A 57,025-nucleotide genomic window follows, 5' to 3' on the forward strand; every position below is an offset into this window, starting at 1 on the left:
GTGCAACCAGCGGGTTAACCGTCTGTTGCGAGGTGGCGTATATTACGCTTTCCTCCTTCAGAGTCAACCTCTTTTTCAGAAGTTTTTCTCCGGCGGCTCAGTTGCCTGACCCTCTCAACACCGCATTCCGTAAGCCGTTGTGCCGTGTCGATGGAGGCGCATTATAGGGAGTTCGCGCGGCCTGACAAGGGTTAATTGCAAAAATATTACTGTTCGTCTCAAATTTCGCCAGATCGCGTTATTTCAGTACGATTTGCCTGGTAACTGTGCAAAATCTCTGGCGAAACCGCGCACCTGCTCCCAGTCCGTATACTCAACTTCCTTCGTCGTATCCGTTTCGCCGCCGGTCATGCGCATAATCAACTTAATCATGACCCGATCAAACCAACGATAGCGGGGATAATACAGTGCACCAGCAAAAACCGCACAGCAATCGGGCTTCCAGGGGGACTGCGCTAAAAACTTAACGGTATAGGCATTGGTTTCCGGCGTCCGCTTCTCTGGCTTACGCGCCGTAAGATTCACGGAGAAGAAGCCGCTGACGCGCTGCTGCAATGCGGCCAGGTTCTGCTTAACAAATTCGTTTACGGCGGGCTGAAAGTGACCATAACGGATTGAAGCCCCAATCAGCACCCGATCATATTGCTGCCAGTCAATCGCGTCTGCATCCTGAATATTCATCACATCGCACGCTTGCTCGCCCTTAATCGCCTCCGCCATAGCGGAAGCGATTTTTTGCGTCTGACCGTCACGGGTCGAAAAGAGAATTAATGCTTTCATCATCTGCATCCTTATTAGTTATTCTCGCCAGAAGGTTGGCGTGAATAACACCAGCAACGTGAATACCTCAAGGCGACCAAACAGCATAGTCGAAATTAAAATCCACTTTGCCACATCATTCATTGAGGTGAAGTTATCCGCTACAACACCCAGACCGGGCCCCAGGTTGTTTAACGTTGCGGCGACCGCGGCAAACGCAGAAAAATCATCCACGCCGGTGGCAATAATGGCCAGCATACTGATCAGGAAGACCAGCGCATACGCAGAGAAGAATCCCCAGACCGCTTCCAGGATGCGTTCTGGCAACGCGCGATTACCCAGCTTAATGGTGTAAACCGCATTGGGATGGACAAGGCGTTTGAGTTCGCGATTCCCCTGTTTACACAGCAGCAGGATGCGGATCACTTTCAGGCCACCGCCCGTCGAACCGGCACAGCCGCCAATGAACGCAGAGCAGAGCAGCAAAACCGGCAGGAACAGCGGCCAGCGCGCAATACTGTCTGTGGTGAATCCCGCTGTCGTCGCCATCGAGACAACCTGGAAAAACGCCTGATTCAGCGTTTGCCAGCCACTGTCATAAACATTATGGAACCACAGTACCACTGTACAGATCAGTACCAGCGTCAGTTGCACACCGATAAACATACGAAATTCGGGATCGCGTAAGTACACCCGAAGATTGCGGTTACTCAGTAAAGAGAAGTGCAGGCCGTAGTTACAGCCGGAGATCAGCAGGAACACGGCCACAATCGTATTAATGGTGCCGCTCTGGAAATAGCCGATACTGGCATCGTGGGTTGAAAATCCCCCAATAGCAATCGTCGAAAAGCTGTGCCCAATGGCATCGAAGGCGGGCATTCCGGCAAACCATAATGCCAGTGCGCAGGCCACCGTCAGTAATACATAGATAAGCCATAGCGTCTTGGCCGTTTCGGCAATACGCGGACGCATCTTATTGTCTTTCAACGGACCGGGCATTTCGGCACGGTAAAGCTGCATCCCACCGACGCCCAGAATGGGCAGAATCGCCACCGCGAGCACAATGATTCCCATACCGCCAAGCCACTGCAGCATCTGGCGATAGAACAGAATCGCTTTAGGCAAAGAGTCCAGCCCCACCAGCGTCGTCGCACCGGTGGTGGTTAACCCGGAAAAGGATTCAAAAAAGGCATCGGTAACCGACAGATGCGGCTGTTCGGCAAAGATAAACGGCATGGCCCCGACGCTGCCCAGCACGGTCCAGAACAGCACCACGATCAGAAACCCTTCGCGCGGCTTAAGCTCCGTTTTCTTCTTACGGTTTGGCCACCACAATAATGAACCAATCACCAGAGCCATCATAAACGTCTGGCTGAAGGCGCGGCCGGCACCATCCCGATAAATCAGCGCAACGAGGCCGGGTACAATCATCGTCACCGAGAAGAGGATCACCAGCAGACCGACAATGCGGGTAATGGCGCGAAAATGCATTAAGCCGTTCCTTTAGTTAAAGAGAAGAACATCATGGTATAAGCGGAAGAAGCGTTAACGCACCCCGGCTGAAGTCTGACAGATTTTGCTTAAATCCCTCAATTTGTCCATAAGGCAAAGCCAGCGTCATCGCGATACGGTCGCAATAATGACTTTCAGTAATGCTGCCGTCGTAGCGCTGCACCAGACGCTCAATGTCGCTCAACTGGGCGTAGTCACACTGCAACGTGAATAACCTTACCGGGACTTTTCGCTGGCGCTCAAGCTGTTTCAGCCCTTGCTGGACACCGCCGCCATAAGCCTTTACCAGACCGCCCGTTCCCAGCATGATGCCGCCGTAGTAACGTACGACGACGGCGGTGATTTCCCCTATGCCTGCCCCCATCAACTGCGCCAGCATAGGTTTCCCCGCCGTTCCCGAAGGTTCGCCGTCATCGGAAAACCCCAACTGCTGCGAATCATCGGGCGCGCCCGCCACCCAGGCCCAGCAATGATGCCGGGCCGTCGGATAATCCTGTTTTACCTGCTGGACAAAAGCCCGCGCGGCTTCGACACCGTCCGTGTGCGCCAGTAACGTAATAAACCGGCTCTTTTTGATGGTCTCCTCACTCACGCTCAGCGCTTGCGCAGGAATATCGTAAGCCTCCATCAGGCGAGGTGCAGGTCGCGCGTCATGTTTTCAACGCGATTAGCATGAATAACCACGTTATCTTCAATGCGAATGCCGCCGTAAGGCTTAAGCGCATCCAGTGTCTGCCAGTTAAAATGCGCACTGAATTTGCCAGCGCGCAGCGGTGCCAGCAGTGAATCAATAATGTAGAAGCCTGGCTCGATGGTTAACACCATCCCCGGCTGGATGACACGGGTGCAACGCAGGTAAGGATATTGCGCTGGCGCAGCCAGGTGCGTCCCGCTTTCATCCTGCATAAATCCGGCGACATCATGAACCTGCAGGCCCAGCGGATGACCTAAACCGTGTGGCATAAACGGACCGGTCAGGTCTTCGGCCACCAACGCCTCTTCACTGATGCCGTGGACCAAATCAAACTTCACCAGTAATTTTGCAATGCGCTGATGCATTTGCAGATGGTAATCGGTGTAGCGCACGCCCGCTTTCAACGTCGCAATCAAGGCCAGCTCTTCCGCATTCATCGCCTCCACCATTTTGGCATACAGCGATCCGCTTTGTGCGGCATAGCTGCGGGTCAGGTCAGCGGCATATCCCTGATATTCCGCCCCGGCATCAATCAGGAAACTGTAGCGCTTAGCCGGTGGCTGATGATCCAGTTTGGTGTAATGCAACACGGCAGCATGTTCGTTCAATGCAATAATGTTGCCGTAAGGGACATCCGTATCGCGATGACCAGTCGCGGTCAGGTACGCCTGATTAATATCGAATTCACTCAGACCTGCCGCAAACGCTTCTTTGGCAGCGCGATGTCCTGCCACGGCAATTTTCTGCGCCTGACGCATACAGCTCAGTTCGTAGTCAGTTTTAATACTGCGGTGATAATGCAGGAAATCGATCACCGCTTTAGGATTGATGTTGCCTGCCGTAATGCCTAACTGCGCAGCGCGTTCGACGACCGGGCCAATATAGGCAACATTTTCGCGCTGAGCAGGCAGGAGATCGCCAATGGCATTCGCGTTTGCCAGCCCGATAATCTCAATGTCGTCGGTCCAGAAACTGTGCGGAAGCGGTTCAACGTTGTGCCAGTAATCCACCGGCGAATAGAACCACAATTTCGGTTTGTTCACGCCATCGATCCACAGCCAACAGTTAGGTACCTGTGTTACCGGCACCCAGGACTTGAACTGCGGGTTGACCTTAAACGGATACGTGTGGTCGTCCAGAAATACGGTGAGTAGCTCGCCGGAATGGATCAGCATGGCGTCCAGTTTATGACGTGCCAATACCTGCTGAGCACGTTGTTGCAAGGTCGTAATATGCGCGTGATACAAGCTCTTAAGTGAATCCATTGCCGCCTCTCCAGTGTCCGGAAAAGCCGCAGTTTATCACAGGCAAAATCCGGATGCCGGGTTCCCCGTGGCTGTGATCTTGTTAGCAAATAAACAAAGACCTGTTTGCAAAAAATTAACATCCCTCCCAAACTCACGATCATCTGGTATGACCAGATCACCTTTCGCGGTTTCAGGAGACGTACATGCTCTACCAAGGCGCTAACCTCACTCTTCACCAGCTGGACGATTGTATTGTCGAGCTGGTATTTGATGCCCCCGGCTCCGTTAACAAGCTGGATACGCAAACCGTGGCCAGTCTTGGCGATGCGGTAACGGTGCTGGAAAAACATGCCGGCCTGCGCGGTGTGCTTCTGCGATCAGCAAAACCCGCCTTTATCGTGGGTGCGGACATTACTGAATTCCTGGCGCTCTTTGATGCGCCGACAGAGAAACTGAGCCAGTGGCTGACCTTCGCCAACAGTATCTTCAATCGTCTGGAAGATTTGCCGGTGCCCACGATCTCGGCGATTGAGGGCTATGCGCTGGGCGGTGGCTGTGAATGTGTACTGGCCACGGATTTGCGCGTTGCCACACCGACGGCCCGCCTGGGGTTACCGGAAACGAAGCTGGGCATCATGCCGGGTTTTGGCGGCAGCGTGCGTCTTCCTCGTCTGTTAGGTGCCGACAGTGCAATGGAAATCATTGCCGCAGGCAAAGATGTTGACGGTGTTGAAGCGCTGAAACTGGGTCTGGTGGATGCGGTTGTCAGCAACGATAAGCTGCGTGATGCTGCGTTAACCATGCTAAAAGCGGCCGCCCACGACGGCAGCTGGCGTGCCCGTCGCGCCCCTAAACTGGCTCCATTGAAACTCAGCCCCGTTGAAGCCGCGATGAGCTTTACGATAGCCAAAGGCATGGTGATGCAAACGGCGGGGAAACACTACCCTGCGCCAGTCACTGCCGTTAAAACCATTGAAGCGGCAGCAGCGCTGGGCCGCGATGATGCGCTAAAGCTGGAAACCGCAGCGTTTGTTCCGCTGGCACAGTCAGATGTGGCCCGCGCGCTCGTCGGTATTTTTCTCAACGATCAGTACATCAAAAGTCTGGCCAAAAAACGCAGCAGTGAAAGCGGCCCTCCCAGACAGGCCGCCGTGCTGGGCGCCGGTATTATGGGCGGTGGAATCAGCTATCAATCGGCATGGAAAGGCGTGCCGGTTAAAATGAAGGATATCAATCCGCAGGCGCTGACGCTGGGCATGAATGAAGCCAGTAAGCTTCTGAATAAGCAACTGGAACGCGGTAAAATAGACGGAAACAAGCTGGCCAGCGTCATTGCCACTATTCAGCCTACTCTCGATTATGCCGGTTTCGACCAGGCCGACATCGTGGTAGAAGCCGTCGTCGAAAATCCGAAAATCAAGGCCAGCGTTCTGGCTGAAACCGAAACCCATATGCGCGCTGATGCCATTCTGGCGTCAAACACCTCAACCATCCCCATCAGCCATCTGGCGCAGGCGTTGCAGCGTCCAGAAAATTTTTGTGGCATGCACTTCTTTAACCCGGTTCCACGTATGCCGCTGGTAGAGGTGATCCGTGGAGAGAAAACCAGTGAGGCCACGCTGGGTAAAGTTGTCGCCTGGGCCAGTAAAATGGGTAAAACCCCGGTGGTGGTGAATGACTGTCCGGGTTTCTTTGTTAACCGCGTTTTGTTCCCCTACTTCGCTGCCTTCGGCATGCTGTTGCGTGATGGTGCGGACTTCCGCCAGATCGACAAGGTAATGGAAAAACAGTTTGGCTGGCCGATGGGGCCTTCATGGCTGCTGGATGTCGTGGGCATTGATACCGCGCATCATGCGCAAAGCGTCATGGCGGACGGTTTTCCTGAACGGATGAAAAAAGACTATCGCGATGCGATCGATATTCTGTTTGAGGCGAAGCGTTTTGGTCAGAAAAATGGTCTGGGTTTCTGGCGCTGGGAAGAAGACAAAAAAGGGAAACCGAAAAAAGTGTCCGATGCAGAGGTCGATGCCTTACTCGAACCCGCCTGCCAGCCTAAACGGATATTCAGTGATGAAGAGATTCTGAATCGCATGATGCTGCCGATGTTGAATGAAGTGGTTCGCTGCCTGGAAGAGAAGATTATCGCCTCACCTGCTGAAGCAGACATGGCGCTGGTCTATGGTCTGGGATTCCCGCCTTTCCGTGGCGGTGCTTTCCGTTATCTCGACACTTTGGGTAACGGCAACGTAGTGGATCAGGCGAAACGTTATTCGTCATTGGGTGGGCTGTATGCGCTCCCTGCCCTGCTGCTTGATAAAGCGCGCCAACACGAAAGCTGGTATCCCGCCGTCAAACCGATCGATGAAGCCGCGTTCAGAAGCGCCTGAGGTAATCAAAATGGAAAATGTGGTAATTATTGACGCGGTGCGTACGCCGATGGGCCGTTCAAAAGGTGGGGCATTTCGCCATGTACGCGCTGAGGACCTGTCCGCGCATGTCATGCGTGCTCTGTTGAACCGCAATCCGGGGGTGAATGCCGCCACGCTGGACGACATTATCTGGGGTTGCGTGCAGCAAACGCTGGAGCAAGGCTTCAACATTGCCCGCAACGCCGCGCTGCTGGCTGAAATCCCGCACCGCGTTCCGGCGACAACGGTTAACCGTCTTTGCGGTTCTTCAATGCAGGCCTTACATGACGCCGCACGCGCAATCATGGTCGGCGATGCTCAGACCTGTTTAATTGGCGGTGTCGAACATATGGGGCATGTCCCCATGAACCATGGCGTCGATTTTCATCCGGGTTTAGGCCGTACCGTTGCGAAAGCCGCAGGGATGATGGGGCTAACGGCAGAGATGCTGGCGCGCATGCACCATATCAGCCGCGAGCAGCAGGACGCTTTTGCTTTGCGCTCTCATCAGCGTGCCTGGCAGGCCACGCAGCGTGGCGATTTTGCCAATGAAATTGTTGCGCTGCATGGTCACGATGCCGATGGCGTCCTGAAACGCTATGACGTTGACGAAGTCATCCGTGAAGATACCAGCCTGGAAGGACTGGCAGCACTGCGGCCTGCCTTCGATCCGGTGAACGGAACAGTCACTGCGGGCAGTTCGTCAGCGTTATCAGACGGGGCGGCGGGCATGTTGATCATGAGTGAAAGCCACGCACGAGAGCAGGGCCTGAAACCCCGTGCACGCATTAAAAGTATGGCAGTAGTGGGATGCGATCCTTCCATTATGGGATACGGCCCGGTCCCGGCCAGCAAGCTGGCACTGAAGCGCGCCGGGCTGAGCGTAAATGACATTGATGTTTTTGAACTTAACGAGGCTTTTGCCGCGCAGGTTCTGCCCTGCATCAACGATCTCGGCCTGTCAGACAGGCTCGATGACAAGGTCAACCTCAATGGCGGCGCCATCGCGTTGGGCCATCCGTTAGGCTGCTCAGGCGCACGCATCAGCACGACGTTGCTGAACATTATGGAACGTCGCGATGCGCAGTTCGGCCTGGCCTCCATGTGTATTGGTTTGGGTCAGGGCATCGCTACCGTTATTGAACGCGTTTAATACGTTGGAACGTTATAGTGTGAGATTTACCCGCCTGTCAGGGGCGGGTTTTTTCTTGTGCTGTCACGTCAGATAAAAGCAAACGCATCGCCATACATTTGTGCTTCAACGGCACCTCGTTCTGAACAAAAGCGTTCACGGGCGATTTTCGCCATTTCGAAGCGGCCGGCAATATAAATCTCATGCTCACTCAGGGTCGCAAAGTCCTGCATGACGGCTGTCAGCACCGTACCAGAACGGCCCGGCCAGCCTGCTTCAGGCTGTTCGACAACCGGAATCACTTTCAGATTCGGATGCTTAATCGCCAGTGCTTCCAGCTCGTCCAAATCATACAAATGCTTCAGTTCGCGCCCGCCCCAGTAAACCGCAATATCACGGTTGGGTTGTTCGGCAAGCGCGGTGAGTAAAATGGAACGCACATAGGAAAAGCCTGTGCCACCCGCGATCAGGATTAACGGCTTGTCACTCTCTTCACGCAACCAGGCATCACCATGTGGGATGTCCACCACAATTTGCCCTTCCTGCTGAATACGATCCATCACCGCCATGGCGTAGAGATTCAGCTCTGAGGCACCGATATGCAGTTCAATGATTTCAGTTTCCATTGGCGTGGAGGCTAATGAAAACGGGCGCTTGTCACGCTCATCCATTACGACCATCAGGTACTGCCCTGCGCGAAAACTAAAATCTGCTTCCGGAATCAGGCGAACGCGATACACCGTGTCGGTAATCGCCTCAACTGAAGTTACTTTACAGCTTAACGTTGTCATGCGGTCCCTCTGTCGGGTCGTCTTTATGGTTATTGCTCACCATCAACGCTGTGATGGTTGATCAAAAATACCGAGGTCATCCCAGATAGCGTCGATACGTGCGGTAACGGCCGGATCTTTGACAATCGGCGTGCCCCACTCTCGTTGCGTCTCACCTGGCCATTTATTCGTGGCGTCGAGGCCCATCTTTGACCCTAGTCCGGAAACCGGAGACGCAAAATCAAGATAATCGATTGGCGTGTTTTCTACCAATACGGTATCGCGTGCCGGGTCCATACGCGTCGTGATTGCCCAGATGACGTCGTTCCAGTCGCGGGCATTAACGTCATCATCACACACAATAACAAATTTGGTGTACATGAACTGCCGTAAAAATGACCAGACGCCAAACATCACGCGCTTGGCATGTCCCGCGTACTGTTTTTTAATCGTCACGACCGCCAGTCGGTAAGAGCATCCTTCTGGTGGCAAATAGAAATCGACGATTTCCGGGAACTGTTTAATCAGAATCGGTACAAGCACTTCATTCAGCGCCACGCCCAGGACGGCGGGTTCATCCGGTGGCCTTCCGGTATAGGTAGAATGGTAGATCGCCTGATGACGCTGCGTGATGTGCGTAACGGTAAACACCGGGAAATTGTCGACTTCATTATAGTAACCGGTGTGATCGCCATAGGGACCTTCAGGTGCCATGTCACCGGGTTCGATATAGCCTTCCAGCACAATTTCGGCGCTCGCAGGCACTTCCAGATCGTTTGAGAGGCACTTGACGACTTCGGTCTTGTTGCCGCGCAGCAGACCGGCAAACGCATACTCTGACAACGTGTCAGGGACGGGCGTGACAGCCCCCAGAATGGTCGCCGGATCGGCGCCCAGTGCAACGGACACCGGGAAACGTTCGCCAGGATGTGCCTTGCACCATTCAAGATAATCCAGGGCACCACCACGATGAGAAAGCCAGCGCATGATCAGGCGATTTTTGCCAATCACCTGCTGACGATAGATGCCTAAATTTTGTCGCTCTTTATGCGGGCCGCGCGTTACGGTTAATCCCCATGTAATCAGCGGGGCAGCGTCGCCGGGCCAGCATTTCATGACCGGGATTTGGGTCAGGTCGACCTCATCACCACTGAAAACCACCTCCTGACAGGGCGCATTGCGCAACCTTTTGGTCGGCATATTCAGTACTTGCTTAAACTGCGGCATTTTACTGAACAGATCGCGGAAACCTCTCGGTGGCTCAGGTTCTTTTAAAAAGGCCAGCAACTCACCCACTTCACGCAGTGCACTGACCTCTTCCTGGCCCATGCCCATGGCCACGCGTTTTGGCGTACCGAACAGGTTACACAGTACAGGCATGTCGTAACCTTTTGGGTTCTCAAACAGCAATGCCGGACCGCCTGCACGCAGGGTGCGATCGGCAATTTCGGTCATTTCCAGTTCGGGGTCGATCACGTGCGAGATACGCTTGAGTTCACCACGCTGTTCAAGCAGCGCAATAAAGTCTCTTAAATCCTGATATTTCATGCGGCTTCAACTTTCCGGCCAGAGTGAATTTGCCATTATAGGGCTGATTACATGAATGTGTGGAGCTTTATGCACCGCATGGCTTATCTTGCCCGTCACGGGCAACCATCAGACGAATAATGTCGCTTAGTTTTCGTGCTGAACCTTACCGCATAATGGCTATTTTTTCATTTTATGCGATGGCATTCGTCATTCAGAACAATCTTAGTTTATTTTCCAGGCAACGCCGCGTAACAGACCCCAATGCGCTATAACTCTGAGTGGAGGTTTGCTATTCTTAGCGTCCATTCATTGGGAGCAGTTATGGAATCCTGGTACTTACTCTATTGCAAACGTGGGCAGCTATTGCGTGCGAAAGAGCATCTTGAGCGGCAAGCCGTAAATTGCCTGAGCCCCATGATCGCGCTTGAGAAAATTGTGCGTGGCAAGCGAACTACCGTAAGTGAACCGCTGTTCCCAAACTACCTGTTCATTGAGTTTGACCCCGAAGCCATTCACACCACAACCATCAGCAGTACACGTGGCGTCAGCCATTTCGTGCGCTTTGGCGCGACGCCGGCCACCGTACCTGCTGTCGTTATTGATGCACTGCAGACTGATGTGCCACAAACGCTGATCGATCCTGAAACGCCGCAAAACGGCGATGAAGTCATCATCACCGAAGGGACGTTTGAAGGTCTGCGGGCTATCTTCTCAGAGCCCGATGGCGAAGCACGCTCCATCCTGTTGCTGAATCTGCTAAACAAACAGGTTGTCCGGAGCGTGGATAACCGACAATTCCGTAAAGCCTAACGCAGCCCGAACAGCGTGCGCGCATTATGATCCACCTGGGCTGCCAGCGCCTCTGGTTCCTCGCCTCGCCAGTTCGCGACCTGCTGCAGGATATGCGGTAAAAAACAGGGTTCATTGCGTCGGGAAGTTGGCCGTGGGCGCATATCCCGCGGTAACAGATAGGGCGCATCCGTTTCCAGTAGCAACCGTTCGGCGGGAATCAACGGCAACATCTCACGCAGGGCAATTCCCCGGCGTTCATCGCATACCCAACCGGTAATGCCTACCGATAAGCCCATTTCCAGGCAGGCCGCTAACTCTTCCCGGGTACCGGTAAAACAGTGAATCACGGCGGCGGGTAATTTGGGCAACCAGGGTTCAAGTACCGCAGCAAAGCGTTCATGCGCTTCCCGACAGTGAAGAAACACGGGCATATTCAGTTCCGCAGCTAATGCCAGTTGCGCGTCAAACGCATATTCCTGCTGCTGATGTGCGGACAGGTTACGATTGAAATCCAGCCCGCATTCACCTATCGCCACAACCTGGGCTTTTTCCGCCAGCCGGCGCAGCGTATTCGCGACCTCTTGTGACCACTCACTGGCATGATGGGGATGCACGCCCGCGGTGGACCAGCAGTAACCCGGATGAGCCTCAGCCAGCCGCTGCGCCTGCTGACTTTCCAGCGCATTGGTACCGGTAATCAACATGCCGGTGACGCCCGCGTCACGGGCGCGCGTAATCACCTTTTTTCGATCGGAGGCGAACTGCGTGCTGGTCAGGTTTACACCGATATCAAACATATTTTTACTCTCTGTCAAAAACATCCTAAACAAAAAACCGCCTGACGGCGGTTTTTGGCTTGTGTCTCCCGCTTCTGCGGGTGTACTGAATACGACATCAGGATTCGGTGTTCTGTTCCTCATCCTCTGTCTGACGGCCTTTTCCCACATAGTACCGTGAAAAGAATACGCCGACTTCAAACAGGCAGTACATCGGAATAGCGAGCAAAGTTTGAGAAAAAACGTCCGGTGGTGTGAGCAGCATCCCGACAACAAACGCGCCGACCAGGATGTAAGGACGCTTCTTTTTTAAATCCTCAGGGCTGGTAATACCGGTCCAGCACAGCAGCACTATGGCTACCGGCACTTCAAATGCCACACCAAACGCCATAAACAAGGTCATGACAAAATCGAGATAGTTGGTGATATCTGTCGCGATAGTGACGCCCTGCGGCGCGGTTTTCGCAAAAAAGCCGAAAGCCAGCGGAAAAACAATGAAATAGGCAAAGGCCACGCCAACATAAAACAGTAGCGTACTGGAAAACAGCAGCGGCATGACCAGCTTACGTTCGTGGCGATAAAGCGCTGGCGCAATAAACGCCCAGACCTGATAAAGAATAACCGGCACGGCAAGGAACACCGACACGATCATCGTCAGCTTTATCGGCGTGAAGAAAGGTGAGGCGACATCCGTCGCGATCATGCTGGCACCCGCTGGCATCTGATTGATCAGTGGCGACGCCACGGCATGGTAGATGTCATTAGCAAAGTAGATCAGTGCCAGAAAAATAACTAACACAGCAATTATGCAGTTCAGCAGACGTTTACGCAGCTCAATCAGATGGCTGATAAGTGGTTGGGTATCTTCAACGGCCATTATCGTTCATCACTTGCAGAAGGAGGAGAAGCTGGGTTGAGCGACGGCGCGGCGTTGCCCGGTTTTTCCGCAGGCGGTGCGTCTGTCCGACCCGGCGATTGCGGCGGAGCACTGGCATAGCCGGACGCAGGCCGCGGCGGGACCGGCGTGGTCGCCGTGTTGCTGTCCTGTGCCGGTGCAACCGCAGCGTCGACATGGGGTTCAACAGGTGCGTGTGCGGGTGACTGTGCCTGCTGCTCACTGGCCACAGGCGTCACCGGTTTCGGCGAGTCACTCCCCGTCTGGTGTAACGGGGAATGGATGGTGTTTGCTTCGTCTTCTTCTCTTTCGATATCAATGCTCTGTTGAACCGAGCGTTTCATTGAATCCGCGGTTTTACGCAACGCTTCCATGGATTCTTTCAGCTCAGGCGACAATGTGCCGTGGCTGGCTTCCTCCACCTTTTTCAGGCTGTCCTGCAGTTCCTGCAGTTTCAGCTCTTGCGCCAGCTCACTCTGAACATTGGCCGCCAGTGAACGGACCGCCCGAATCCATCCGACAACCGTTTTAACCGCATGCGGCAAACGTTGCGGACCCAGGACAATCAGCCCGATCACGAAGACTAATAGCAACTCACCAAAACCAATATCGAACACGGTTTACACCTGCTTGTCGTTCTTAATGTCGTCTTTCTGAGCAGACGTTGGCTGTTTGTCCGCCAGCGTTTTCGCATGGAAATCCGCGTCCTGCTCTTTTGGCTGATCTTTTTTGTCGTCTTCATCACTCATGGCTTTCTTGAAACCACGGATAGACGAACCCAAATCCGACCCCAGATTACGTAACTTATTGGTACCGAACAAAAGCACCACAATCACGGCAATAATTAATAACTGCCAAATACTGATACCGCCCATGAGATAGCCTCGATTTTTTTGTTAAAAACTGCGGAATGAAGCACAACCTAAACCCTTGTTAATTCGGGTCTCAGTCAGCGACATTACCGCGTTTCAGCCGCGAGTGACAATCAGTTTGTCTTGCGCCAGCCGATTAACCAACTGACAAAACCGGCCGCCATTAATGCCGCCGGAAACAGGTCCCACTCAGGCCTGCTGAGGAGTACCGCTGTACCGCTAATCAGCAGCGTGGCACCGACGCCAAACAGGAAACGCGCCTGATGCTGACGTGTACGTTGGACACTCAAATCGTTCACGAGTTTATCGACGCTAAGACGTAACTGCTTATGCTGCTGCATGCTGTCATAGAACAACTCGGGCAGCTCGGGCAGTTTCTCTGCCCAGTAGGGCGCTTTTTCTTTCACTGCGCGAATGATCGCCGGAATACCAATCTGATCTTTAATCCAGTCTTCAAGGAACGGTTTCGCCGTTTTCCATAAGTCCAGTTGCGGATAGAGCTGCCGGCCAATCCCTTCGATATAGAGCAACGTTTTTTGCAACAGCACCAGCTGTGGCTGCACTTCCATATTGAAACGTCGCGCCGTGTTAAACAGGTTTAGCAGCACATGACCAAATGAAATTTCAGCCAGCGGTTTTTCAAAGATGGGTTCGCACACCGTACGAATGGCAAACTCAAAGTCTTCCACGTTGGTATCTGCCGGTACCCAGCCAGAGTCAACATGCAGCTCTGCCACTTTGCGGTAATCCCGGTTAAAGAAGGCGATAAAGTTTTCGGCCAGATAGCGCTTATCTTCTTTGTTCAACGAGCCGACAATCCCGCAGTCGATGCCGATATATTGCGGGTCTTCTGGATGCTCATAGCTGACAAAGATGTTGCCAGGGTGCATGTCTGCATGGAAGAAGCTGTCGCGGAAAACCTGTGTGAAGAACACCTGTACGCCGCGTTCGGCTAACAGTTTCATGTTAACGCCATGCTGCTCCAGCGTCGCCACATCGGAGATAGGAATACCGTAGATGCGTTCCATCACCATCATGGTTTCGCTGCAGTAGTCGGAGTAAACCTCGGGAACATACAGCATGCGGCTGTTTTCGAAGTTACGCCGCAGCTGGATGGCATTGGCCGCTTCGCGCAGCAGGTTTAATTCGTCGATCAGCGTTTTTTCATAATCGCGCACCACCTCAACCGGACGCAGACGGCGACCATCCGGCAGCAGGCGCGGTACCCAACGGGCGATGCGGTAGATCAGCTTCATATCGGCTTTGATCACCGGCAGAATATCCGGGCGGATAACCTTAATGACAACCTTTTTGCCGTTGGATTTCAGTGTTGCCGTGTGAACCTGCGCAATAGAGGCAGAAGCCAGTGGGGTGATATCGAAGTCATCAAACCAGGACTCAATCGGTGCCCCCATGGAAGCTTCGATTTGTGCTTTGGCTTTCACGCCGTCGAAGGGCGCAACCCGGTCCTGCAAAATAGCCAGTTCATCGGCGATCTGCGGGGGAAACAGGTCACGCCGCGTGGACAGCATCTGACCAAACTTGATCCAGACGGGGCCCAGCTGTTCCATCGCCAGACGCAGCCGAATGCCCATCTGTTCGTGTTTGTGCTGGTTAGGAATCCAAAACACGCACCGCCGCCACAGCCGAAGCGGCAGAGTAATACGCATTTGGGGAATCAGTTCATCAAGTCCGTATGTCAGAAACACCTTGATAATGAAATATAACCGGCGGATCTCTCCAAAACTCATTTCGCCTCCAGCTGTGCCAGACGCGCATTAAGCGCCTCAAGCGAACGTTCCATCGCGCTAACTTCCTCAGCGAACCAGGCAAATTCCAGCGCACCTGGCGCAACGCGCCACTCTTCCGTCAACGCCTGACCGAGATAATCCTGACGTCGCTGCGTTTCCGCTTTAAACAAACGAAATGCGCGCTGCGCACCCTGGCTGATCCCTTGCGCGGCGATATCACCGATCCAGGGGGCCAGGTATTCGGCAGGATCCAGCTCAGCCAGATCCATCAACGCAGAGAATTGCTGCACCACCTGCAAATCCCCTTCGACCTGTAACTCACCGCTGCGTATCAGCGTCATCAGTTGCTGGCGATCGCGTAGCTTCGGCAGCGACTTAAGCTGCGTAATGACCGTGCAGTCGCTGCTGTCCTGCCAGTCACTAAGGACATCCAGCTGTTGCTCACTGAACACCAGCACCAGCGGCCAGGATAGCTCACTCAAACGCAACATCAGTACCTTGCCTGCTAAACGCTGACGTGCGCTTTTCAGACCACGATCGCGGTAGAGAATACGGTTTAGCGCCGTTTCAATACCGGCAGTGATGACGGGGGTTAAGGTCATGGCCATAATGGTTAAAATTTAAACCCACGATGAAGTGCCACGATGCCGCCCGTCATATTTGAATAGGTGGTGTTTTCGAATCCCACATCGTTCATCATCGCTTTCAGGGTTTCCTGGTCGGGATGCATGCGGATGGACTCGGCCAGATAGCGATAACTTTCTGCATCCTGAGCAACCAGTTGGCCGATGCGCGGCAGAATATGGAACGAGTAGGCATCGTAGGCTTTGCTCAGCGGCTCAATAACAGGTTTCGAGAACTCCAGCACCAGCAAACGTCCACCCGGTTTCAGCACGCGGAACATCGACGCCAGCGCCTTCTCTTTTTCCGTAACGTTACGCAGGCCAAAAGAGATCGTAATGCAGTCGAAGTAGTTGTCAGGAAACGGCAGCGCTTCGGCGTTGGCCTGAACATAACTGACATTGCCAACGATACCGAGGTTTCGTAGCTTCTCCCGGCCCATTTTCAGCATAGAGCTGTTAATATCAGCCAGAACAACCTGCCCGGTCTCGCCCACCAGCCGTGAAAATTTTGCGGTTAAATCGCCGGTTCCACCGGCCAGATCCAGGACACGCTGACCGCGACGCACACCGCTGCTGTCGATGGTAAAACGCTTCCAGACGCGATGGACGCCAAACGACATTAAGTCGTTCATCAGGTCATATTTCGCCGCTACGGAATGAAACACGTCCGCGACTTTGTCGGCTTTCTCGCTCTTGGCGACGGTCTGAAAGCCAAAATGGGTAGTTTCCTGCTGTGATTCATCTGCCATCGGTTTTACCTGCTCCACAAACAATACTTATGGAAGTGTATCAGAGTCACGGAGGTCAGGCACGTTGGCGACCTGCTTATTCGTGGAGGTGCCGAACCCGCTCACAACTTTCGTCTGCGTTTTGGTCGTTACCGGGCATACTGTCGTGCTCATTTTCGGGCATCGCGCGTTCGACCAGATGGGGATTGATAGCGCGTTTAACCTCTACACCTAAGTCACGGAAGCCTTCCGTTTGTGCGATCAAATTACCCCGCCCTTCTGCCAGCTTCTTCATCGCTTCACGATAGCTGTTTTGGGCCTTATCAAGGCTGTGACCAATACCGCTCATATCATCAACAAACAGGCGCATTTTGTCGTAAAGCCTGGCTGCGCGCTCGGCAATCCGCTGCGCATTGCGGCTTTGATGCTCGTAGCGCCAGAGATTGTTGATGGTACGCAGTGCAACCAGCAGCGTGGTCGGACTGACCAGCATGATATTTTGCTGGAGCGCTTCGCCTATCAATTCTGGCTGCCGATCGATTGCCAGTAAAAACGCCGGTTCAACCGGGATAAACATCAACACATAATCCAGTGAGCGTAAACCGGGCAATTGTTGATAATCTTTACGGCCCAGCAAACGGATATGACCGCGTACGGCACTGATATGCGCCTGAATGGCCTGTTCACGTTCAATGTCGTCATCCGCGTTGAAATACCGCTCGTAGGCAACCAGCGTCATTTTGGCGTCGATCACCACATCTTTCCCCTGGGGAAGCCGGACGATGACATCGGGCTGCATGCGGCTTTGCTGCTCGTTCTGCATGCTGACCTGGATATCGTATTCATAGCCTTCACGCAATCCTGACGCTTCCAGTACCCGGCTCAGCACCACCTCGCCCCAGTTGCCCTGGATTTTGTTGTCGCCTTTGAGCGCTTTGGTCAGGTTGAGCGCTTCCTGGGCCATCTGCGCATTCAGTTGCTGTAGCTGACGAATCTCGTGGGTCAGTGTATGGCGTTCACGCGCTTCCGCGCCAAAGCTCTCATTAACCTGCCGCCGAAAGCCATCGAGCTGTTCACGCAACGGCCCAATCAGGCTGTTCAGACTTTGACGGTTTTGCTCATCAACGCGGCGACCGCTGTTTTCAAAAATTCGGTTAGCCAGGTTTTCAAACTGCGCGCTAAGCCGCTGCTCGCTGTTGGTCAACAGGCGCTGCTTCTCTTCCGCTGCAAAACGGGTTTCCTCAAGACGGATGGTCACTTCACGCAGCTCGGCTTCCTGCGCGCTGTTCACCTCCAGCTGATTGCGCAGCTCTCGTGTCAGTTGCTCGCTCTCATTACGCCAGTAATCCAGCTGTTGCAGGCGCTCATTGGCTCCGCTTAATGATCCATGAAGCTGTCTCAACTCCTGTTCGCGCTGTTGCAGCTGCTGCTGGAGCTGCTCGATATGCTGTTGCTGACGTTGTTGTGCTTCGTTAAGCAGACGGCGCTCTGTGGTAAAGCTGGCTAACTGATGACTGACACGCATTTGCGCCAGTATCCAGCCAACACCCAGGCCGGCGAGCCCAAGGCAGATGCTGATAATGATGTGCTGATCCATATTCTCCCCGCTGGTCAGGCTATTGAGGAAAAAGGTAAATTCGCACTGTATGAATGTCCAGATATATTTACTGAGGGGGAAAGACGAGACGTAAAGACAAGGCCATGACAGGCCGGACAGCCGGCCTGTCTGTCAAACGAAGGGCTAGAGTAAGCGACGGGCCGCTTCAACTACTATTTTGACGGCATCGCTTTCGGTCTGCTTCATCGTCACTGCATCGGGAATCTCTTTTTGCGTGCGGTTAACAATCACGCCCGCCACCATGCCTGCGCGCAGGCCCTGACTGGCGCACATGGTTAACAGCGTCGCCGATTCCATCTCATAGTTCAGGACGCCCATCTGCTGCCACTCCTGCATAGAGCCCTGAAAACGGTTCACGACGCGGCCCGAGAAGGTGTCGTAGCGCTCCTGGCCGGGGTAGAAAGTATCAGATGAGGCGGTAATCCCGATATGAGTTTTGGCACCGCAGGCTTCTGCCGCAGCCACTAAGGCCGTTGTGCAGGTGAAGTCGGCGACGGCCGGAAATTCCATTGGTGCGAAGTGCAGGCTGGCACCGTCCAGGCGTACAGACGCCGTCGTAACCAGAACGTCGCCGACATTGATATGCGGCTGGATGGCGCCCGTTGTCCCTACACGCAGGAAAGTGCGCACGCCAAGCTGAGCAAGCTCCTCGACGGCAATGGAGGTGGAAGGTCCGCCAATCCCGGTAGAACAGACCACGACGGGTTTACCGTCAAGCTTAGCCAGCCAGCTGGTGAACTCACGATGGGAAGCCAGGTGCCGGGGATCGTCCATCAGTCCGGCAATTTTTTTTACACGTTCCGGATCGCCAGGAACAATGGCCAGTGTCGCCCCCTGCAGGTCGGCTTTCGTCAGGCCAAGATGGAAAACGTCAGACTGTGTCATATCAGACTCCGGGTTAAGGAAAAACAGTACGCCACTTTACGTTACCCGACGGGTTAAATGTGTGACTGGTTTCACTCAAGAAAATGAAAGTTACATTTTCGATGAAATTTTTAGTGATTAATATCACACATTTATCTCAGACCTCCCGTAATGCTACATATGGTGATGTGGAAGGCAGCATGAGAATGTTAAAGAGAAGTGTATTTTAAAGGTTATAAGCTCTGTTACGCATTGCCCGGAACCAGTAATAAATGCCCAGGCTATAGTTACGTGATTGCGCATACGCTTGCACGGAGATAACGATGAAAACCGACGATAATATGACACAAAAATCAGCCGCAGGCGCGTTTGCTCCGGCAGTTCAGCCCACGGCTTCGACCACCATTATTACCGACAGCCCGGCCATCCACGCCGGTGAGACGTCTATTCCGAGTCAGGGTGAAAATCTTCCGGCTTTTTACGCGAAACCGCAGTCAGCAGACGGGCCGTTGCCTGTTGTGCTGGTCGTGCAGGAAATTTTCGGCGTTCATGAACACATTCGCGACATTTGTCGTCGTCTGGCGCTGGAAGGCTATCTGGCTGTCGCGCCAGAGCTTTACTTCCGCGAAGGCGACCCCAACGACTACAACGATATTCCTACGCTGTTTAAAGAACTGGTCAGCAAGGTGCCTGACAGCCAGGTACTGGCGGATCTCGATCATGCCGCTAACTGGGCGGCCCGCAACGGTGGCGACATCCGGCGGATGGGAATTACCGGTTTCTGTTGGGGCGGACGCATCAGTTGGCTTTATGCGGCACACAACCCGCAACTTCGCGCTGCCGTGGCCTGGTATGGTCGCCTGGTAGGGGAAAAAACCATGAAGCAGCAAAAACATCCTATCGATATTGCTGTGGATCTGAACGCGCCTGTGCTGGGTTTGTATGGTGGTCAGGATGACGGCATTCCGCTGGAAAGTGTGGAGCAGATGCGCCAGGCCTTACATGCTGCAAACGCAAAGGCAGAGATCATTGTGTATCCCGATGCCGGGCATGCTTTTAACGCCGACTATCGTCCGAGCTACCATGCCGAATCGGCAAAAGACGGCTGGGCACGTATGTTAGCCTGGTTTAAGCAGTACGGTGTCGCATCCACTGAGTGATAAAAAAAGGGCGCGTAAGCGCCCAAACTCCCGACATCGCCATCCAACACCCGCAATCAGAGAGCTTTTCCGCGTTAACCCTGCTCAGCAGCGCCTGGTGGGTTTTCAGGCTGGATTGCGAAGTGTCCCATAGCCGTTCTGCAGCAACATAACGCGCCTCATTTTTTCTGCTATTTCTTGAGTGAATGTCGTCACCCTCCGGTCCGTTCCGTTTGGATAAGCAAATACTAATTTTTCAGTTCGCGCCGCACACCTGTACGTGAAAAGCCGGGAGTAGGGTTATGGATTGGTATTTGCTATTCTCCAGAAATGCCTGGGTCAGTCTGATCGCCAGTCACGTTTAGCCGTCCAGATGTTTACACCGCTATATTCTGCGGGTACTGTATGTCTCTCAAGCGCAAATTATTCAGTTTCGATGTGAAGGACCCTCATGATCGAATTCAAACATCTCCGGACGCTTCAGGCTCTGCGGAATACCGGCTCGCTGGCCGCCGCGGCCGCCCAGCTTCACCAGACGCAGTCGGCGTTGTCACATCAGTTCAGCGATCTGGAACAGCGGCTGGGATTCCGCCTGTTTGTACGCAAAAGCCAGCCATTGCGCTTCACGCCGCAGGGCGAAATTCTGTTGCAGCTGGCGGAACAGATTCTGCCGCAAATTCAGCAGGCGCTTCAGGCCTGCCATGAGCCGCAACAGACTACGCTTCGTGTTGCCATTGAATGTCATAGCTGCATTCAGTGGCTTACGCCGGCACTGGATAAGTTTCGTCAGAGCTGGCCACAGGTGGTGATGGATTTTAAATCAGGTGTGACCTTCGATCCGCAACCTGCACTGCAACAGGGTGAGCTGGATATCGTTTTAACGTCCGATATTCTGCCGCGCTCGGGCCTGTTCTATTCACCGATGTTCGATTTCGAAGTGCGCCTGGTGCTGGCACCCGATCATCCTCTGGCTCAGGTCGAACATATATCCCCTGACGCACTGGCCGACGAAGTGTTGATGATTTACCCGGTGCAGCGTCAGCGGCTGGATATCTGGCGTCATTTCCTTCAGCCCGCGGGCATCAGTCCTGCACTGAAGAATGTGGATAACACGCTGTTGATGATTCAGATGGTGTCGGCGCGCATGGGCATTGCCGCGCTGCCACACTGGGTAGTGGAGAGCTTTGAAAAACAGGGGTTAGTGATCACGAAAACACTGGGAGAGGGATTATGGAGTCGGCTTTATGCCGCCGTGCGTGACGGCGAGCAGCGTCAGCCTGTGCTGGAAGCCTTTATCCATTTTGCCCGTCAGCATGCCTGTGAACATTTGCCTTTTGTCAGGAATGCCGCGCATCCTGCAGCCGTTTAGCCGCATGAGCGACAAAGCTGCGCGGCGGCGGGCAAAATCCCCTATAATGCGCAGCCTGTTGACTGACCTTGAGACGATCTCACCATGACTAACAACGATATTTTGCGCAGCGTGCGCTATATGCTCGATCTGAACGATGCCAAAATGGTGGCGATTTTTGCCTTAGCGGAGTGCGAGGTTCCTCAGGCCGATATCACCAGTTGGCTGAAAAAAGATGAGGATGCGGCATTTCGCCCCTGCCCCGATGTCCTGATGGGCTATTTCCTGAATGGCTTAATCTTTCATCGCCGTGGGAAAAGTGAGGATGCCCCTGCGCCTTCCATCGAGCGTAAGATGAATAACAACATTTTCATGAAAAAGCTGCGTATTGCATTTGATCTGAAAACGACCGACATCCCTGATATCCTGAAAAAAGCCAACTTCACCGTCTCTCAGGCGGAGATTGGCGCGATCTTCCGTAAACCGGATCACAAAAACTATCGTGAATGCGGTGACCAGATTCTGCGTAATTTCCTCAAGGGGCTGACGATGATTCATCGCCCTGCGCCAGTTAAGCCCGCTTAAACCAGCCTCCGACTTACGCTCGTCCCGCCGGAGAAAGCGCACCGGGATAACAATGCGGTCCGCTCTGCCGGGCGAGCAGACGTCGTCTTGCTCGCCTTCTGCCGACGCGCGCCCCGTCCGCCATGGGATCGCAACAGACTGAGCGGCCTGCTACTTTTGGCGCCGGTGCGCGGCGATGCCTTGTTTCTTCACTGTTGATTGTTCTTACCGACCACCCAGCGCTTATGGACCCACAAGGACGCTACTATCACGAGCGCACCGGCAATAAAGCTTGGCCAGTGTGGCTTTTGCTGCCATATCGCCAGGTTGACCAGCAAGCCTGCCGGCACATGCATGTTGTTCATGATGCCCAACGTGCCAGCATCGACCTGCGTAGCACCGTAGTTCCACATAAAGTAACCCAGTCCGGACGCCACCACGCCCAGCCAGACCAGAATGCCCCACTGCAGTGAGGTGGTCGGGAGTTTATGCGGGTTGCCCCAGACGGCCCAGGCCACCACCGCAATCAGCACCGCGCCCAGATAGAACCACGAAAAGGCCGTGTGCTGCGGCACAGGACGGGTTTCCTGCAAACGTTTGTAGCCCACCATACCTGCTGCAAAGCAAATATTGGCTAACTGTACCAGCAACAGGCCGAACCAGAAGTTATCGCTGACTTTGTCATAACGAATGATTGCCGCGCCCGCCACAGCCAGTAACGCACTGAAAATGTACCCTGCACGCAGAGGCCGTCGACTGATCACGTCGTAGATCAACGTGACGTACAGCGGCGTCATCACGGTAAACAGCAGGAATTCAGACACGCTCAGATAGAGATAGGCTTCGAAACTCAGTAAATACATGATGCCCAGTTGCAGCATGCCTACCAGCATATACAGCAGGAGCGTAGAGGGGCGATAGCCGCGCCAGCGCAGGAAAGGCAAAAATACCACGGCCGCCAGCGCCAGGCGCATCAGCACCGAAAACCAGCTGTCAACCTGACCGGCAAGATACTCGCCAATCAGGCTGAATGAAAAAGCCCACAGAATGGTAGTAACAATCAATAAAAGCACGGTAACAACCCCGAAATAAACAGAGCGACAGTGTAAACAATGTCCGCACAGCAGGGAGATTTATCTGGTTGACATCTGTGCATTAACCAGGCAGTTACGCATTAATCTGCCGGTCAGGCTTTTTACCTTCTTATCGGGCATATCCTGTCAGCAGAAAAATGTGCGCATCAGCGCATCGGCCTGAGCTTTTTGCGCCAGGCTGTCATAAATCTGTAACATATTTGTCATTCATCACAGTAAAGCCACGTATCTCTGTCTATTCTCTGCGCGAAATGGCGCATCCCGATCGCCGTTTTCTTGAGTTTTGCCCAACCTGCCGGGAATCAAAATCATAATGCGCCCTGGAGGGCCACCGCTATGTTGAGTATTTTTAAACCTGCACCACACCAGCCCCGGGTCGAAGATCATCGTATCGATCCACGCTACCGTCGCCTGCGCTGGCAAATCTTTATCGGAATTTTCGTTGGCTATGCGGCCTACTATCTGGTTCGAAAGAATTTCGCCCTGGCGATGCCCTACCTGGTTGAACAAGGCTTCTCACGCGGCGATCTGGGTTTTGCGCTTTCAGGCATCTCCATCGCCTATGGCTTTTCCAAATTTATTATGGGTTCGGTGTCAGACCGGTCGAATCCACGGGTCTTCTTACCTGCCGGCTTAACGCTGGCGGCTGCCGTAATGCTGATTATGGGGTTTGTGCCCTGGGCAACCTCCAGCATTATGGTGATGTTCGTACTGCTGTTCATCTGTGGCTGGTTTCAGGGAATGGGCTGGCCGCCCTGCGGACGCACTATGGTCCACTGGTGGTCACAAAAGGAGCGCGGCGGCATCGTTTCTGTGTGGAACTGTGCGCATAACGTCGGCGGCGGGATTCCGCCCCTGCTGTTTCTGCTGGGGATGGCGTGGTTCAACGACTGGAAAGCCGCGCTATATATGCCCGCCTTCGGGGCGATCGCCATTGCGATTCTGGCCTTTGCCCTGATGCGCGATACGCCGCAATCTTGTGGATTACCGCCGATTGAGGCCTATAAAAACGACTATCCGGTGGATTACAACGAAAGTCATGAGGAAGAGTTCACTGCCAGACAAATCTTTATGAAGTATGTCCTGCCCAACAAACTGCTGTGGTATATCGCTCTGGCAAATGTGTTTGTCTACCTGCTGCGTTACGGCATCCTCGACTGGTCACCAACCTACCTGAAAGAAGTAAAGCATTTCACGCTTGATAAGTCCTCCTGGACCTACTTCTTTTATGAGTATACGGGCATTCCCGGTACGCTGTTGTGCGGCTGGATGTCAGACAAGGTCTTTCGCGGCAACCGTGGTGCGACAGGGGTGTTTTTTATGACGCTGGTTACCGCTGCTACCGTCATCTACTGGCTAAATCCGCCGGGCAATCCCGGTGTGGACATGGCCTGCATGATCGCGATTGGCTTTCTGATTTATGGACCGGTAATGCTCATTGGTCTGCATGCGCTGGAGCTGGCACCCAAAAAAGCGGCTGGCACGGCTGCCGGGTTTACGGGGCTGTTCGGTTATCTGGGTGGCTCAGTCGCGGCCAGCGCCATTGTGGGTTATACCGTCGATTACTTCGGCTGGGATGGCGGATTCATCGTGATGATTGCCGGCGCCGTTATGGCGGTAGTGCTGCTGCTGTTAACCATGATCAGTGAGCACCGGCATAAGCAAAAAAGGGCATAACGGCTTTGCCAGAAGGACGGCTTACCGGCCTTCTTTTCGGATTACGACAGATAGAGTGTTCTCAGCGTCTCCGGGACGGCATCCTGGGCATTACTGCCAATCACTTCCAGTTCAGGTAAGGTGTCTTTCAGACGCTGATGGGCGTTAGCCATAATGCAGCCTTTGCCTGCCATACTCAGCATTTCGACATCATTCATACCATCACCAAACGCAATACAGTCTTTAAGCGTAAAGCCTAACTGTTTTGCCACCGCTTCCAGGGCATGGCCTTTTGACACGCCGCCTGCCATCACTTCGAGGCAGGTCGGCAGCGAAAAACTCACGTTAACCCTGTCGCCCCAGCGTGCTTCGATGGCCTGCTCCATAGGGACAAGGTGTTCCGGTTCTTCACAGGTAAAAAAGACTTTGCTGATGCCATCCGTCGGCAGCATGCCCGGCTCATAAACCTGATAGTGAAAATCGGACTCGCGAAAATAATCCTTCTCCGCCGGACTGCAGCGGCTGACAAACCACTCATCGTCGCGATAAACATGCGTCAGCACGTCCGGATGATGATACTGCAGACCAAACAGATCGTGGGCGATGTCCGCGTCCAGATTGTGGCTAAAAACCAGCTCCCCTGCCGGATTGTGAACGCGCGCGCCGTTTGACGTAATCATGTAAGCCGGAATCCCTAGCTTGTCACGCATTTGCCCGACATCGATGTGATGACGGCCTGTGGCAAAAATAAAGTGAATGCCCTGCGCGACCAGTTGCTGAAGCGTTTCGCGCGCATTGGCGGTCAGGCGATGTTCGGGAGAAAGCAGTGTGCCATCCAGATCGGACACAACAATGTGGTACATGAAAACCTCGGGTATCGGTGTCGGTTGGCCGTAGCCGGTAATGTAAATTGCGAACTAATGCTGCGATAAAAAGAAATCGACGATGGTATTGAGCGCTTCGGCGCGCATGCTGTCCTTTTCAAACAGGATCTCGTGGCGCGCGCCGCTGATAACCTGCGGTGTCCGGCCCTGACAGGGGTGACCGGCTGCCGCCATCGCGTCACAAAACAGATCCTGCGAGCGATTATCCACCACGCTGTCTTCACTGGCCTGCAGCACCAGCAGCGGAGTCGTAATGTTATCCACCTGGCTCAGAATATTGCGCCCGGCATGAATCCCTTCTCTGACCCAGTGATACGTGGGTCCGCCCACGCGAATAGCCGGATCATCCGCATAAAAACGCAGACTGCGGCGGTAGCGCTCATGGCTGTGCGTTAACCGGTTGATGCCGAAAGGGTGCGCCCGCCAGCGCCCTGTGCCTAATGCATAACCCTCACGCACAGCGGGGCGCTTTTCCGCCCAGTCAAGAATCTTATGCGCCAGAAAAGCGGGTAACGGCAACGCAATCCCAAACATGGGAGCCACCAGCGCGGCGGCATGAAATGCACCGGGCTGACGCGCCAGGAAGAGCGTCAAAATCGCGCCGCCCATCGAATGAGCCAGTGCATAGCGCTGCTGATAATGACGGCTCACAATCTCTTTGAGATAAAGCGTTTCGAGGTCATCAACATAATGGCTGAACTCCACCACATGCCCGCGGTGAGAGTCATCCAGCAGACGATCCGATCGCCCCTGACCGCGATGATCGAGCACGATCACATCAAAGCCGCAGTGAAAAAGATCGTAAGCCAGTTCGGGATACTTAACGTAGCTTTCGATGCGCCCCGGCACGATAAGGATGACGCGTTTATGTTGCGGTGAAATGAACCGGACATAGCGCAATGTCAGGTTTCCAACGCCAGTGAATTCGCACTCTTCACGGCTGTGCCAGAAATCAAGCAGTGGACCAGTAGCAAAGGCGGCAAAGGCCTTTTCGCGTCGCAGCCAGCTTGCCCTGTGTTGCTTCATCAGCCCTCCTGATTGCCGGAAAAAAAGAGTCTGAACGGCCGCATGATGTCCATGGCTCTGCGCAGCATTCTGGCGTATTGTGTCACACTTCAGACGAGACCGGGAGTACAACCCATGACCATCGAATGGTGGCTGACCTACCTTCTTACCACCACAATTCTGAGCCTCTCACCCGGCTCAGGCGCGATTAACACCATGAGCACCGGCATCAGCCACGGTTATCGTGGTGCCGTCGCCTCCATCTCCGGGCTGCAGGTAGGGCTCGCGCTGCATATCGCCCTGGTAGGGGTGGGTCTTGGCGCGCTGTTTTCTCAGTCGCTGCTGGCGTTTGAGATTCTGAAATGGGCCGGTGCCGGCTATCTTGTCTGGCTGGGTATTCAACAGTGGCGGGCTGCCGGCGCCATTGATCTCAACGCGATGTCAAAAGCGATGCCGCGTCGCCGCCTGTTTAAACGGGCTGTCATGGTGAACCTCACCAATCCCAAAAGTATTGTGTTTCTGGCCGCGCTGTTTCCGCAGTTTATCCTGCCTCATCAACCCCTTATGCTGCAGTATCTGGTTCTGGGCATAACCACCGTACTGGTGGATATCGTGGTGATGATTGGTTACGCCACCTTAGCGACGCGCATTGCGGGCTGGATCAAAGGCCCTAAACAGATGAAGCTGATGAACCGTATTTTCGGGGGATTATTTATTGCGATTGGCGGACTGCTGGCCAGCGCAAGGCGAATGGCCTGATGTACACCTGCAGCCGCACGACAGAGCATACTGTCGGCGGCCGCATAAAGCCGGTCTGGCGACCTTAGCGTGACAGGATAAGATGAATGCCAAATCCGGCGAACAGTACGCCCGCCATGCCATCCACCCACTTCGCGGCACGCTGATATTTATCCCGCATCCATGGCAAAGCAAAAATTGCGGCGACCAGAGAAAACCATGCAAAGGTTTCGACGCTAATCAACACAAACAATCCCCAGCGCTCCAGCCCACCGACATCGTTACCGATAAATAATGAGAAGACGCTACCAAAATAGATCACCGCTTTGGGGTTAGAGAGATTGGTTAACAACCCTTTGATAAAGCTCATGCCTTTCTTTGGCAGATCGACGACAGGTTCCTGCTGTACCGGCTGCTTATGACGTTGACGCGCGGAACGGATCAGCTGCCATCCCATCCATAACAGGTAAAGCCCGCCACCGACCATGATGATTTGATGCAGCCAGGCCATTTTTTGCAGGATCAAATGCAGGCCCATTAACGCCACCGCTGCCCAGATCATGACCGCCAGCGTAATGCCCAACACACCCAACATCGCTTCTTTGCGCGAACGGCTGGCCGCCGTTTGCGAAACGAAAAAGAAATCCGGGCCGGGGCTCATGAGCGCAACAAGGTGGACCAACGCAATCGTGCCAAACAATATCAACATGGTAATGCCTCTTTACTCTTCATCAAGATGCTCTTTAATCATCAGCAAAAAGGGCTTACCGAAACGTTCGAGTTTACGGTGACCGACCCCATTCACGCTCAACATGTCTGACGCACTGACCGGCATCTGTTCCGCCATCTCCAGCAATGTGGCGTCGTTAAAGACCACATAGGGTGGAATGTTCTCTTCATCCGCTATCGCCTTACGCAGCTTGCGGAGTTTGGCAAACAGCTTACGGTCATAGTTACCCCCGTAGACTTTTGCCGAACTGCTGCTTTTCGGTCTGGTTGTAATGAGCCGTGGTACCGCCAGCATCAGCGGGACTTCACCGCGCAGCACCGGTCGGGCCGCTTCGGTAAGTTGCAGTGCAGAATGCATGGCAATATTTTGGGTGACTAACCCCAGATGAATCAGCTGACGCAGCACACTCACCCAATGCTCATGGCTGTTCTCTTTACCCAGCCCATAAACCGGCAGCTTGTCGTGACCCTGTTCACGGATACGATGATTGTTCGCGCCGCGCAAAACTTCAACGATGTAACCCATGCCAAAGCGCTGGCCGACACGGTAAATACTCGAAAGCGCTTTCTGGGCTTCAACCAGACCGTCATAGCGCTTAGGCGGATCGAGACAGATATCGCAGTTACCACAAGGTTGCTGCCGCCCTTCACCAAAGTAGTTCAGCAGCACCAGACGGCGACAGGTCTGCGCTTCAGCAAAGGCGTTCATGGCATTCAATTTATGCCGCTCTATGTCCTGCAGCGGGCCGGGCTGTTTCTCTTCGAGACATTTACGTAACCAGGCCATATCTGCAGGATCATAAAGCATCATCGCTTCCGCAGGCAGGCCATCACGACCCGCACGGCCGGTTTCCTGATAGTAGGATTCGATATTGCGGGGAATGTCGAAATGGACCACAAACCGCACATTGGGTTTGTTAATGCCCATGCCAAACGCCACGGTGGCGACCACAATTTGCAGATCGTCGCGCTGAAACGCTTCCTGCACGCGGGCGCGCTGCGCGCTGTCGATACCGGCATGATAGGCACCCACGCTGAGACCGCGGCTCTGCAGGCGCGCGGCCGTGTCCTCAACTTTTGCCCGGCTGTTGCAGTAAATGATGCCGCACTTGCCCCGCTGATCCTGTACGTAACGCAGTAACTGTTCGGTGGGTTTGAATTTTTCCACCAGCGTATAGCGGATATTAGGTCGATCAAAACTGCTGATTTGAATCAGCGGGTCCTGCATATGCAGCAGGTTGACGATATCAAGGCGGGTGGTTTCGTCGGCGGTCGCCGTGAGCGCCATAACCGGCAGATCGGGAAAGCGCTGACGCATCTGCCCCAGTGCGCCGTACTCGGGCCGGAAATCGTGCCCCCACTGAGAAATGCAGTGCGCCTCATCCACCGCCAGCATCGCAGGCTGCCAGTGCGCCAGGCTTTCCAGGAAGTTATCCATCATCAGGCGTTCGGGCGCAATATAGAGCAACTTTACGCGTCCGTTTCGGCAGTCCGCCATGACGTTTTGCTGTTGCTCGCGGGTCATGGTCGAATTGAGACACGCCGCCGCAACACCATTTGCCAGCAGTTGATCCACCTGATCTTTCATCAGCGAGATCAAGGGCGAGACGACCAGTGTCAGCCCTTCACGCACCAGCGCGGGGATCTGATAGCAGAGTGATTTCCCGCCGCCGGTTGGCATCACCACCAGGCAGTCTCGCCCATTCAGCGCTTCATTGATAATGGCCTGCTGACCGGGACGAAACTGCTGGTAGCCGAAGGTATCCTGTAATACCTGCTGCGCCAACGCTTCCTGATTAAGAACTGCCGAGGTTGCCACTGTGATCCTGACTTGATGGTTAATTAAAATAAATCGTTGAGTGTCACGCCCACACCGACGCGTGTCTGACGATGGTTGTAGTCAATAAGGGATTCGCCATAGCCGCTAAACAGTTGCGTATAGAAACGAACGTGTTGGGTGATCGGATAACTCCAGCCCAGCGTAGCGCCGCCGTAGCCGCTATTCCAGTTATAGTTGCCTTCAACGCTGAAAATACTGTCGCCCATGGCGTAACCTAACTTCGCACGATAATAACCCATGTATTTGGTGATATCGGGGTTGTCGTCATTATTCGCGCTTTCTGAAATACGGAACCAGGGCTTGATCTCGGCCAGGAAGTTACCGTTCTGCGCCATCAGACGAGTATAAACACGGTTCCAGCTGCGTGAGGTCGGATCGCTGCGGCCGTTAGACTGATGATTCACACCGACCTCAACGTCACGCAGTGTCCAGCCGGCAAACGAGTAATCGGTCGCCCAGCCCAGGAAAATCTGTGGCTCATAGTTCGTCTCACGGAAAGGCGACGACTCTTTTTTATTGGATAACTGCCACCATGAGCGCTGAGTATAAGACGCCGCTAATACGGAGTTGTCACCGACGATGCCACGCCACAACGGAAATGCCAGGCTGAGCTGGAATTTCACTTCATCTTTACGTGCGTTTTTTGCCCAGTTGTAAGAGGAAATCGCCTCTTTATTTATGTCGCTGGTATAGGTGTAAAGCAGATAATTATTTTCGTAAGGATAAAGCACAAACGGGTTGTCGTGCTGCTCCAGCAGGTTGGCAATGATGCTGCCTCGCACCTGCGGTGCATCGTGAACATGTTTAATTGTGGCTTCGTCCGCCTGCGCCAAAGCAGGAAGTAACATTGCCGCCAGCAAGGCGCGATGCTTACGCATAGGATTCTCCGGTGAAAACTGCGTATTCATAAAAGCGAATGGGTGTTGTAAAAAGCAGGACATTCTACACACAAAAGTGGGTGAACATCAGCGCTGATTTCCTAAACTGGAAACCCTGTCGAGCGAAGCATAGAATAAACATCTTATTAACATCTACAGTTCAATTACCAGCTGTTCAGGACTAAACACCATGTCATCCGTGCTATTGACTCAGCAGGACGCTCGCCGCCTCGTCGGTGAAATTTTTATTTATCACATGCCGTTTAATCAGGCGCTGGGTCTGGAACTGGATCGCCTGGAACCCGATTACGCAGAAATCAGTTTTGCCAACAAAACCATGCTGGTGGGCAATGCCGCCCAGCACATTCTTCATGGTGGTGTAACAGCAGCGGTACTGGATGTCGCCGCGGGCATGGTGTGCGTGAGCCATGCCTTGACACGTGATGAGCAGATAAGTGAAGACGTGCTGCGCCAGCGACTGTCCCGTATGGGGACGATTGATATGCGGGTGGATTATCTCCGTCCCGGACGGGGCGAGCGCTTTATTGCCAGCAGCCGTTTACTGCGTGCCGGCAATAAAGTCTCTGTGGCGCGGGTAGAATTACATAATGAGCAGGGCCTTTACATTGCCACCGCAACCGCGACCTACCTGACCGGTTAAGCGAATCGACGCGTGGCACCGTTCAGGCCCTGCCACGCAGTATCCTGCCTGCCTCAGAACATCGTATTGGTATTCGCTGAGGTCGCCGGTACGGCCTGAATCACATCCCAGTGCTCGACAATTTTGCCGTTTTTCACGCGGAAAATATCCGTAACAGCCTGACCACGATCGTGTTCACCATTGGTCGAGTGAACATGCAGCCATACCAGATCACCGTCGGTTGCACTGCGAACGATGCGCGCTTTTGACTGTGGGTTTTTGCTGAAAAAATCGCTGAAAAAGTTAACCAGCGGTGCCTTGCCATTCGGCACCCCGGGATTGTGCTGGCGGTAATCGTCCGCCACGACCCGGGCCGCTTCTGTCACCTTGTGCTGATTGAAAAATTGATTATAAAAGTTGATCACCAGCGCACGATTGGCCTCTTCCACGTTAAGATCGCGGCCTTCTTTCGGTTGCACGGCGTACCCAGCGCTCGCTGTCAGGATACCTGCCGTCAGCAGCAGGGTTTTCAGAAAGGTTGCCATCATTTTTCTCCTTGCTCATTCGTTACAGCGCTAACCGCTCCGCGCCAGAGGATCACTTTATACAGGGTGCCGGGCATGGCCCGGACGCGCCATCGGGTTTTGATATCACACCAGGTCACAAAAATAGACTGTTGTCGCTGCGGATGGTACATTCGCGCAAAATGGATAACAAGACGTCACTTTGTGCTGACTCAGTCACATGAAAGTGACTATTACAACGTGCAGGAACCCTTTCCATGTCTGTGTCATCCCCTAACACATTCAGTTATGAACAGCCTTGCCCCATTCGGGATGTACTTGACCGGATTGGCGATAAATGGAGTTTGCTGATTCTTGAGGCGCTGGCCGAGCGCACGCTGCGCTTCAATGAGCTGCACCGCCATATTGGCGATGTCGCTCGTCAGGTGCTGTCACGAACGCTGAAACGGCTGGAGGTGGACGGCTATATCCTGCGGACTCTTTATCCGGAAGTGCCGCCACGGGTTGAGTACAGTCTGACAGAGTTAGGTCGTTCTTTTCTTAAACCGATGCAGCAACTGATTGCGTGGGCGGATGACAATCATCAGGCCATTTGTCTTTCCCGCCAGCGTGCCCGTGAGCAGGACAAAACCTGACCCTGCCTGTTGCCAGATCGGGCTACAGACATGACGGGGACTGCGGTAACATTGCGGCCCTCTGTCACGCCGCTTTCTCTCAGTGACTTTTGGTACAGAACGAACTTTCAGGATGATTTATGGATACCCAGAAAACCCGTCAGGGAATAGGTTTTGCGCTTGGCGCTTATTTCATATGGGGCATTGCACCTGCCTACTTCAAATTAGTTAAAGCCGTCCCTGCGACTGAAATCATGACGCACCGGGTAATCTGGTCAGCCTTGTTTATGCTGCTGTTGATTACGCTTAGCCGCAGCTGGGGGCAGGTCAGAAGCGTCGTGCGCCAACCCAAAAAGGTCTTGCTACTGGCGCTGACCGCCGTCACGGTGGGCGGTAACTGGCTGCTGTTTATCTGGGCGGTGAATAACCAGCATATGCTAGAAGCCAGTCTGGGCTATTTTATTAACCCTTTGATTAACGTCGTGTTTGGTATGGTTTTCCTGCGCGAACGTTTTCGTCGCCTGCAGTGGCTGGCTGTGGCGCTCGCTACCGCTGGCGTCCTTTTGCAGCTGTGGCAGTTTGGTTCGGTGCCGGTGATTGCATTAGGCCTGGCCTTCAGCTTTGCGTTTTACGGCCTCATGAGGAAGAAAATTCAGGTCGATGCCCAGAGCGGTATGCTGATTGAAACGCTGTGGCTGTTTCCGCTGGCCGCGCTGTATTTATTTGGTTTTGCAGACAGCAGTACCAGCCATCTTACCGCCAATCCCGCCAGCCTGAATCTGTTGCTGATCGCCGCAGGTATTGTGACCACCATTCCGCTGATGTTCTTTGCCGCAGCCTGTGCCCGGCTGCGCCTGTCGACGGTTGGCTTCTTTCAGTATCTTGGCCCAACGCTGATGTTCTTACTGGCGGTGCTGTTTTATGGCGAGACCATCACGCCGGATAAAATGCTGACGTTTGGCTTTATCTGGCTGGCATTGCTGGTCTTCATTCTGGATGCCGTCGTGTTTTCAGCGCGGGGCCGACTGCGCAAAGCGTGACAGAAAACGCGCCATTGCCGGGCCGGTCAGGAGAATGGTGAATAACCGCAGGGTTTGCATCGCCATCACAAACGCCATATCCACTCCGCTTCCGGCCGCAATGATCGCCACGGTGTCCAGGCCACCTGGACTGGTGGCGAGATAGGCGGTCATCAGGTCAATATGGAGTACGCGCGTCAACATCCACGCCAGTCCGCCACACAGCAGCATCAGGCCGAAAATGGACAGCAGCATCTGCGGCAGGGTACTCAGCGCCAGTTTGAAAATGGGTCGGGTGAAGCGCAGCCCCACGCTCCAGCCGATCAGCGCGTACGCCAGGGCAAGCAGCCATTCAGGCATCTGAAGCACGGCTGTTCCGGTAGCGTGCAGCGTAGCGCCAATCAGCGCAGGCACCAGCAACGCGCCGGACGGAATGCGTAACCAGGGGCCCAGCCAGGCGCTGCCGATCACCAGGCAAATCGTCAGCGGAAAACCGCTGTTCAGTGCAGGAAACCACACCAGTGATCCCGCATGAGCGCCATCGCCCAGGCCGATGCGAGCCACCATTGCTGCCGCGCCCGCCACAAACAGAACGCGCAGATACTGCATAAAGGCGACCAGACGCACATCCGCGCCGAATTCTCCCGCCATCGCCACCATGGCAGAAGCACCACCAGGTGACGATCCCCACGCGCCGGTCGGGCCGGGAAGCTGACTAAACCGAACCAGCAAAAAGCCCGACACACCGCTGGCCGCCAGAGTCAGCAGCAGTACCGCTACCACGACGGGCCAGTCCTGTAATAGCGGCGTTAAAATGGACGGTGACAGGCTCTGTGCAATCATACAGCCCAGTACCGCCTGCGACAGCAGGAACAGCCGCTTGTGGATGCGCAATGTGGCACCGGATAACCCCATCATCACGCCCACAATCATCGGGCCCAGTAACAGGGCGGCCGGAACATGAAAATACTGGAAGAGTGCGCCAAGTAATACCGATGCGACCAACAACAGTAACCACTGCACGCGCAATGAAAGAGAGGCCATAAAAGTTAATTTTTTGTGAAAATGGAGCAGGTAGATTACGCAGAATTGTGCCAGCAGGCCAGCGAAATGGGCCGGTTGACCGGCCCTGACAGACGATTACAACCAGTTCTTGCGTTTGAAATAAAGATAAGGCGCCAGACCGGCAAGCATCATCAGGCAAATCGCACCGGGATAGCCAAAGCTCCATTTCAGTTCAGGCATAAACTCAAAGTTCATGCCGTAGCTGGAGGCCACCAGCGTTGGCGGCAGGAAAACCACGGAAACCACCGAGAAGATCTTGATGATGCGGTTCTGCTCAATATTAATAAAGCCCATCGCCGCCTGCATCAGGAAGTTGACCTTCTGGAACAGGGACTCATTGTGAGGCAGCAGCGATTCGATATCCCGCAGGATTTCGCGCGCCTGCTCCAGTTGATTGCCTGGCAAACGGGCTTTTCGTACCAGGAAGTTAAGCGCTCGCTGCGTATCCATCAGACACAGGCGCACTTTCCAGCCGATATCTTCCAGCTCAGCTAACCGCGACAGCGCCTGATCGTACTCCTCGCCCTGCTGACCTTCCATAATCACGCGGCTAAGCTTTTCCAGCGCGCTATAGATGTTTTCAATCTCATCCGCCAGCTGTTCAATTTTGGTCTCAAACAGGTCGAGTAGCAGCTCGTAAGCGTTACCGTCAATCAGCGTCTGGTTGCGGGCTCGCATGCGGTAAAGACGAAAGGCAGGAAGCTCCCGCTCGCGCAGTGTATATAAGCGTCCTTCGCGAATCGTAAAGGCGACCGTCGAGTTGCCGGCATGATCTTCGGCATCTTCAAAAAAGAAAAAGGAGTGGATGTGCAGGCCATCTTCATCTTCGAAGAAACGCGCTGAGGCTTCGATATCTTCCAGCTCAGGGCGCGTGGCCAGGCTCTGCCCCAGCTCGGACTGAACACGGTCGCGCTCGCCTTCCTCAGGCTCGACCAGGTCAACCCACACTGACGTGGTCAGTTTATCGCTTTCTTCTTCCAGTTCCAGACGCGTCAGGCGACTGTTATCAAGTTTAAATGCGCTCAGCATAGCAAGACTCCCCATTGCAGACTTTATGGGACAACGCTGTAAGGCGGTCGGAACAGATAACCGCGAACCTGAACACGGAGAAACGATAAATCAGTGCTGACTCGTGCGACGGATCAAAAAGGGAGGTCGCTGATAACCGCTAAGGCTACCAGCGTAATGAGATAGCCTTAGATGTTATTCCTGAAAACCAGGTTAATGAGCCAGCATCGACTGGGCGTGTCCAAGGCATTGTCCTCTCATGATAATAGTGCGCGCATGTTACGCTGAGACGAAAAAGTCGTCAACCGGCGGCTAGACGGTTTCCAGTTTGGCGTAGGCAGCCACCAGCCATTTGATCCCCTGCCCCTGAAATGCCACCTGAAGGCGGCTGTGTTCCCCGCTACCTTCCAGATTCACGATGGTGCCTTCACCAAACTTCGCGTGACGAACGCGCTGTCCCAGAGAGAACCCCGTGTCGCTTTTGCTGATCGGTGTGCCCATGCGCTGATGGCTGACTGGCCGCGTAACGCTGGCGCGTAACCGGACTTCTTCAATACAGTCTTCGGGCAGCTCACCGATGAATCGCGAGGGGCGATGGTAAACTTCTTTTCCGTACAGACGGCGGGTTTCCGCGTACGTCAGCGTCAGTTTCATCATGGCACGTGTGACGCCAACGTAAGCCAGGCGGCGCTCTTCTTCCAGCCGTCCACCTTCGTCCAGCGCCATCTGGCTGGGGAACATGCCTTCTTCCATGCCGACGATAAATACCTGACTGAACTCCAGCCCTTTCGCAGAGTGCAGCGTCATCAGTTGTACCGCATCCTGCCATTTGTCCGCCTGCCCTTCGCCGGCTTCCAGCGCGGCATGCGACAGGAAGGCCTGAAGCGGCATCAGGTCTTCATCTTCATCCTGATAGCTAAACTGGCGCGTGGCTGTCACCAGCTCCTCAAGGTTTTCGATACGCGCCTGGCCCTTTTCACCCTTTTCCTGCTCGTACATCAGCCACAGACCGGAATCCTTGATGACCCGATCGGTCTGCACGTGCAGTGGCATTTCGGCGGTTTCGCTTGCCAGTGAATCCACCAGCTCACAGAAACGTTGCAGGGCAGAGGCGGCACGGCCGGCGAGCGCGCGTGACTGAAGGAGTTCACGCGTTGCCTGCCATAAGGTGATCTGCTGTTCGCGGGCCGTCTGACGCACCACATCCAGCGTACGATCGCCCACGCCACGTGTGGGCGTATTGACCACGCGCTCGAAGGCCGCATCGTCGTTGCGGTTGGCTATCAGACGCAGGTAGGCCAGCGCATCTTTAATTTCCTGGCGCTCGAAGAAGCGCATGCCGCCGTAAATCCGGTAGGGCATACTGGCCTGCAGCAGGGCTTCTTCCAGCACGCGCGACTGGGCGTTACTGCGGTAAAGAATCGCGCAATCGGCCAGCGCATTGCCATTTTCCATCCAGGCTTTAATGCGATTGACGACAAAGCGCGACTCATCCAGCTCGTTGAAGGCGCAGTAAACCGAGACCGGCTCGCCATCGCTGCCATCGGTCCACAGCTCTTTGCCGAGTCGGCCATTATTATTGGCAATCAGGGCGTTAGCGGCTTTCAGAATCGTGTTGGTGGAGCGGTAATTCTGCTCAAGACGAATGGTATCGGCACCGGGAAAATCCGCCAGGAAGCGCTGAATATTTTCAACCTGCGCCCCGCGCCAGCCATAGATGGACTGATCGTCATCACCGACGATAATGACTTTGCTGCTGTCGCCCGCCAGCATACGAATCCAGGCATACTGAATGTTGTTCGTATCCTGAAATTCATCCACCAAAATATTGCTGAAACGCTCACGGTAGTGATTCAGGATAGGGGGCTTGTTTAACCACAGTTCATGGGCCCGCAGCAGCAACTCGGCAAAATCGACCAGCCCGGCACGATCGCAGGCTTCCTGATAGGCCTGATAAATGCGCAGCCAGGTCTGTTCTACCGGGTTGCCATAGCTTTCAATGTGCTTCGGCCGTAAACCTTCATCTTTCTTGCCGTTGATGTACCACATGCCCTGACGCGCAGGCCACTGCTTCTCATCCAGATTCATCGCCTTAATCAGGCGTTTGAGCAGACGCAGTTGATCTTCACTGTCGAGGATTTGGAAATCCTGCGGCAGCCCCGCGTCGAGATGATGCGCACGCAGCAGACGGTGCGCAAGGCCGTGAAACGTGCCAATCCACATACCGCCCTGACTGGTGCCGATCAGGTGCTCAATACGGTGACGCATCTCTGCCGCCGCCTTGTTGGTAAAGGTCACCGCCATAATGGAATAAGGTGAACAGTTTTCAACGGACAGCAGCCAGGCGATGCGGTGCACCAGAACGCGTGTTTTTCCACTGCCCGCGCCCGCCAGCACCAGCAGGTTGCTGCGCGGTGCCGCAACGGCAGCACGCTGTTTGTCATTCAACCCGTCGAGCAGTTCAGAAACGTCCATAAGCACCAATAAGTCAGAGAATGCGAAGCATAAGACTGGATAAATTTACAGCCATTATAACAGCGAGGTCAGTGATGCCAACTGTGAAATTTCAACGTGGGGCAGAAGACGGGCATCGTCAATGTGCATCAGATTCCCCTCACGCAGGTTAATCCAGCAGGCTTGCATGCCATAACGTAACGCGCCGGCCACATCCGTAGTGAGATCGTCACCGACGTGAAGAATACTGCCCGGGGCGATATTCAGGCGTTGCGCGGCAAGATGATACATATCCTGCCACGGCTTCGCGCGCCCGTCTGGGCCAGCACGCAGTGAAAACTGGAAGTAGGCTGACAGGCCGAGCTTTTCAGGCTGCGCGTTACCATTCGTAATCGCTACCAGCGGGACTTTTTTCGCCAGCGCTTTCAACGTGTCATGGGTTTCCGCCGGCATCGCCACCTGGCTGCGCCAGTGATGGAACACCTCCATGATCTGGGCGGCGCCCGCTGTCGCGTCTGCTGCCGTTAAGCCCGCGTCAGTCATAAGCAGCTCTATCGTACGACGGCGCCATTCTGTCACATCGTGATAAATGTCAGGTTCACGAAGTCGCAGTTGATTGCGCAGCGTCGCCACATCATCCGGCGTCACGTCACGCAGTGCAGGATGAAAAGCCTGCAGAGCGGCATGCGATGCTTCTGTGGTTTTACGTATGACCGGATAGTTGTCATACAGCGTGTCGTCTAAATCAAAGGTGATCGCTTTGATGGCACGCAGCGGGCGATAGAACTTCATTCACTCTTTCCTCGTTTGGCGCGGGGATGCGCAGCATCATACACCGAAGCCAGGTGCTGGAAATCAAGGTGGGTATAAATTTGCGTCGTCGACAGGTTGGCATGACCAAGAAGTTCCTGCACCGCGCGCAGATCGCCACTGGATTCCAGCAGATGGGTTGCAAAGGAGTGACGCAGCTTGTGCGGATGAATATGGCTGTTCACGCCCTGTTTAATGCCCCATTCGGCAAAACGTTTTTGAACATTACGGGCAGAGATGCGCTTGCCCCGGCTGGAGAGAAACAGCGCATCGTCGTCGGCGTTAAAGGCGAGACGGTGCGGCAGCCATTGCTGAATCCAGTTGACCGCTGTGCGTCCAATCGGTACGCGCCGCTCTTTATTGCCTTTTCCTGATACCCAGACTTCTCCCGCCTCAAGATCAACATGGCGGCAGTCCATATTGACCAGTTCGGACAGGCGAAGCCCTCCGCCGTACATCACTTCCAGCATGGTACGATCGCGTATTGCCAGCGGATCGTTAAGATCGATTTCCAGCAGTTGATTAACTTCATCGACGTCGATATTTTTGGGCAGATGGCGGCCATTACGCGGTGTGGCAATGCCTTTCGCCGGGTTGGCGGGCAGCATGTCCTGGCTCACCTGCCAGTCAAGAAAACTGCGTAGCGCCGAAAGCCGTAGCGCCAGACTGCTGGCGGCCAGGCCTGCCCGACGGCTGCGGGCAGCCATACTGCGTACCATGGCGGGATCGAGTTGCGACCATGCGCCGACCTTCATTTCATCGGCGATGCTCACCAACGCCTCTAGCTGGCGCGCATAGCTGCTCAGCGTTAACGGGCTGAGCTGGCGCTCAACCTTCAGGTAGCGCAGAAATCCGTCAACGGCCTCCTGCAGCACGCTGCTCATGCGCGCTCCACCCAACGTTCCAGTAATTCCGGCATCATCTGCGAAAGATGCTGTAGCAGTAAGGTTCCCATGCCCGACTGATAATGCAGGCTGTCGCGACTGCTGAACATGATGATGCCGAGTTCACCCTGTTCGCCCATCAGTGACATGGCCACCGAGCCGATGGCTTTCGCCTGGGGCAGCAGTAGCAGCAGTTCGGGGCCATTAATACTGCCGAGATAGTGCTGTTCATTACCGAAGCGCTGAATGCGCAGCGGTTCAAAGGCCTGGCGCGCCAGGCCAAGCTGCACAAAATCAGAGGGCGCGCCCAGCCGCCACTTATCGTTAAACAGGCGGATATTGGCCCCGGCCAGGCCCAGCTCACGCGCCCAGCGATGCAAGCGGTTCAGCATATCCTGCAGTGAACTCGCGGCGGCAAGATGGCTTTGCAGTGCAAGCAGGCGGGCAAAAAGTTGCTGGTTCGTCGTGGCCTGCTCCATCAGCAAGGTGATTTCTTCTTCCAGCCGTTGAATATGGTTGCGCTGGCGCGCCATGTGCCATTCCACCAGCGAAACGCTGCCGCGAACCGGATGCGGTACGGCCATCTGTTCGACCTGGCGCGCATTACGCATAAAGAAATCAGGATGCTGTCGCAGATAATCACTGACGGCCTCATCGTCCAGCAGAGGTGTGTTTTCCACCTGCTCTTCGACATTTTTCATAAGTGAATAAACCCATCGTAGACATGTGTGGCCGGGCCGGTCATAAACAGCGGCTGTCCGGCACCTTTCCAGGCGATGTGTAACGTACCGCCAGGCAAATCAACGCGCACTTTCTGGCTCAGAATCCCCTGCTGAATGCCACAGGCCACCGCTGCACAGGCACCGCTGCCGCACGCCTGCGTTTCGCCCGCACCACGTTCGTAAACACGCAACCGGATATGTTCAGGGTTGATGATTTCCATAAAGCCAACGTTGACGCGCTCAGGAAAACGCTCGTGGCTTTCCAGTATCGGTCCCAGCAGCTCGACCTGTGCGGTTTTGGTGCTTTCGACCTGAATCACGCAATGGGGATTTCCCATGGAGACGGCACCAAACATGACCGTCTGCTCCGCCACGCGAAGCAGGTACAGGTTTTCAGCCTTGTTAGCGCGGAAAGGCACCTGCTGGGGCTCAAAATTGGGCTCCCCCATATTCACGCGGACCAGCTCGTCGGGCGTAACGCTGAGCACCATTCTGCCCGCCTGGGTGCTGACGCGAATGTCGCTTTTATTGGTCAGGCCTTTCAGCTGGACAAAGCGGGCAAAACAGCGCGCCCCGTTACCGCATTGCGCCACCTCGCTTCCGTCCGCATTGAAAATACGGTAGTGGAAGTCGAGATCGGGATCATAAGGCGGTTCGACGATCAGTAGCTGATCAAAACCCACCCCTAAATGGCGATCGGCCAGCCGGCGGATCAGTTCCGGCGAGAAAAAGACGTTTTGCGTCACAGCATCCACAACCATGAAATCGTTGCCGAGACCGTGCATTTTGGAGAACTGCATTTTTTGCTCCGCCGGATACGCCATAAGAATTATTTCATTTGTGAGCTTGAATCACCGGTCACCAGACCGCCCACATCCGCTTTAGAGGCCTCGGCTTTCTGCTTTTGCGTGGGCGCGGCTTGTTTTGGCGTTTCCTGCGGTGGGAAGTAGAGCGGTCCTTTCAATCCACAGCCTGCAAGGCTTGTTAATGCCAGTGTCATTGCTAACAGGCTTATCGCTTTCTTCATTCTTTATGCTCTTCATGTCCTGTGTCCTGGATGCTTATCATCGCAGTTGAAGTTGGAAAAGCAACAGGAAATCCCAGCAATTCACGCAAGCCTTGTGGCAGGCCCTGGCAGAGCGCCACAAGCCTCCGGCAGAACTCAGTGCATCTGATAGCGTGGTTGATAGTCGTTGTTATCGTTATCGGGCTGTGAGGCGCACAGCGCCGTTAATGTCTGATTCCTGAAGGGAATCACCTGATAACGGTCACCCACATTCACGATTTGGTAAAACTGCGGCAGGTTGAAATTGATAAAGCTAGAGCCGTAGGTAAAACGATCGTGTGACGACGAGTAAAAACGGCTGACATCCCGCACCAGCTCTTCTTTGCTGCCTTCACAGTGGTGATAGACCTCAACGCGGTTACTTTCATCCAGGATATAGATATTGAAACCGCGATCGTCAGTGGTGTCTTCAAAGAAGAACTGAATAATCCCTTCGCTGGCGTAGCCATTGACCACCGGCGGCAAAGGCGTCTGATTGGACTCAACCTTGATCGACAAACCGTGCAGCTTGTTATTGGATATGGCGCCATAGAACTCAACGGCGTTTTCCAGTTTCTGCACCGAAACCCCCATGCGTTCAAAGAACAGTCCCCAGGTCTGGCCGGCCATGCGTAATGCCTTGAACCGGCCCGGCTCCTGACGCGTACTGGAAAGGCGCAGTTCAATACATTCAGACACCAGTTGCTGCACACGGGTACGAATCAAGCCGCGCAAATGCTGGCTATAGCAGAACACCTCCACCGTATCTGGCGGTGAGGCATCCTGATGCATTTTACCCAGGATGGTCTTCAGCCCTTCTATCATCGCCTGCTCGCCACTAAAGTGCAGCGTACGCACTTCATTCCATGAGTTACGGTACAGCAGGTCAATGCTGCCAATTAAACATTGCTGCTGCTGGCCAAAGCTGAAGACATCGAGCTTACGGAAATCAAAATGCACCACCTGGTTACGGAACGCCGAGGTCGGATCGTGCTCAAGGTTAACGATGATCGCCAGGTGACGAATTTCGCAGGGGCTGTAGAGCGCTTTGGGCGTGGGTGCAGGCAGGCGCAGCGGGAAATGGCTGGAGACATCATCAACCAGCTCCTGCAGGCGCGCCAGATCACACAACTCGTTGCCTTTGATATGCAGACGGGTTTTGCTGGTCAGCAGACCATTGAACCATGCCCAGGCCACCAGCTTATTGAGATAGCGGTTATATTCCAGTGGCTGGTGACTGATGATCGAGCTCATATCCGGCGCCTGATTATACAGATACCAGCCTGGACGATTGGCGCGGCCCGCCGGCACATGAATAAAGGTCAGGTTGGATTCGGACAGGTCGGGGGAAATCTGCGGATTAACCAGCGTCACCTTGCCCGGCAAAGCCTCAAAGGCAGCGTACAATTTACGGGTCAGCACGCCGATATCCTGCGGGCTGGCACTGACGCTTAAATTGTTGCGGCGGGCAAAGCGGATAAGATTGCGATAGCTTTGCATCATGGCATCGAGCAACTCATTATGCGCTTCGCGGACGCGTTCGATTTTCCATTCGGCACGGTTGTCCAGAATGGCGAGCTTTTCATCGTCCCAACCCCAGGATTTCACCAGCTGCGACAGAATTTCACGACGCCAGCCGCTACGTTGCTGATGGTCATCCGTACTGAGTTTTTCGCATACTTTCAGATAGAAGCAGCGGCGTACTAAATCGAGCCGCGGCTGATCGTCGATACTGGTGAGATAATGCGTAACGCGCTCCAGCATCATGCAGTAAGGATCCAGACCGAAACAGACGATCTCGCCATCGTGCAGTCGCTGTTTGATGTCCATCGCCAGCAGTTTAGTGTCCGGGTATTCCCAGCTGTAGGCTTCAAGCAGCAGCGTTTTCAGGACTGCTTTGTAAGGTGAGTCGATACTTTTATACAACTGCCACAGGCTGGCACCAAAATACTCTTCCGCTGACAGGGTACTGAGGCCGCCTAAATCAAGCCACTCGTTGGGCGTGAGCACGCCTTTCGCGTAGAGCGACATCACATAGTCATCATAGTGATGCTCTTCTTCGCCCGGCACCATATTCCACAGGATACGTTTACCTGCCATGCGCACGGCTGTGCGGTAGAACTCGTCCAGCAGCAGTATATGCTGAGTGGAACCGCAGTCCTCACCGCCAAGATTCCCGCTTTCGTTATGGCGGAAGCGGTTTTCATCGATCAGGAAGAAGCTGACTTCGATGCCCATGGAGGCGCACCATTTTTGCAACAGCGCACATTTGCGCTGCAGATTGAGGCGCTCTTCATTATCCAGCCAGGATTGATGGCACACCCAGATATCCAGATCGGACACGCTGTTTTGTCCAACAGAGGAGGTACTGCCCATCGAGTAAATACCGGTAATGGGCAGTTCGCCTTTTGGCGCGTCAACCAGGGTAAGTTCTTGCTCGCCTGTTAACTCGGCCAGTAGCTGAAGTTGGTTTTCATCAGGCGTGAAGACGTTGATGCCATGTGGAACGTTACCTTTGAGGTAACCCGGCATCAGCGGATGTTGATAATGTAATAAGATTGGCAGCAGACTGTAGACTCGCTGAAAAGCGGGTCCCATTGCAGCCAGCGCGCGATCTACGCGCAGCTGGTTAATTGCATCCAGTCTCTGTTTCAGTGTCTCAATATAGAGGTACAAGACGTTTCGCCTGGTTGTCCTGGAGTTAAGCACCCTGCTTCCGCTCTCTGCCACTTATTATAAAGATGTCGTGCAGATTATTGCTGGAAACGTGATCAATCTATCACTCGCCGGATTGACCGTAAAGAAAGTTACGCTACCGCTATTTTAGCACGGTTTCGTCTACTTTTCGCACACCCAACGAGCGGCCTGCGATTACTGCCTGATATCTCAGGTTTAATCTGCGGGCGGTTCTTTTCAATCCGTTGAAACTGACAGCCTTCCCTCAACGATGATAGGATATTCGATGAACGATCTAAATGGTTAACGGCATGTTAAACAAAATTTTCAGAATTGCTACACGACAAAGCCCTCTTGCCATGTGGCAAGCACAATATGTACAGCAGCGTTTGATGAGCGCCCATCCGGGTTTGCAGGTTGAACTGGTGCCCATGGTGACCAAAGGCGACATCATCCTGGATACGCCGCTGGCTAAGGTGGGCGGTAAGGGGCTGTTTGTCAAAGAACTTGAGCAGGCGATGCTGGAGAACCGTGCCGATTTGGCCGTGCATTCGATGAAAGATGTGCCCGTAGCGTTCCCGGCAGGCCTGGGCCTGGTCACCATTTGCCAGCGTGATGACCCACGCGACGCCTTTGTCTCAAATCATTACGCGTCGATCGACGAGCTTCCTCATGGCGCGGTGATTGGTACGTCCAGCCTGCGCCGTCAGTGTCAGATCAGTGCACGCCGTCCCGACCTGGTCATTCGCTCGCTGCGCGGCAATGTCGGCACGCGGTTAAGTAAGCTTGATGCTGGCGACTATGACGCCATTATCCTTGCCGCCGCCGGCCTTAACCGCCTGGGGCTGGAAGCGCGAATTCGCCAGCTCCTGCCGGCTGAAATTTCACTGCCAGCCGTCGGCCAGGGTGCGGTGGGCATTGAATGCCGCCTGGATGACAGCACCTTAATTGGGTTACTACAGGCACTGAATCATGATGATACGGCTGTCTGTGTCAAAGCTGAGCGCGCCATGAATACCCGTCTGGAAGGCGGATGTCAGGTACCTATCGGCAGTTTTGCGGTGCTGAATGGTGATGAGCTCTGGCTCCGGGGTCTGGTTGGCGCGCCGGACGGCAGTACCGTTGTAAGCGGCGAGCGCCGCGGGCCACGGTCTCAGGCCGAGCAGATGGGGATCTCGCTGGCCGAAGAACTGCTTAACAACGGTGCGCGTGAAATTCTGCACGACGTTTATCAGGGACAACCCCCCGTATGACGATTCTGGTCACGCGCCCGGAACCCGCAGCGGCAGAGCTGGTCTCCCGACTGCACGCCCAGGGTAAACAGGCGTGGAGCCTGCCCCTGATCGAATTCGCGCCGGGAGCTGACCTGCCCTCATTACCGGCTTCGCTAACCACGCTGCGCCGGGGCGATATGGTCTTTCTGCTCTCGCAGCAGGTTATCCACTATACACAGCATGCTGTCAAAGCATGGCCCGCAGACCTGGACTATTATGCAATTGGTCGCAGTACCGCGTTAGCGTTTCATACAGTGAGTGGCTTACAGGTGACCTGGCCTCATGCACAGGAAACCAGCGAGGCGCTGATCAAGCTGGCCACGTTGCAGCAGGTGTCAGGTAAACGCGCGCTTATCCTGCGTGGCAATCAGGGCCGCGAACTGCTGTCAGAAACGTTGACGGCACGGGGCGCGCAGGTCTTCTATGCCGAGTGTTATCAGCGCTGCCAAAAACATTATGACGGTGCAATCGAAGGCCGCCGCTGGCGCGATCGTCATGTTTCTACGCTGGTCGTCACCAGCGGCGAAATGTTGCATCAGCTGTATTCGCTGTTCCCCGAGGTTGATCGCGAGGAATGGCTGCTCCGCTGCCGACTGATTGTCGTCAGCGAACGTTTGGCTTCTGTGGCCGCCAATCTTGGTTGGCAGGATATTCACGTAGCCGAAGGTGCCGATAACGATGCGCTACTGCGCGCGTTATGTTGAACTTAACAATGGGATGTGCCAGATATGACGGAACAAAAAGACACCTCCGCCGTGGTTGAAGAAACTACACCAGCGGTTGATCGCGATGCTTCTCTTCAGGAACAACCACCCCGCAAGCAAAAGAACGGCGGCATGGTCCTGGGAGCGGTCGCGATCGTCATCGCTCTGGCGATTGGCGCAGGTTTATACCTGAACGATAAACACCAGGCCGAATTGCAGGCACAAACCAATCAGAGTCTGAGCGAACAGCTTGCCAAGCTACAGCAGCAGGCAAACAGCTATAAACAGCAGCTTTCTCAGCAGCTGAGCACCACAGAAAAAGCGTTAGAGACCGCTCAGGCACAGCAGGCGGCTTCTGAGAAAGCGCTGCAGGCGTTGCGCGAAAAGTTAGCCTCCATTTCAGGAAACGACGTGCGCAGCTGGCTGGTGGCTCAGGCAGATTATCTGGTGAAACTGGCGGGTCGTAAGTTGTGGAGCGATCAGGATGTCACCACGGCCGCAGCGTTGCTGAAAAGCGCTGATGCCAGCCTGGCAGATATGAACGATCCCAGCGTCATGAATGTGCGTCGCGCGTTGACGCAGGATATCAGTACGCTTTCGGCTATCTCCCAGGTGGATTACGACGGCATTATCCTGAAGCTTAATCAGCTATCAAACAACGTGGATAATTTACGTCTGGCCGATAACGACAGCGATGACGCGCCGATGGACAGCGACAACGGTGAACTTTCTGGCTCTATTCGCGAATGGCGTCAGAACCTGGTGAAGAGCTGGCACAATTTTATGGATGACTTTATTACCATCCGTCGCCGGGACAACACTGCCCAGCCCTTACTGGCCCCGAATCAGGACGTTTACCTTCGCGAAAACATTCGTTCTCGTCTGCTGATCGCGGCCCAGGCCGTGCCGCGTCATCAGGAGGAGATCTACAAGCAGTCGCTGGAAACCGTCTCAACATGGGTGCGTGCCTGGTATGATACGAACGATGCCTCGACAAAAGCGTTTCTGGCCCAGTTGGATGAACTTAGCCAGCAAGATATCAATATGGATCTGCCAGACAGCCTGGAAAGCCAGCCGTTGCTTGAACAACTGATGCAAACGCGCGTGCGTAACCTGATGGCACAACCCTCTGCCGCCGCAAACCAGCAGGGAGGCTGATCATGCTTAAGGTATTTATCCTCTTTGTCCTGTTGATTGCAGGGATTGTGCTGGGGCCGATGATTGCCGGCCATCAGGGCTATGTGCTGATCCAGACCGACAACTGGAATGTGGAAACCAGTGTGACCGGCCTTGCCATTATCCTGATTATCAGTTTGTTAGTGATTCTGGCGGTGGAGTGGCTGCTGCGTCGCCTGTTTCGGACGGGTGCCCGCACCCGTGGCTGGTTTACCGGGCGCAAGCGCCGTCGTGCACAGCGCCAGACACAAAACGCCCTGCTTAAACTGGCAGAAGGTGATTTCAGGCAGGTAGAAAAGCTGCTGTCCAAAGACGCCGACCATGCTGATGTTCCTGTCGCAAACTATTTGCTCGCGGCAGAAGCGGCTCAGCAACGAGGCGACGAAATGCGGGCTAATCAGCATCTTGAACGGGCGGCTGAACTGGCTGGTAATGATGTTATCCCGGTCGAGATTACCCGAACCCGCATCCAGCTGGCGCGACATGAAGATCACGCTGCCCGCCACAGTATTGATCGTTTACTCGAAGTGGCTCCGCGTCATCCGGAGGTCCTGCGCCTGGCTGAGCAGGCTTATATTCGTACCAGTGCCTGGAGCGCCCTGCTCGATATCCTCCCGTCCATGGAAAAAACGCAGATTGGCAGTGAAGAGCACCGCGCTGCACTGCAACAACAGGCTTGGCTGGGTCTGATGAATCAGGCGATGGCCGATCAGGGCAGTGAGGGATTAAAACGCTGGTGGGGAAATCTGAGCCGTAAAACGCGCCATGAGACCTCGTTGCAGGTGGCGATGATTGACCATTTGATTGAGTGTGACGATCACGATACCGCTCAGGAGATTCTGCTGGATGGGCTGAAACGCCATTACGACGATCGTCTTGTCCTGTTGATGCCGCGCCTTAAAAGCGGTAACCCGGAAGCGCTGGAAAAAGCGTTACGTCAGCAAATTAAGCAGCATGGTGCCACGCCTTTACTGCACAGCACCCTGGGTCAGTTGCTGATGCGCCATGGTGAATGGCAGCAGGCAGCGGAAGCCCTGCAACAGGCGCTGGCACAGCGCCCCGACGCTTTTGACTACGCCTGGCTGGCGGATGTGTATGATCGTCTGCGCCGTCCGGAAGACGCCGCAAAAATGCGTCGTGAAGGTCTGTTACTGACGCTAAAGAACAATCCCGATGCCTGATCTGTTAAAACCGGGTTCGCCCGGTTTTTTTACGCCCACAGGTTGAGACAAAAAAAACACCTGCCGAAAGCAGGTGTAAAATCAGGTCGGTTTGACAACCGAGAGGTACCCGACTCAACGTGGTGTCTGTTAATCCTGTAAGGCTTTCGCGATACAGGCAGGCAGACAACAGGTACCCAAAATTGGCTCTGCGTCATTCCCAGGTTTATGTAGCCGAAGCAGACATAATAGGTGGAATGAGCATCTACGCGTTAATTATTGCATAATCCATGCCAGTTGCGCTTTTTATTTTTTTATTAAATTAAAACAAGGAATTAGCAATAAATAATTTTATCACTCTTTGCGCGCTGCCTGGGAATTGTCGGGATAATGCGACACAGCACTCGCTTTACGTCGCAAATAAGCGACACGTAAAGTAAAGGCGCGTCAACTTCATTTAAAACAAGGAGTTATGCGTCTCAATTCTGCGACAACCGCGTAATCCCTGTTTCCGCAGAACTACCGTAAGCAAATCAGGCTGGACAGACGAGCAATAGCGCCGCTTACGGCGGAAACGCAAACCAAATTTCTTTCTCACCACATCTGACCAGAAACCGCTCTCACAGATGCACGTCTCCCTTTCGGCAAGACGGTAAACCTGTTTGTGCAGACCGTCCAGGTGAGAGAAGACTATGCTTCCTGTGCAGGTTTTTGCATTCGCAACGTTGCCTCGCTTCGCCCGGCACAAACCGCCTTCGGTGGTCTTCACCCTCTTTTGTACGGACGAAAAAAAACCTGTCTTCTCAGACAGGTTTCTAAAAATGGTCGGCGAGAGAGGATTCGAACCTCCGACCCACTGGTCCCAAACCAGTTGCGCTACCAAGCTGCGCTACTCGCCGATTTTTTTAATTTGTTTTGCCTGGTGCGAAGAGAGGGACTTGAACCCTCACGTCCGTTAAGACACTAACACCTGAAGCTAGCGCGTCTACCAATTCCGCCACCTTCGCGTATCCCAGCAAAATCTGGGGTGGCTAATGGGACTCGAACCCACGACAACTGGAATCACAATCCAGGGCTCTACCAACTGAGCTATAGCCACCACTGTACTGAATGTTGTAAGTCAAACCTACAGCATTTAAATCTTTCTACCTAACGCGGTACTGATACCACCGAAGCTCATACGCACAAACTAAATGGCGCGCCCGACAGGATTCGAACCTGAGACCTCTGCCTCCGGAGGGCAGCGCTCTATCCAGCTGAGCTACGGGCGCGTAGCGCCGTTGCGGATGTGCATACTAGAGATAAGCGCCCATCCTGTCTAGTGCTTTTTAAAGAAAATAGCGCGTTTGATTACGCTTTGTGCATTTCGTCGACAAATAACGCATTTACGCCTGTGCGGACGCGAAATTCTGGCATTAATCAGCGATATCACAGATCGCCACGCCAGTGATAACGCAGGTATTTCACCAGCTTTAACTGCCTGCGCAAGCGACTGGGCTGCACGAGCAAGCGATAGAGCCACTCCAGCCCCAGTTTTTGCCAGAAGACAGGCGCACGCTTTACGTGTCCCGTAAAGACATCGTAGGTGCCGCCTACGCCCATATACAGCGCCTCTGGCCACTGCCTCTGGCAATCCGCCATGAAAAGCTCCTGGCGTGGTGAGCCCATCGCTACCGTCACCAGCTTTGCGCCGCTCGCTGCAATGCGGGCACACAGCGCCTCACGTTCAGACGGGACAAAGTAACCGTTCTGGGCACCGACGATGTTGACGTTCCACTGACGACGCAGCTTCGCGCACGTTTCATCCAATACCGCCTCACGGCCACCAATCAAAAACACCGGGGTCCCCTCGCGGCCAGCGCGTTGCATTAAGGCTTCCCACAGATCGGCACCCGCGATGCGCTGCACGGAGGCCTGAGGATATTTCTTTCGAATCGACCGTACAATACTGATGCCATCAGGATAATTGAATTCGGCCTGCTGGATTTGGGCGCTCAACGCCGCATCCCGTTCAGCACTCAAAACCTTTTCCGCATTAATGGCCACCAACGTACCTGTACGGATACCGGATGGGGGCATCAAAAAATCGACAAACGCTGTCATGCTGTCGAAACCGTACAGGGTGATACCGCGAATCTCGTAGCGTGGTGTACCGGTGTGCGTACTCATATCTTTATTGTTTTTCCCTTTCATACCAGAGGTGCATCAGCGTCAGGATGGGCTATGCAGCGGACGTTCTCTACGGCTGCGAATCAGACCGACATGATTCAGTAATCCGTAAAGCAGTTTCGCCACCGCCAGGCAGGCCGCAAAAATAAGGCAAAAAAACACCACGCGGGAGCCAAATGCATCCAGCCCTTCACGCGCCAGTACAATCATGTTGAATACCGCACCAAAACAAAAACTTTGCAGAATGGCCCCCGTATAGCGATTCGACTCACTGCGTCCGCGCTTATACAAGCTATCAAAGCCTTTAATGATTAAGCCTACAGCCACAGCACCTGGCACTATCGCCCCAATACCGCCCATCACCAGCAGTGAACCGATCAAGGTAGGAGAGATCGCCAGACCTGAATGGTTATTAAGCACCTCCCATGTGAAATAGTTGGCACTGTTCAGGACGGTCAGAGGACGATCGGGCCACAGCCATGACGGAATAAATACATAGAAATCACGCCACATGGGCGCTAAACCCTGAAAATCGATTTTATGGTAATTTTCGAGCAGCAACGCCAGATTTTCCCAGGGCGAAAAAGTGTCCCGGGTCAGATAAAGAAAGGTATAAAACGCTTCTGCGCCCATTACGTCCAGGTTATAGCGTCGCAGCGCCAGCCAGAACATACCGGCAATGGCCATCACGCCAGCGACGGCCAGCATCCATAAGGTTATCCAGCCACGCGTAATTCCGATAAACAGAAACAGCGCAAAAGCGATGATGATATTGGCACGCGTCCCGCCAACCAGCGCATAGGTCAGCAAGCCAAAACTGACGGTGACAATCAGAAAGAGCAGCCAGTTACGGCGTGTAGGATGTAAAAAATACGGGATCAACATCGCCGGAATAAAGAAATAGAAAAAGCGCTTCAGAGCGACACCGGAAACCTCACTGGAAAAGATCTGGTTATAGGCTGTGAGGCGAAATAATAAAAAGCCGTTATGGATGAAAAAAACCGTCACGGTCGCGATGGCGACCAGCGCCAGCAGGCCACAGGTCAAATGCGTCTCCACACGGTTCATCTGTAGCCAGGGCCGGGCAGGTGATGTCGCCATCGGCCTGAGACGGACCTTGTAACTGACAAAGTAAATGACATAAAACGCTGTGGCAGACAGCATCGCCTGCAGTAAAAAATCGGCCGGCACCACCTGAGTGTCAAAACGAAACACCAGAATGCTGGTAAGTGGAAACCCAAAATAAAAGGTCAGCAGAAACAGCAAGGTAAAAAACAGGTGAAAGTTAAATCGTTCCTGTTTCATCTCGCGTACATTCAGCGTGACGATGATCATGAGTGACAGCACATAGACTAACAGCAGACCACTAAACGCCAGTAGACTCATGAAGGCTCTCCTTCGCAAAGGCGCAACGCCGCCTGCCAACCCACGAGATAGCCCGGCGCCAGAAACGCAACGTGCTGCTTGTCGCATCCCATGAGCTGTCGGCGCGCTTCTGCAACGATAGCAGGCGTCAGCGCATCATCGCTGAACAGGACCGGAAGCTGTTGCGCGGTGACATCACGCCAGAAAGGATTTTTACGCGTCAGCACGAAGGGGATATTGGCTTGAATCAACAAACACAACGTGCCTACGCCCTGCTGCCGCTCGAACATAAAATAGCCTAAATGGCAGCGCGCCAACAATGCCAGATAATCATCGAAGGCCAAATTTTCACGCAGTAACGTTACCTGCCCCTGAGGAAAAAGTCTGTCAGCGGCATTCTGAATCCGGGCAATATACTCATCGTTATTGGGCGGATAGCCAAGCGGCACCGCAATACGCACATTCTGGCCAAACTGCGCCCGAATCGCTTCCAGCCCTTCTGTATGACGATTACTGGCATCGCCTGAATTCCCCAGCAGCACCGTCAGGATGTCATTCGGGCGGGGCGTTATCGCCGCGGTGGCTAAACGGGTTGGGAAGTAAAGTAAGGTGCGCGGTACCGAAGGATGGCGTTGCTGATAATGATACAGATCGCCTTCAGTCGCGAAGACACGCGCAATCCGCCCCTGCGCAATACGACGCAGAAAATAAAACAGGCGGAATTTGAGGCTGCGCGAGTCTTCATATAAATCGGCGCCCCAGACGTGCCAGTACACCTGAGACCGGTGCAGCCTGCCACTCAGTAACGCCAGCCACAGCCAGGGATTAAACTGTCCATGGCAAAAGAAACGCTGCTCGCGCTGTTTAGCCCGGCGTAAAAGTGCTTCAGAGAGCGCTTTCTTACTGCTAAACGTTTCAATGCGCAATGCATCAAAGCCACTAAGGCTTTCCGGCTGCCTGGTGACCACCATAAAGTGACGCGCCACAGGCGCAGGCAGTTCGGTGCTCAGCACGTCATTAAAAAAACGCAACACCGTGAGATTGTGATGGGGAATATCCGATCCCAAAACGTGAATCAAAGTCATTTTCTTCGGCAGTAGAGAATAAAGGCGCCACAGCAGAGCGCGAAATAGGTAATGTACGTGAACATATAGGCTTGCGCTGCGCCACTGGCACCGTGTAACGGAATCAGCCAACGGGAAAACAGGGTCAGTAACGCAAACTGACTGATTTCCGTCAGCACATAAAAACGTAACGATGCTTTCGCGATGACCAGATAGCCAAAAACATAAGCCCCCACTTTAAAAACATCCCCACACAACTGCCAGACGAACAGATCCCGCATATCATGGAATGCGGCAGAAAACAGCAGGCGGATAGCGATATCCCGCATTATCCACACGATCAGGCTGGCCGCCGCAACAGCCGGCAACACAAAGCGCAATGCCCGTCCGATCTCTCGTGCAATCTCTGTTTTGTTTTCTAACCTGGCCAGCGTGGGCAGCAGCCAGACGCTAAAAGTTGCGGTAATAAACTGCAGGTAAGCATCGGAAATACTGGTTACGCCCTGCCATAAACCGACCTGAGCCCAGCCGTTGTGAGCGGCAAGTTGGTTTCGCATCATGACCCAGGCAACCGGAAGCGTGACGGCGGTGATCAGTGCCATCAGCGTATATTTTGCCAGCTGACGCGCCATCTCAGGCTGCCACTGCGGACGCAGCCAGCTTAAGGGCAGCGGCACACGATACCTGAATATCACCAGGGCAGGAATAACCAGTAATGCCGGCACCATCGCTAAACCGGTTAATGCGCCCGCGTACCCTCCCAGCCCCCAGCACAGCATATAACCGGCTACGCCAGTCACGCTGCCTGTCATCAGCGCCAACGCATTACCCTGTGCATCCCGGTAGCCTTTAATTAAAGCCAGAATGAGATTGGCCCAGGCAATGCCGAACTGCAAAAAAGCAACGATACGGATAACGTTTTGATAGCGATCGTGCCCAAACAAGGCGGTACTGACAGGGGCTGCAGCCAGCAAAAAAACCAGCGCCAGCAGTGTTGAAAAGCCTGTCACCATCGCCGAGGCCGTTCCAACCAGCGCGCGCAACGGCTGCGGTTGCTGGCGATATTGCGCGACAAAGGTTGTGACGCCGTTGAAAATCCCGGCCCCCGCCAGAACGCCCAGCACCGTGATCAACTGTCGAAAATTCCCCGCCTGACCAACGCCTTCCGGGCCGTAACTGATCGCCAGCAGCTTGACCACCAGCAGGCCCACGGCAATTTTGACCAGAGTTGAAGAGGCCGTCCATACAGAGGCTTTGGCTAATGACATCAGGAAAAGAAGCTCAGCAGTGAGCTGATAACCGTGCTCTGGTTATTATCTGACAGGTTAAAAAACAGCGGCAGCCGCAATAAGCGCTCACTTTCGGCCGTGGTGAAGCGGTCATCGCCCGCAAAACGGGAAAACTGCAGGCCAGCAGGTGAAGTGTGCAACGGAATATAATGGAAAACGGCCAGGATTTCGGCCTCTTTAAGCCAGTTAATCAACGCCTGACGATGTTCCTGATCGCGCAGTTTAATATAGAACATGTGCGCGTTGTGCTGACAGTCGGCCGGAACCGTGGGCAAGGTAATGTGGCCGTTTTCTGCCAGCGGTTTTAGCGCATTATAGTAGCGCTGCCATAACCGCAACCGCTGCTGGTTAATACGCTCGGAGGCTTCCAGTTGCGCCCAAAGATAAGCCGCCTGTAGATCCGCCATCAGATAACTGGATCCCATATCGCGCCAGGTATATTTATCTACCTGACCACGAAAAAACTGGCTGCGGTTGGTGCCTTTTTCACGGATGATTTCCGCACGCTCAACCAGGCTGGCATCATTGATCAACGTTGCACCGCCTTCTCCGCCCGCCGTGTAGTTTTTGGTTTCGTGAAAACTAAAGCAGCCGATATGACCGATAGTGCCTAAGGCCCGCCCTTTATAACGTGACATCACGCCCTGCGCAGCATCTTCAATGACAAACAGCTTGTACTGGGCCGCCAGCGCCATGATCGTGTCCATCTCACAGGCAACGCCGGCATAATGTACCGGTACGATAGCACGCGTTTTATCCGTGATGGCGGCTTCGATCAGCGTTTCATCCATATTCATCGTGTCAGGGCGCACATCCACAAACACGATTTTTGCGCCCCGGAGTACAAAGGCATTCGCAGTGGACACAAAGGTGTAACTCGGCATGATGACCTCATCGCCGGGTTGAATATCGATCAGCAATGCCGCCATTTCCAGTGATGCGGTACAGGAAGGCGTCAGTAACACTTTTGCACTGCCGAAACGCTGTTCCATCCACTGCTGGCAACGGCGCGTAAAACCACCATCGCCACAGAGCTTGCCGCTGCTCATGGCCGACTGCATATAGTCGATTTCGCTGCCCACAACCGGGGGCGCATTAAAGGGAATCATGACCTCTCCTGTAAAACCAGTACGCCGTGCTTTCCAGTCGTGCACCACTGCGTAAATAAAGACGCATCGCCGTGAGATTGCTGATTTGTGTTGCGACGCGCAGCCGATCGAGCTGGCGTACACGTCCCCAGTCAGCTGCCGCCAGCATCAGGCGCTGACCAATGCTTTGCCCCTGCGCCGCAGGCACGACAGCCAGTAAGCCAATGCGGGCATCGCCATCTACCTCACGCAAAGACACGAATCCCTGCAGCGCACCGCTGTCATCGCAGGCCACCAGACACTGATGATCAAAGGTGCCAAGTACCGCATTTTCAATCCACTGCGCGTAAAAACGTCCGCTCTCATCTGGCGCAAACCACGGCGAACGAAACCGACTCTGGCGGAAGGCCTGAGAAGCCGCCTCACGCAGTGCGGGGATCTGGCCTTGACGGGCAATACGAACCCCCGTTTGCCGCTCGGTTCGTTTAATCGTGAGGGACAACTCCGCCTCGCCCTCCACCAACTGGAACTGATGTTGATTCAGGGCGTCAATGGTGGCGGTCTGATCAGCGGGCACTTTAATTTGAAACAACGCACAAGGATGCTGAAGCGCGCTTTCCAGCGGCAATGTTCCACCCGTTTCCAGTCTGACAGACTGGATGCCGAAAAACTGGCTCTCCCAGTCGAGGGGATTGACCTTAACGTGAACGGACATGTGTTCCTCAGAGCTTTGTTAATCAGCGTCTGTTTTCAGCGCCAGACACCTTTCGTATCAACGACCCATTGCTGGGTCACGTGCGCCGCATCAATGGCGCGGAACGCCTGATGATCGACCAGCATCACCAGAATATCGGCCTGTTGCAGCGCCTGCTCTGTTGACACCAGCGTGGCCTGCGCTTCCAGACGTTCGGGAATCTGCTCAATATGCGGTTCAGTCACCCAGGTACGGCCCTGATGCCAGTCTGCAATCAAATGGGCGACTTCCATCGCCGGGCTTTCACGCAGGTCATCAATATTTGGCTTAAACGCCAGGCCAAAACAGGCAATCGTCAGATCGCTGGCGCGCTTATCGGTTTGCGTCAGACACTCTGCCAGTGCTTTTTTTACCTGCTCCAGTACCCAGTGTGGCTTGGCATCATTCACTTCGCGGGCGGTACGGATCAGTCGCGCTAAGTCAGGGTTCTGCGCCACGATAAACCAGGGGTCGACGGCAATGCAGTGTCCGCCTACGCCGGGACCGGGTTGCAGAATATTCACACGAGGATGACGGTTTGCCAGCGCAATAAGCTCCCAGACATTAATCTGCTGCTCAGCACAGATCAGGGACAGCTCATTGGCAAACGCAATGTTTACGTCCCGGAAGCTGTTTTCGGTCAGCTTGCACATTTCGGCGGTACGGGCATGAGTTTCCACGCACTCGCCCTGGAGA

At 54.2% G+C, this 57,025-nt stretch carries 53 protein-coding genes and 4 tRNA genes (1 of these 57 cut by a window edge); 15 read left to right on the forward strand and 42 right to left on the reverse strand.

All coding sequences use genetic code 11. The features are described 5' to 3' along the window. Positions 1-243: 243 nt before the first annotated feature. Genes hemG through pepQ form a run of 4 tightly spaced genes read right to left on the reverse strand, consistent with a single transcriptional unit; the run spans position 244 to position 4,230 of the window. A complete protein-coding gene (hemG, locus tag C7434_RS18525; protein ID WP_033737395.1) occupies positions 244-780 on the reverse strand; it encodes a menaquinone-dependent protoporphyrinogen IX dehydrogenase in 537 nt (178 codons plus the stop codon). An 18-nt stretch (positions 781-798) separates the two neighbouring features. Then, entirely contained in the window at positions 799-2,250 is a 1,452-nt protein-coding gene (trkH, locus tag C7434_RS18530; protein ID WP_033737393.1) for a Trk system potassium transporter TrkH, read from the reverse strand. Between the two features lie 31 nt (positions 2,251-2,281). Continuing rightward, a complete protein-coding gene (locus C7434_RS18535) occupies positions 2,282-2,899 on the reverse strand; it encodes an IMPACT family protein (RefSeq protein ID WP_033737391.1) in 618 nt (205 codons plus the stop codon). Further along, positions 2,899-4,230, reverse strand: a complete 1,332-nt coding sequence (gene pepQ / locus C7434_RS18540; protein WP_033737390.1) for a Xaa-Pro dipeptidase — start codon at positions 4,228-4,230, stop codon at positions 2,899-2,901. The genes C7434_RS18535 and pepQ overlap by 1 nt, the downstream gene beginning before the upstream one ends. A gap of 185 nt (positions 4,231-4,415) precedes the next feature. Here pepQ and fadB point away from each other — a divergent pair, with 185 nt between their 5' ends. Both fadB and fadA read left to right on the forward strand, forming a co-directional pair. After that, positions 4,416-6,599 carry a fatty acid oxidation complex subunit alpha FadB gene (gene fadB, locus C7434_RS18545; protein ID WP_033737389.1) on the forward strand — a complete coding sequence of 728 codons (2,184 nt, stop codon included), beginning with the start codon at positions 4,416-4,418 and terminating at the stop codon, positions 6,597-6,599. A 10-nt stretch (positions 6,600-6,609) separates the two neighbouring features. After that, the gene (fadA, locus tag C7434_RS18550) at positions 6,610-7,773 is read left to right on the forward strand and encodes an acetyl-CoA C-acyltransferase FadA (protein ID WP_006121482.1); all 1,164 of its coding nucleotides are present in this window, start codon (positions 6,610-6,612) and stop codon (positions 7,771-7,773) included. A 68-nt stretch (positions 7,774-7,841) separates the two neighbouring features. Here fadA and fre read toward each other — a convergent pair whose 3' ends face one another. Then, positions 7,842-8,543 (reverse strand): NAD(P)H-flavin reductase, encoded by a 702-nt coding sequence (gene fre / locus C7434_RS18555; protein WP_033737387.1) that lies wholly within the window; start codon positions 8,541-8,543, stop codon positions 7,842-7,844. A gap of 42 nt (positions 8,544-8,585) precedes the next feature. Continuing rightward, positions 8,586-10,070, reverse strand: coding sequence for a 4-hydroxy-3-polyprenylbenzoate decarboxylase (gene ubiD, locus C7434_RS18560; protein WP_033737385.1), 1,485 nt, complete (start codon positions 10,068-10,070; stop codon positions 8,586-8,588). Positions 10,071-10,373: 303 nt separating this feature from the next. Between ubiD and rfaH the strand changes: the two genes are divergently transcribed. Next, the gene (gene rfaH / locus C7434_RS18565; protein WP_006121479.1) at positions 10,374-10,862 is read left to right on the forward strand and encodes a transcription/translation regulatory transformer protein RfaH; all 489 of its coding nucleotides are present in this window, start codon (positions 10,374-10,376) and stop codon (positions 10,860-10,862) included. Here rfaH and tatD read toward each other — a convergent pair. The 9 genes from tatD to udp form a co-directional block, all read right to left on the reverse strand. Continuing rightward, positions 10,859-11,641, reverse strand: a complete 783-nt coding sequence (gene tatD / locus C7434_RS18570; RefSeq protein WP_006121478.1) for a 3'-5' ssDNA/RNA exonuclease TatD — start codon at positions 11,639-11,641, stop codon at positions 10,859-10,861. The two genes, rfaH and tatD, sit on opposite strands and share 4 nt — an antisense overlap. 97 nt (positions 11,642-11,738) lie before the next feature. After that, positions 11,739-12,497, reverse strand: a complete 759-nt coding sequence (tatC, locus tag C7434_RS18575) for a Sec-independent protein translocase subunit TatC (RefSeq protein ID WP_006121477.1) — start codon at positions 12,495-12,497, stop codon at positions 11,739-11,741. Next, complete coding sequence (tatB, locus tag C7434_RS18580; protein WP_033737384.1) at positions 12,497-13,132, reverse strand: Sec-independent protein translocase protein TatB; 636 nt, start codon at positions 13,130-13,132, stop codon at positions 12,497-12,499. The genes tatC and tatB overlap by 1 nt, the downstream gene beginning before the upstream one ends. A 3-nt stretch (positions 13,133-13,135) precedes the next feature. Then, positions 13,136-13,390, reverse strand: a complete 255-nt coding sequence (gene tatA, locus C7434_RS18585; RefSeq protein WP_033737383.1) for a Sec-independent protein translocase subunit TatA — start codon at positions 13,388-13,390, stop codon at positions 13,136-13,138. Between the two features lie 110 nt (positions 13,391-13,500). Beyond that, positions 13,501-15,138 (reverse strand): ubiquinone biosynthesis regulatory protein kinase UbiB, encoded by a 1,638-nt coding sequence (ubiB, locus tag C7434_RS18590; RefSeq protein ID WP_006121474.1) that lies wholly within the window; start codon positions 15,136-15,138, stop codon positions 13,501-13,503. After that, positions 15,135-15,740, reverse strand: coding sequence for an SCP2 domain-containing protein (locus C7434_RS18595; protein WP_033737414.1), 606 nt, complete (start codon positions 15,738-15,740; stop codon positions 15,135-15,137). The genes ubiB and C7434_RS18595 overlap by 4 nt, the downstream gene beginning before the upstream one ends. A gap of 11 nt (positions 15,741-15,751) precedes the next feature. Continuing rightward, positions 15,752-16,510, reverse strand: coding sequence for a bifunctional demethylmenaquinone methyltransferase/2-methoxy-6-polyprenyl-1,4-benzoquinol methylase UbiE (gene ubiE / locus C7434_RS18600; RefSeq protein ID WP_033737381.1), 759 nt, complete (start codon positions 16,508-16,510; stop codon positions 15,752-15,754). A gap of 76 nt (positions 16,511-16,586) precedes the next feature. Then, a complete protein-coding gene (gene rmuC, locus C7434_RS18605) occupies positions 16,587-18,086 on the reverse strand; it encodes a DNA recombination protein RmuC (protein ID WP_033737379.1) in 1,500 nt (499 codons plus the stop codon). Between the two features lie 144 nt (positions 18,087-18,230). Next, the gene (gene udp, locus C7434_RS18610) at positions 18,231-18,992 is read right to left on the reverse strand and encodes a uridine phosphorylase (protein WP_006121470.1); all 762 of its coding nucleotides are present in this window, start codon (positions 18,990-18,992) and stop codon (positions 18,231-18,233) included. A gap of 302 nt (positions 18,993-19,294) precedes the next feature. Between udp and C7434_RS18615 the strand changes: the two genes are divergently transcribed. The 3 genes from C7434_RS18615 (at position 19,295) to C7434_RS18625 (ending at position 22,043) form a co-directional block, all read left to right on the forward strand. Then, the gene (locus tag C7434_RS18615) at positions 19,295-20,131 is read left to right on the forward strand and encodes a dienelactone hydrolase family protein (protein WP_006121469.1); all 837 of its coding nucleotides are present in this window, start codon (positions 19,295-19,297) and stop codon (positions 20,129-20,131) included. Between the two features lie 430 nt (positions 20,132-20,561). Beyond that, entirely contained in the window at positions 20,562-21,479 is a 918-nt protein-coding gene (gene metR, locus C7434_RS18620) for an HTH-type transcriptional regulator MetR (protein WP_006121468.1), read from the forward strand. Positions 21,480-21,563: 84 nt separating this feature from the next. Beyond that, positions 21,564-22,043 carry a DUF1456 family protein gene (locus C7434_RS18625; RefSeq protein ID WP_033737377.1) on the forward strand — a complete coding sequence of 160 codons (480 nt, stop codon included), beginning with the start codon at positions 21,564-21,566 and terminating at the stop codon, positions 22,041-22,043. A gap of 188 nt (positions 22,044-22,231) precedes the next feature. On the opposite strand, the gene C7434_RS18630 is transcribed toward C7434_RS18625, so the two are convergent. Beyond that, the gene (locus C7434_RS18630; protein ID WP_006121466.1) at positions 22,232-23,095 is read right to left on the reverse strand and encodes a carboxylate/amino acid/amine transporter; all 864 of its coding nucleotides are present in this window, start codon (positions 23,093-23,095) and stop codon (positions 22,232-22,234) included. A 357-nt stretch (positions 23,096-23,452) separates the two neighbouring features. Here C7434_RS18630 and glpT point away from each other — a divergent pair, with 357 nt between their 5' ends. Then, on the forward strand, positions 23,453-24,793 hold the full coding sequence (glpT, locus tag C7434_RS18635; RefSeq protein ID WP_054688536.1) for a glycerol-3-phosphate transporter: 1,341 nt from the start codon (positions 23,453-23,455) through the stop codon (positions 24,791-24,793). 41 nt (positions 24,794-24,834) lie between these two features. Here the strand turns inward: glpT and yigL are convergent, their stop codons facing one another. Together yigL and pldB are read right to left on the reverse strand one after the other, a co-directional pair. Next, entirely contained in the window at positions 24,835-25,635 is an 801-nt protein-coding gene (gene yigL / locus C7434_RS18640) for a sugar/pyridoxal phosphate phosphatase YigL (RefSeq protein ID WP_033737375.1), read from the reverse strand. A gap of 54 nt (positions 25,636-25,689) precedes the next feature. Continuing rightward, positions 25,690-26,682, reverse strand: coding sequence for a lysophospholipase L2 (gene pldB / locus C7434_RS18645; RefSeq protein ID WP_006121462.1), 993 nt, complete (start codon positions 26,680-26,682; stop codon positions 25,690-25,692). Between the two features lie 114 nt (positions 26,683-26,796). Between pldB and rhtB the strand changes: the two genes are divergently transcribed. Next, a complete protein-coding gene (gene rhtB / locus C7434_RS18650) occupies positions 26,797-27,420 on the forward strand; it encodes a homoserine/homoserine lactone efflux protein (RefSeq protein WP_033737374.1) in 624 nt (207 codons plus the stop codon). 64 nt (positions 27,421-27,484) lie between these two features. On the opposite strand, the gene rhtC is transcribed toward rhtB, so the two are convergent. The 3 genes from rhtC to pldA are packed head-to-tail and all read right to left on the reverse strand — an operon-like array spanning position 27,485 to position 30,846. Further along, a complete protein-coding gene (gene rhtC / locus C7434_RS18655; protein ID WP_006121460.1) occupies positions 27,485-28,108 on the reverse strand; it encodes a threonine export protein RhtC in 624 nt (207 codons plus the stop codon). 12 nt (positions 28,109-28,120) lie between these two features. Further along, on the reverse strand, positions 28,121-29,947 hold the full coding sequence (recQ, locus tag C7434_RS18660) for an ATP-dependent DNA helicase RecQ (protein ID WP_006121459.1): 1,827 nt from the start codon (positions 29,945-29,947) through the stop codon (positions 28,121-28,123). A 23-nt stretch (positions 29,948-29,970) separates the two neighbouring features. Further along, a complete protein-coding gene (pldA, locus tag C7434_RS18665) occupies positions 29,971-30,846 on the reverse strand; it encodes a phospholipase A (RefSeq protein WP_033737373.1) in 876 nt (291 codons plus the stop codon). 190 nt (positions 30,847-31,036) lie between these two features. On the opposite strand from pldA, the gene C7434_RS18670 reads away from it, so the two are divergent. Next, positions 31,037-31,507 carry a thioesterase family protein gene (locus C7434_RS18670; RefSeq protein WP_006121457.1) on the forward strand — a complete coding sequence of 157 codons (471 nt, stop codon included), beginning with the start codon at positions 31,037-31,039 and terminating at the stop codon, positions 31,505-31,507. A gap of 53 nt (positions 31,508-31,560) precedes the next feature. Here the strand turns inward: C7434_RS18670 and C7434_RS18675 are convergent, their stop codons facing one another. Further along, entirely contained in the window at positions 31,561-32,034 is a 474-nt protein-coding gene (locus tag C7434_RS18675; RefSeq protein WP_006121456.1) for a nuclear transport factor 2 family protein, read from the reverse strand. Between the two features lie 233 nt (positions 32,035-32,267). On the opposite strand from C7434_RS18675, the gene C7434_RS18680 reads away from it, so the two are divergent. Both C7434_RS18680 and rarD read left to right on the forward strand, forming a co-directional pair. Continuing rightward, positions 32,268-32,645 (forward strand): helix-turn-helix domain-containing protein, encoded by a 378-nt coding sequence (locus C7434_RS18680; protein ID WP_033737369.1) that lies wholly within the window; start codon positions 32,268-32,270, stop codon positions 32,643-32,645. 119 nt (positions 32,646-32,764) lie between these two features. Continuing rightward, positions 32,765-33,664, forward strand: coding sequence for an EamA family transporter RarD (gene rarD / locus C7434_RS18685; RefSeq protein WP_133745808.1), 900 nt, complete (start codon positions 32,765-32,767; stop codon positions 33,662-33,664). On the opposite strand, the gene C7434_RS18690 is transcribed toward rarD, so the two are convergent. From C7434_RS18690 to C7434_RS18730, 9 genes are all read right to left on the reverse strand, one after another. After that, a complete protein-coding gene (locus C7434_RS18690) occupies positions 33,635-34,687 on the reverse strand; it encodes an AbrB family transcriptional regulator (protein ID WP_033737366.1) in 1,053 nt (350 codons plus the stop codon). The two genes, rarD and C7434_RS18690, sit on opposite strands and share 30 nt — an antisense overlap. Before the next feature lie 96 nt (positions 34,688-34,783). Further along, entirely contained in the window at positions 34,784-35,737 is a 954-nt protein-coding gene (corA, locus tag C7434_RS18695) for a magnesium/cobalt transporter CorA (RefSeq protein ID WP_006121454.1), read from the reverse strand. 291 nt (positions 35,738-36,028) lie between these two features. Beyond that, positions 36,029-38,191: a DNA helicase II gene (gene uvrD, locus C7434_RS18700; RefSeq protein WP_033737363.1), complete on the reverse strand. Its 2,163-nt coding sequence runs from the start codon at positions 38,189-38,191 to the stop codon at positions 36,029-36,031. 54 nt (positions 38,192-38,245) lie between these two features. After that, the gene (yigB, locus tag C7434_RS18705) at positions 38,246-38,962 is read right to left on the reverse strand and encodes a 5-amino-6-(5-phospho-D-ribitylamino)uracil phosphatase YigB (RefSeq protein WP_033737361.1); all 717 of its coding nucleotides are present in this window, start codon (positions 38,960-38,962) and stop codon (positions 38,246-38,248) included. Further along, positions 38,959-39,864: a tyrosine recombinase XerC gene (gene xerC, locus C7434_RS18710; protein WP_033737359.1), complete on the reverse strand. Its 906-nt coding sequence runs from the start codon at positions 39,862-39,864 to the stop codon at positions 38,959-38,961. The genes yigB and xerC overlap by 4 nt, the downstream gene beginning before the upstream one ends. Then, positions 39,861-40,565, reverse strand: a complete 705-nt coding sequence (locus C7434_RS18715) for a DUF484 domain-containing protein (RefSeq protein ID WP_033737358.1) — start codon at positions 40,563-40,565, stop codon at positions 39,861-39,863. Before C7434_RS18715 ends, xerC begins: the two co-directional genes overlap by 4 nt. Continuing rightward, the gene (dapF, locus tag C7434_RS18720) at positions 40,562-41,386 is read right to left on the reverse strand and encodes a diaminopimelate epimerase (RefSeq protein WP_033737412.1); all 825 of its coding nucleotides are present in this window, start codon (positions 41,384-41,386) and stop codon (positions 40,562-40,564) included. Before dapF ends, C7434_RS18715 begins: the two co-directional genes overlap by 4 nt. A 29-nt stretch (positions 41,387-41,415) precedes the next feature. After that, positions 41,416-41,613 carry a lipoprotein gene (locus C7434_RS18725; RefSeq protein WP_133745809.1) on the reverse strand — a complete coding sequence of 66 codons (198 nt, stop codon included), beginning with the start codon at positions 41,611-41,613 and terminating at the stop codon, positions 41,416-41,418. Positions 41,614-41,748: 135 nt separating this feature from the next. Continuing rightward, positions 41,749-44,307 carry a class I adenylate cyclase gene (locus C7434_RS18730; protein ID WP_033737355.1) on the reverse strand — a complete coding sequence of 853 codons (2,559 nt, stop codon included), beginning with the start codon at positions 44,305-44,307 and terminating at the stop codon, positions 41,749-41,751. A 311-nt stretch (positions 44,308-44,618) separates the two neighbouring features. On the opposite strand from C7434_RS18730, the gene hemC reads away from it, so the two are divergent. Genes hemC through hemY form a run of 4 tightly spaced genes read left to right on the forward strand, consistent with a single transcriptional unit; the run spans position 44,619 to position 48,642 of the window. Beyond that, positions 44,619-45,560 (forward strand): hydroxymethylbilane synthase, encoded by a 942-nt coding sequence (gene hemC, locus C7434_RS18735; RefSeq protein WP_033737410.1) that lies wholly within the window; start codon positions 44,619-44,621, stop codon positions 45,558-45,560. Then, positions 45,557-46,285, forward strand: a complete 729-nt coding sequence (gene hemD, locus C7434_RS18740; RefSeq protein WP_006121445.1) for a uroporphyrinogen-III synthase — start codon at positions 45,557-45,559, stop codon at positions 46,283-46,285. The genes hemC and hemD overlap by 4 nt, the downstream gene beginning before the upstream one ends. Before the next feature lie 24 nt (positions 46,286-46,309). After that, the gene (hemX, locus tag C7434_RS18745; protein WP_133745810.1) at positions 46,310-47,443 is read left to right on the forward strand and encodes a uroporphyrinogen-III C-methyltransferase; all 1,134 of its coding nucleotides are present in this window, start codon (positions 46,310-46,312) and stop codon (positions 47,441-47,443) included. A 2-nt stretch (positions 47,444-47,445) separates the two neighbouring features. Next, positions 47,446-48,642 (forward strand): protoheme IX biogenesis protein HemY, encoded by a 1,197-nt coding sequence (gene hemY, locus C7434_RS18750; protein ID WP_033737352.1) that lies wholly within the window; start codon positions 47,446-47,448, stop codon positions 48,640-48,642. A gap of 801 nt (positions 48,643-49,443) precedes the next feature. On the opposite strand, the gene C7434_RS18755 is transcribed toward hemY, so the two are convergent. The 11 genes from C7434_RS18755 to wecC all read right to left on the reverse strand — a co-directional run. Further along, positions 49,444-49,520: transfer RNA gene (locus tag C7434_RS18755), tRNA-Pro, on the reverse strand. Between the two features lie 21 nt (positions 49,521-49,541). Then, a tRNA-Leu gene (locus tag C7434_RS18760) sits at positions 49,542-49,628 on the reverse strand. A 16-nt stretch (positions 49,629-49,644) separates the two neighbouring features. Next, positions 49,645-49,720, reverse strand: a tRNA-His gene (locus C7434_RS18765). 95 nt (positions 49,721-49,815) lie between these two features. Further along, positions 49,816-49,892: transfer RNA gene (locus tag C7434_RS18770), tRNA-Arg, on the reverse strand. Positions 49,893-50,049: 157 nt separating this feature from the next. Beyond that, positions 50,050-50,790 (reverse strand): lipopolysaccharide N-acetylmannosaminouronosyltransferase, encoded by a 741-nt coding sequence (gene wecG / locus C7434_RS18775; protein ID WP_006121441.1) that lies wholly within the window; start codon positions 50,788-50,790, stop codon positions 50,050-50,052. 42 nt (positions 50,791-50,832) lie between these two features. Continuing rightward, positions 50,833-52,176 carry an ECA oligosaccharide polymerase gene (gene wzyE, locus C7434_RS18780; protein ID WP_006121440.1) on the reverse strand — a complete coding sequence of 448 codons (1,344 nt, stop codon included), beginning with the start codon at positions 52,174-52,176 and terminating at the stop codon, positions 50,833-50,835. Further along, positions 52,173-53,240: a TDP-N-acetylfucosamine:lipid II N-acetylfucosaminyltransferase gene (locus C7434_RS18785; RefSeq protein ID WP_133745811.1), complete on the reverse strand. Its 1,068-nt coding sequence runs from the start codon at positions 53,238-53,240 to the stop codon at positions 52,173-52,175. The genes wzyE and C7434_RS18785 overlap by 4 nt, the downstream gene beginning before the upstream one ends. After that, positions 53,237-54,487, reverse strand: a complete 1,251-nt coding sequence (gene wzxE, locus C7434_RS18790) for a lipid III flippase WzxE (RefSeq protein ID WP_039339227.1) — start codon at positions 54,485-54,487, stop codon at positions 53,237-53,239. The genes C7434_RS18785 and wzxE overlap by 4 nt, the downstream gene beginning before the upstream one ends. Further along, positions 54,487-55,617 (reverse strand): dTDP-4-amino-4,6-dideoxygalactose transaminase, encoded by a 1,131-nt coding sequence (gene rffA / locus C7434_RS18795; protein WP_006121437.1) that lies wholly within the window; start codon positions 55,615-55,617, stop codon positions 54,487-54,489. The genes wzxE and rffA overlap by 1 nt, the downstream gene beginning before the upstream one ends. Next, positions 55,604-56,311 carry a dTDP-4-amino-4,6-dideoxy-D-galactose acyltransferase gene (gene rffC / locus C7434_RS18800; protein WP_133745812.1) on the reverse strand — a complete coding sequence of 236 codons (708 nt, stop codon included), beginning with the start codon at positions 56,309-56,311 and terminating at the stop codon, positions 55,604-55,606. The genes rffA and rffC overlap by 14 nt, the downstream gene beginning before the upstream one ends. 35 nt (positions 56,312-56,346) lie before the next feature. Beyond that, positions 56,347-57,025, reverse strand: the 3' portion of a protein-coding gene (wecC, locus tag C7434_RS18805) for a UDP-N-acetyl-D-mannosamine dehydrogenase (protein ID WP_133745813.1). 581 nt of this gene lie beyond the right edge of the window; only the last 679 of its 1,260 coding nucleotides appear in the window; its start codon lies off the right edge, out of view; its stop codon occupies positions 56,347-56,349.

It is taken from the genome of Pantoea sp. PNA 14-12, assembly GCF_004364735.1.
GTDB lineage: Bacteria > Pseudomonadota > Gammaproteobacteria > Enterobacterales > Enterobacteriaceae > Pantoea > Pantoea stewartii.

Excerpts from the sequence above, each read along its gene's own strand:
- hemG (WP_033737395.1), bottom strand. The coding sequence starts at position 780 with ATGAAAGCATTAATTCTCTTTTCGACCCGTGACGGTCAGACGCAAAAA.
- trkH (WP_033737393.1), bottom strand. The coding sequence starts at position 2,250 with ATGCATTTTCGCGCCATTACCCGCATTGTCGGTCTGCTGGTGATCCTC.
- C7434_RS18535 (WP_033737391.1), bottom strand. The coding sequence starts at position 2,899 with ATGGAGGCTTACGATATTCCTGCGCAAGCGCTGAGCGTGAGTGAGGAG.
- pepQ (WP_033737390.1), bottom strand. The coding sequence starts at position 4,230 with ATGGATTCACTTAAGAGCTTGTATCACGCGCATATTACGACCTTGCAA.
- fadB (WP_033737389.1), top strand. The coding sequence starts at position 4,416 with ATGCTCTACCAAGGCGCTAACCTCACTCTTCACCAGCTGGACGATTGT.
- fadA (WP_006121482.1), top strand. The coding sequence starts at position 6,610 with ATGGAAAATGTGGTAATTATTGACGCGGTGCGTACGCCGATGGGCCGT.
- fre (WP_033737387.1), bottom strand. The coding sequence starts at position 8,543 with ATGACAACGTTAAGCTGTAAAGTAACTTCAGTTGAGGCGATTACCGAC.
- ubiD (WP_033737385.1), bottom strand. The coding sequence starts at position 10,070 with ATGAAATATCAGGATTTAAGAGACTTTATTGCGCTGCTTGAACAGCGT.
- rfaH (WP_006121479.1), top strand. The coding sequence starts at position 10,374 with ATGGAATCCTGGTACTTACTCTATTGCAAACGTGGGCAGCTATTGCGT.
- tatD (WP_006121478.1), bottom strand. The coding sequence starts at position 11,641 with ATGTTTGATATCGGTGTAAACCTGACCAGCACGCAGTTCGCCTCCGAT.
- tatC (WP_006121477.1), bottom strand. The coding sequence starts at position 12,497 with ATGGCCGTTGAAGATACCCAACCACTTATCAGCCATCTGATTGAGCTG.
- tatA (WP_033737383.1), bottom strand. The coding sequence starts at position 13,390 with ATGGGCGGTATCAGTATTTGGCAGTTATTAATTATTGCCGTGATTGTG.
- ubiB (WP_006121474.1), bottom strand. The coding sequence starts at position 15,138 with ATGAGTTTTGGAGAGATCCGCCGGTTATATTTCATTATCAAGGTGTTT.
- C7434_RS18595 (WP_033737414.1), bottom strand. The coding sequence starts at position 15,740 with ATGACCTTAACCCCCGTCATCACTGCCGGTATTGAAACGGCGCTAAAC.
- ubiE (WP_033737381.1), bottom strand. The coding sequence starts at position 16,510 with ATGGCAGATGAATCACAGCAGGAAACTACCCATTTTGGCTTTCAGACC.
- rmuC (WP_033737379.1), bottom strand. The coding sequence starts at position 18,086 with ATGGATCAGCACATCATTATCAGCATCTGCCTTGGGCTCGCCGGCCTG.
- udp (WP_006121470.1), bottom strand. The coding sequence starts at position 18,992 with ATGACACAGTCTGACGTTTTCCATCTTGGCCTGACGAAAGCCGACCTG.
- C7434_RS18615 (WP_006121469.1), top strand. The coding sequence starts at position 19,295 with ATGAAAACCGACGATAATATGACACAAAAATCAGCCGCAGGCGCGTTT.
- metR (WP_006121468.1), top strand. The coding sequence starts at position 20,562 with ATGATCGAATTCAAACATCTCCGGACGCTTCAGGCTCTGCGGAATACC.
- C7434_RS18625 (WP_033737377.1), top strand. The coding sequence starts at position 21,564 with ATGACTAACAACGATATTTTGCGCAGCGTGCGCTATATGCTCGATCTG.
- glpT (WP_054688536.1), top strand. The coding sequence starts at position 23,453 with ATGTTGAGTATTTTTAAACCTGCACCACACCAGCCCCGGGTCGAAGAT.
- yigL (WP_033737375.1), bottom strand. The coding sequence starts at position 25,635 with ATGTACCACATTGTTGTGTCCGATCTGGATGGCACACTGCTTTCTCCC.
- pldB (WP_006121462.1), bottom strand. The coding sequence starts at position 26,682 with ATGAAGCAACACAGGGCAAGCTGGCTGCGACGCGAAAAGGCCTTTGCC.
- rhtB (WP_033737374.1), top strand. The coding sequence starts at position 26,797 with ATGACCATCGAATGGTGGCTGACCTACCTTCTTACCACCACAATTCTG.
- rhtC (WP_006121460.1), bottom strand. The coding sequence starts at position 28,108 with ATGTTGATATTGTTTGGCACGATTGCGTTGGTCCACCTTGTTGCGCTC.
- pldA (WP_033737373.1), bottom strand. The coding sequence starts at position 30,846 with ATGCGTAAGCATCGCGCCTTGCTGGCGGCAATGTTACTTCCTGCTTTG.
- C7434_RS18670 (WP_006121457.1), top strand. The coding sequence starts at position 31,037 with ATGTCATCCGTGCTATTGACTCAGCAGGACGCTCGCCGCCTCGTCGGT.
- C7434_RS18675 (WP_006121456.1), bottom strand. The coding sequence starts at position 32,034 with ATGATGGCAACCTTTCTGAAAACCCTGCTGCTGACGGCAGGTATCCTG.
- C7434_RS18680 (WP_033737369.1), top strand. The coding sequence starts at position 32,268 with ATGTCTGTGTCATCCCCTAACACATTCAGTTATGAACAGCCTTGCCCC.
- rarD (WP_133745808.1), top strand. The coding sequence starts at position 32,765 with ATGGATACCCAGAAAACCCGTCAGGGAATAGGTTTTGCGCTTGGCGCT.
- C7434_RS18690 (WP_033737366.1), bottom strand. The coding sequence starts at position 34,687 with ATGGCCTCTCTTTCATTGCGCGTGCAGTGGTTACTGTTGTTGGTCGCA.
- corA (WP_006121454.1), bottom strand. The coding sequence starts at position 35,737 with ATGCTGAGCGCATTTAAACTTGATAACAGTCGCCTGACGCGTCTGGAA.
- uvrD (WP_033737363.1), bottom strand. The coding sequence starts at position 38,191 with ATGGACGTTTCTGAACTGCTCGACGGGTTGAATGACAAACAGCGTGCT.
- yigB (WP_033737361.1), bottom strand. The coding sequence starts at position 38,962 with ATGAAGTTCTATCGCCCGCTGCGTGCCATCAAAGCGATCACCTTTGAT.
- xerC (WP_033737359.1), bottom strand. The coding sequence starts at position 39,864 with ATGAGCAGCGTGCTGCAGGAGGCCGTTGACGGATTTCTGCGCTACCTG.
- C7434_RS18715 (WP_033737358.1), bottom strand. The coding sequence starts at position 40,565 with ATGAAAAATGTCGAAGAGCAGGTGGAAAACACACCTCTGCTGGACGAT.
- dapF (WP_033737412.1), bottom strand. The coding sequence starts at position 41,386 with ATGCAGTTCTCCAAAATGCACGGTCTCGGCAACGATTTCATGGTTGTG.
- C7434_RS18725 (WP_133745809.1), bottom strand. The coding sequence starts at position 41,613 with ATGAAGAAAGCGATAAGCCTGTTAGCAATGACACTGGCATTAACAAGC.
- hemC (WP_033737410.1), top strand. The coding sequence starts at position 44,619 with ATGTTAAACAAAATTTTCAGAATTGCTACACGACAAAGCCCTCTTGCC.
- hemD (WP_006121445.1), top strand. The coding sequence starts at position 45,557 with ATGACGATTCTGGTCACGCGCCCGGAACCCGCAGCGGCAGAGCTGGTC.
- hemX (WP_133745810.1), top strand. The coding sequence starts at position 46,310 with ATGACGGAACAAAAAGACACCTCCGCCGTGGTTGAAGAAACTACACCA.
- hemY (WP_033737352.1), top strand. The coding sequence starts at position 47,446 with ATGCTTAAGGTATTTATCCTCTTTGTCCTGTTGATTGCAGGGATTGTG.
- wecG (WP_006121441.1), bottom strand. The coding sequence starts at position 50,790 with ATGAGTACGCACACCGGTACACCACGCTACGAGATTCGCGGTATCACC.
- wzyE (WP_006121440.1), bottom strand. The coding sequence starts at position 52,176 with ATGAGTCTACTGGCGTTTAGTGGTCTGCTGTTAGTCTATGTGCTGTCA.
- C7434_RS18785 (WP_133745811.1), bottom strand. The coding sequence starts at position 53,240 with ATGACTTTGATTCACGTTTTGGGATCGGATATTCCCCATCACAATCTC.
- wzxE (WP_039339227.1), bottom strand. The coding sequence starts at position 54,487 with ATGTCATTAGCCAAAGCCTCTGTATGGACGGCCTCTTCAACTCTGGTC.
- rffA (WP_006121437.1), bottom strand. The coding sequence starts at position 55,617 with ATGATTCCCTTTAATGCGCCCCCGGTTGTGGGCAGCGAAATCGACTAT.
- rffC (WP_133745812.1), bottom strand. The coding sequence starts at position 56,311 with ATGTCCGTTCACGTTAAGGTCAATCCCCTCGACTGGGAGAGCCAGTTT.